This window comes from Chlorogloeopsis sp. ULAP02, assembly GCF_038404745.2.
Taxonomy (GTDB): domain Bacteria; phylum Cyanobacteriota; class Cyanobacteriia; order Cyanobacteriales; family Nostocaceae; genus Chlorogloeopsis.
This window is the reverse complement of record NZ_JAYKTT020000011.1, coordinates 1-57,671: the sequence shown is the minus strand read 5'-3', so window position 1 is coordinate 57,671 and position 57,671 is coordinate 1. Positions and strand designations below refer to the sequence as shown.

Sequence of the window (57,671 nt, the reverse complement as noted above, 5' to 3'; positions counted from 1 at the left end):
CCAATGAGCCATTTTTTCTCTGGTTCAACACCACCCATATGCACTTTCGCACCCACTGCAAACCAGAGAGCAAAGGGCAGGCAGGGCGGTGGCAGTCGGAGTACCACGATACCATGATTGACCATGACAAGATCGTCGGCGCACTGCTGGATCAACTGGACGAACTGGGCATTGCCGAAGATACGATTGTCATGTACAGCACCGACAATGGCCCCCACATAAATACCTGGCCCGATGCAGGCATGACCCCCTTCCGCAATGAGAAAAACTCCAACTGGGAAGGGGCATACCGTGTTCCGGCAATGGTGCGCTGGCCTGGCAAGATTGAGGCAGGTTCTGTCTGCAACGGTATCGTCAGTCACCTTGACTGGTTGCCAACGCTACTGGCGGCAGCTGGAGAAGCCGATATTAAACAAAAGCTCCTGAACGGACATCAAGCGGGCAAAAAGACTTTCAAAATTCACCTCGATGGCTATAATATGCTGGACTACTGGACAGGTAAAACCGATAAGAGTCCGCGCGTGGAGTTCTTCTATTTCTCAGATGATGGCGACCTCACCGGGCTGCGGTACGACAACTGGAAACTCGTCTTTGCAGAACAACGGGTAACGGGTACACTCCAAATTTGGGCAGAACCGTTTGTGCTGCTGCGCTGCCCGAAAATGTTTAATTTGTTAACCGATCCGTATGAGCGTGCTGATATTACTTCCAACACCTACTATGACTGGCTCTTGGATCATGCCTTCTTAGCGGTTCCAGCACAAGCATACGTCGCCCAGTTCTTAGAGACATTTAAGGACTACCCACCCCGCCAAAAGGCAGCGAGTTTCACCATCGATCAGGTGATGGAGAAGTTAGAAGCGGGGCTGACAAGCACCTAAGGGGAGGTTTATCTTGGCGATTCTGCTTTGCAGAGGCTACGCCACCGCTCTCTTTGAATGGGTGGCGATCGCCAATCTCAATTAATCTAGAGGGATCGAGTGAACTTAGATCTTTGCTCAATCTCTGCAACAGTCGCTGACATCACCCATGCAAAACTTTGAGCAAAATGCAAGTTCCTTAGACAGGCTGCTGATAGTGTTCGGCAGTGTGGCGGGAGGAGCTATATCGTTGATAGTGATTAGAAGCGTACCTCTCGTGCAGGCTGCGATTATCTGTAGTTTTGTCACAGCTTGTCTTGTCATTGCCTGTACTCAACTGACTAAACCGGCAATCTGGTGGACTGCGTTAGGAGCGATCGCTGGGATCACGATTGGTACCAGTGCAGTTCTATCAGAATCCTTGGCAGATGCCCAAACAACCCTTGGTTTTCGAGTTCGCTTGATCATAGTGGGGATGCATATTCTAGCAGGCTTAATTGCTGGAATGATCTTGGGTCGAAAAATACATAATCCTCATGTTCCTCCCCTCAGAATTTTTCTCTCCAGACTAAGCGCGCTGACCGTCGGAATTTTTGCGGTTAATGTCACAGGCGAATACATTGTCGCTGGACTTGAAGAAGCACGGTCATTTTCCAGTCGTCTCAGCACCTCATCCACAATTTTGATTACAGCTATTGCGGTGCCAGGAGTGATTGGGTATTTGTTAACTGAGCGCAGAACAGGGATGAATCAACGTTAATCATATTCGATGATTTCTCTAAGAGGTTGTTTTAAAGGTAACATCTGCTATTTGCATAAAATTTGTTCTCTTGATTTTCTGGTTTTGAGCAGAGATTTGGTGAGATTTTCTCAGTCTTGAATTGAGTTCAAGTTTGACAACTCGTCATTTAACACCATTGCTGCAAAGGCAAACAATTTAGCACAGAGATATTTTGCTTCCAAGAAGAAACTTCCTGGACTTACGAAGTGGGCTTGAAATCCTCCTGGTTTAGCGATCGCTTAACTGCTGCAACCGATTATACAATTCAAGTTTCCATAACCCGGTAGGGGAGTATGGCGAGTGGCGCTAGCGAAATTTAAATTCCACTTTTTCAAAAGCGCTAACGTTGGTCAAATGGCCGTCGTTGGTCATGACGAGGTACTCGCGTCCGTGGTAAACCATAAGTTTCCCGTTAACGTATTCAATAATCGCCGAGTCTCCACTCGCATCCTCGATCGCCAGATGCACGGTTGACTTCATCCCATCAAGACTGACCATGATCGGCTGAATCTGTTTCATGGGTGCAAGCGCTTCTTTGACGGTAGCGACGTTATCTAAAAGATACTGTCCCCAGAGTCCTGCTTGGACACCCGCCCTAGTGCGATCGCGCGAACCAAAATCGGTTACTGTCAGGTAAAGCATGTGCATCCCTAAGCCTTTTTCGTTCAAGCCGTCGGCAGTACCCACACCACGCTCCACACCCGGCACAGCCGTGCGGTTCCGTGACGCGGGAGGGGTTACGGTTCTTAGCGGGGCGACGCCGCCCTCTCACTTCACGGAGGCTGGGTACGAAAGAGCAATTGTCCGGGCGTACTGGGTCAGGTCGGAGGATAAGTTGGTGGAGAACCAGCAGATCACCAGGTCTTTGTCGGGCGAGACGTAGATGCCCTGCCCGTACACACCGCCCTTGTACAGGTCGCCGTCGGCAAACACTCCGTCCCATTGTCGGCTGTTCGCCACCGGCGGGCTGGCGGGGAAGTAACTCTTCATCAATCGGTTGCCGATCTCGCCTTTCAGGAAGATGCCCTTTCGTCCTTCGGTCTGGAGTCGCCTGATGTACCCCTCAGGCAGCACTTTCTCGCGAGCTGCCTTGTTCCAGCTCGGCGTGTGCAGCAGTCCATAGCGAGCCAGGTCGCGAAGTCTGGAGTTTAGCAGGCCGTATCCCTGGGCGAAGCCATCTGGACTCAGCCCAATGAACGCGTCTCCTTCGGCGGTCAACTTGCTCCACACTCGTTCGCGGAACAGGTCAGCCCATTGTTTGCCGGAGACCGCCTCGGCTAGGTAGACCAGCATCATGGTGTTCAACGAAGAGTATTCGAATGCCTCGCCCGCCTTCCTTTTCCGCCTCACCGAGCGCACGACATCGGTCTGCGTCTCGATGATCCCGTCGAGGTTCTTTTCGCCGACCGTGGCCAAGTTGAATCGAGCGATGGCCGACCGCTTGTTCATTCGGTTCTCGTGCGTTTCCACGATGTCCATACCGCTGGCCATGTCCAGGATGTCGATTACTTTCGTACCGGCCCATTCGCTCCCCTTGAAGCCGGGAAGGTAGGTTTCCATCGGCTTGGTCACGTCGATCTTGCCGTCGGCTTCCAGTAGGGCGATCACCAGCGAGGCTGCCGTCTTGGCGTTCGACATCCACACGTGCGAGTCGTATTCCCTCATGCCGGGGTATTCCTCGAAGACGATCTTCCCTTGGTGGATGACGATGAAGCCTTGCGCCCGCGACTTCGGATGAACCAGGTACTCGGCGAGAGTCAACTCTCCGTGCTTGCCGTTGATTTTGAACTTGCCCAGCTTCGGGTTCAATGCCTTCTCCAGCAACACGACCTCACCGGATCGGGCGATCGTTGCTGTCCGCTGGACTTGGTTCAAGTTCAGGAATGACCACAATGATACATCCCCACCCTTCAACCCCTCGTCGTAGCTGTACCGGGAGATGAAGTCCTTGACCTGTTCGGGTGTGAACCCGTTCTTCGCGACCGAGACAGGCATAGGGTCGTCGGGCTGCTTCGACTTTTGTGCGTCTGCGCTGGGGGTCACTGCCGTTACGAGCAGTGAGCCGAGCAGGTGAAAGGCCAGAAGTACCGTTACTGCCTGGTGGGTACGAAAACGCATGATGTTGGCTCCTTCGAGTTAAATAGAAGCGGTAATCCCCTTGCCGACCTCTACAAGGCCGCTCGTGGATTGGCTTCAACGAAACGCTGCACTCGCTTACCAGCCTCTGTTCTACGGAAATCTAATTGGTTCCGAGGCAGAAGGACAGCATCAACTGGTTCAAGATCACTGGTGTACTGTCTGTGGCTATTGCAAGTTTACATGTCTCGACCCATCAGAACAAGGGGGTCGCCGCAGCCAGCGACCGTGATGTCGGTGCTGCCGATCTCTGCGCTACCCCGCCACTCTCAGCGACGATTGCTTGTAAGAGTATTGTTTGAAGATATTCACAGCAACAACGTTTGACTGTATTAACTAAATAGATGGGAGTTTTGCCAAAATAGATAAGAGATAGCGTCTATGACTTACAGATCCCTGTTCCACTAACGAACAAATGCTTTCCTAATTACGCATAGAGATTACTAACTTACTATATTTTTGACTCGTTATCATGATACCGAAATTCTATCTTCACCGAACTGGGAAGATTCCCACTGCTGTTCATCCTTTTGTCAAACAAACGGCTCTCCCCCAAGATCAACAGAAACCCGAAATGATTCAAGGTGTGCAAAATATCGTAAGTTCGACATATAGGAAGATTTCCGTTGCGATCGCTTGTCTGATTCGGGAGCACCTATAAACAAACCAAAATCTATCAACTGTTAGCTACATAGTAAAGCTTTCACAACAATGTCAACTCTTTATTTTGTAATTGCTTCTCTTCTGGTTTTGCTAATCGGCATTGCGGCTTATTTCATCACTGCTCGCAAGTATCAATCCTCAGCTACAGTTGCCAATTCCTACGACCAATGGACGCTTGACGGCATCTTAGAGTTTTATTGGGGAGAACACATTCACCTCGGTCACTACGGTTCGCCGCCAAGAAAGAAAGATTTTTTGGCTGCCAAATCTGACTTTGTCCATGAAATGGTTAAATGGGGTGGTTTAGATAAATTACCAGCCGACACTACTGTCTTAGATGTTGGCTGTGGTATTGGCGGCAGCAGCCGGATTTTAGCACGAGATTATGGGTTTGCTGTCACAGGGATTACCATCAGCCCACAGCAGGTGAAACGGGCTCAGGAACTAACACCCCAAGGGCTAAACGTCCAGTTTGCAGTCGATGATGCAATGGCATTGTCGTTTCCAGATGCCAGTTTTGATGTGGTTTGGTCAATCGAAGCTGGCCCCCATATGCCTGATAAAGCCGTTTTTGCAAGAGAACTAATGCGGGTGCTAAAGCCCGGTGGAATATTGGTTGTAGCGGACTGGAATCAGAGGGACGATCGCCAAAAGCCGCTAAATTTTTGGGAAAAACCAGTGATGCGACAACTTTTAGATCAGTGGTCTCATCCAGCTTTTTCTAGCATTGAGGGGTTCTCTGAGCTTTTAGCAGCAACGAAATTAGTTGAGGGAGAAGTAATTACGGCAGACTGGACACAAGAAACACTTCCTTCCTGGTTAGATTCAATCTGGCAAGGGGTGGCTCGTCCGAGCGGATTCCTGCGTTTTGGACTGTCTGGTTTCATCAAGTCTGTGCGCGAGGTGCCGACATTTTTGCTGATGCGTTTGGCGTTTGGTACAGGGCTGTGCCGATTTGGAATGTTCCGTGCTGTACGGACGAACTCAAATACAGAATTGATGGACAGAAACTTTGCTAAGGGAACTTCCTCAGGCTTACTTAAATAGCGATCACATGATGATTTTAAGTTTTAAAGTCTGACAGGTTGTCTTTTGACGTCAACAGAAATTTCGAGAACAATAGCAACTAATGACAAATAACTAGAGCTAGTCAGGTAAATTATACTACCTGACTATTTTTTGGCTGTATATACCTTTATTAAACTTTCACCAACAGTGTCAACTCCCTAATAAAGCAAAGTTTGACAGTTTGTCTTTTGACGATATATACCCTAGACAAGAGAATTAAGGAGAATACTCCGGCGAACATGGCTTTTTTCTAGAGAGAACACCAGATGAGAAAGATTTTTTCTGTATTGCTACTAGGCATAACAATTTTCACTTTTGCTTTCAATCATCCGGCTTTAGCAGCAGATGCTGGAAACGGAGCTAAAGTCTTTTCTGCCAATTGCGCTTCATGTCACGCGGGTGGTAAGAACTTGGTTCAAGCAAATAAAAGCCTGAAAACGGAAGATTTGGAAAAGTATGGAATGAACTCAGCAGAAGCGATTATTGCTCAAGTTACTAATGGCAAAAATGCTATGCCTGCCTTCAAAGCTCGGTTAAAACCAGAGCAAATTGAAGATGTAGCAGCATATGTCCTCGAACAAGCTGAAAAAGGCTGGAAGTAAATCTACAATTAGGTTGATTTATACATAGCTAGGTAGGGTATATGCCTTACCTGCTACTCTGGTTGTGCAAGTCATGCAAGTAGACTTATGAATCGCTTGTTTCAATTGATTCTCAATCTTTTTATTGCCTTGTGCTCGCCTGTTGGTTTCTCTGTTCGTCTGCATATTCTTCGCCTGCCTCCAGTTCTCAAATCATCACAGACGATGTTTTTAAGTTGGGTTTAGAGAAGATGCTGCACGGCAATTACAAAGCAGCTATTGAAGATTTCTCTTTGGCGATTAAGCAAAACAAAAAGGTTGCTGCCGCTTATAGCAATCGATGTCTTGCCTATCTTTAATTAGAAGATTATCAGAATGCGATGCTGATTGCAATCTTGCTCTCAATTTAACACCTAATAATTTAGAGGCAGATCTTAACCGGGGATTAGCACACTACAAACAAGAAGAATATCAAGCTGCAAGTGCAGACTTAGAAAAGGCAGCTTTGTATTTTGGCGATCGGGGAGAAACTACGGCATATAACAAAACTTTAGATGCCCTCAATAATTTACGTCAACAACTCCCATATTTTTCAGAAATTGCTCTTATCTAAACGACTCAATGGCGCAAACGCTGGGTTATTAATGAAGGTTTCATCTGTGAGGCTGTGCAGAAACGCCAGTAGATCTTGGTTTTCAGACTCAGTTCACTAAAATCGTGAGATAAATTGACTCTTAAAAGGATTTGTACTACCAGGGAGAATTAACAGAAATCAATGTGCGTTCAAAGGCAGCGATCGCTTTAGCGAGGTTAGCAATACTAATTAAGTGGCAGTTGACTTTGTAGCAGTTGCCCTGCCATTCACCGACAACAACTGACTCAAGCCGATCGCCACCAGATAACGATATAACACAGATAATTATGTAAGCTAGCGATCGCCGCCACTTCATCTTTTTACTTCTCCTTGAAAAAAGTTTGCCGAATGCCGGGAAACCCCTTCGGCAGTCCGCTCAACGGTGGAACCCCGTTGAGCGGCTGCACTCACCGTCCACTACACTGGCTCCTCCTTTGTAGCAAGTGTCCGTGACACGGAGGAAAGAAGATTTAAGAGGAATTTTGCGTAAGTCCTAATAAATTAATCTGTGCAATCTGTTGCTTCTCATTCATGATAGTGCGTTGCTTGTGATGAAATCTTCTACGAAACTAATCCACTAATACCGGAGTGTAAGAAAAACAAACCAAAAACAAGGGAAACAACAATAGTGATTGGACGGCTATTTTTAGTCAACCAGGCTGAAAGTTCGGTGAGTAAATATTTCGAGCGTTCGGGTATGAGGATACGAGCCAAGATCGGGATCAGCAGCAAGGATTCAGCTAGCAAAATGAAGAGTAAGTATAGGATAGTGCTAGATAGCTGATCCAACTGTGCTGAGGCGATCGTAGCCAGGGCGCTAAGGGTAAAAACCCACAACTTCGCTGCAATCAACGGTAGTCCAAGTCCAATTCCAAAAGCCCTGAGCGGAGTTAAGCTGTCAATCATGGTTAACACTTTAGGCGGTGAATCATCCGGATCGTCCTCTCTACGCCATTTTTTATAGGCGGTGATCAGTAAGAGAATGCCAAGTACTAGGAGCAATGTTGAGATGATCGAATTCTTACCGCTACTTTCCTCAGTCAGTGCCGAAGATCCGGACAGAACTAAACCAAAAATCAATCCTTGTAAAAGACGTGTGATCGTCATTCCAGCGACATAAGCTATCGCCTTGAATAATCCCTGATTGGGGCTTTTCAGCAGCAACAAACCGATGATAATTTGCAAAGGCACGATCGCACTGCCGATGATATAAGGTAGGAGCGAGATGAGCAAAGTTTCCATAGAATGCTCCCAATCAGTGTTAGGACTTACTAGTTTCCAACCTTGGGAAGTCTCACCATGACTATAAGGCTACTGATGAGCACAAGGATGATGCTTATGACCAGCGTTCATAAAGACTGAGCAATATAACTATATTATTATGCAGTGTTCGCTACCGATCAATTCATTGCATCCCAGATGACCTTATACCATTCGCTACTCCTAGCCTAGAGTGATACGAAAGAAAGTTAATCTGAAGTATTTTTATCTGTTGGAATTTTTGGAGATTGAGAAGATTGATGAGTAAAACCATTAGAATTATGTGTTTGTAACTGGGTTTTTAACCAAGCAATCAAACTTTCAGAAAGATGAGACAAGGAATTTTCTAAATGTGGTGAAAGTTCCAAGGGTAAACTACCAGAGCGCAAATGTAGAGAGCGTTGAGGATAGGGAATATGAATATTGTGCTGCCGTAGACTTTCATCAATCTTATAATATAAATCACTCTTGATTTGAAACTGCTTGCGGGGTTTGGAAATCCAAACTAACAACTGAAAATTTAAAAAATCTTCGCCATATCCGTGAAACCAAACTAGGGGCGCTGGTTTTTTTAAGACATCTGAAGTTTCACGGGCAGCGTCTAGTAGGGCAGAGCGTACTACACTTATACTTGCTCCATAAGCCACGCGTACTGGTAACACTAAACGAGATGTGGAGCCACGATGACTCCAATTCACTACTTCTGTATCTAACAACCGAGAATTTGGCACAATCACTACTATGTCATCTAAAGTGCGGATATAAGTACTGCGAGCATTTAATCGCTCCACTGTTCCTATAAATTTGCCAATTTCCACAAAATCTCCAACTTCAATCGCCCGCTCAAAAGTAATTACAAAACCACTAACTAACTCCTTCGCAACTCCCTGTAAGCCAAAACCGATCGCCACACCCAAAACACTGGCTACAATTGCTAGTGAAGTGATGTCTAAACCCCAAATTTGTAGCAGCACTACTGTACCGATAAAAATCAGACTGTAGTTAATCGCAACTGCAATTGATTCTTGAACACCTCGGCTGATATTGGTAATGCGCAGTACGCGCGATCGCACTAAATTCGTCACTGCGCCAGCAATCGCCAGAACTACCACAAACAAGGCAATGAGAATAATAATATTGATGACAGAATAAGAGCTTTCTCCGATGGAAATAATCGGTGATGTCAGGCTCATCCAGAGAATACTGACAGCACGCTGGCTCCACTCTCTTGTCAAAGGAAATAAGTTAGTAATATATATTGCCGTCCCGATCCACAAAAGCGCACGTACAATAACGAGCGTTAATTGCAGAAATAATTCAATTCCTTTAGGTTGTTCTCCTGTGTCGGGGTGATTGGCTTCTTGAGGGAGCAACCGCCGCAACCAATAGCGCCAAACCCATCCCAAAGCTAAATGGAGAGCGATCGCACCCAACACAAACAAAACTGCTAGTAATATTGCCCGCCAAAAATAACTTAATCTTCGTTCTTCTTGTCCTTGCCGAACAGCTTCAGTAATCCGTTGTACCCAAAGTTTTGCTTGTTCTTGTGTAGTTCTGCCAGTGGGGGTGTCTTGTTGCGTCACTGTCAGCAGGTGACGATTGTTCACCAAAATTACGGGTAATTGATTGGTTTGTAAAATCTCCACCTTCACAGGTTTACTAGAGCGGACTGCTTCTCTTAAAATTAAGTTGGCGTCAGCGGCGCGATTTTCAGCACTAAATTGTCCTGCTTCATTAACTTCAAACAATCGGCGACCATCTAGTGTAATGGCAGCTGTTGGTCTAGATTGGGCTTGTACGGGTATTTGAGCGATTGTAAACCAGCACAAAATCACCATTGCAGCAACGGCAGAAATGGCAGCAGCGAGCCGAAGACGACGAAAGCTACTCATAAATTAGAAACTCACAATTCAACAGCATGGCAGTCCTTATTCCATGATGTCAGTGATTCTGATTGAAAAATTTGCCATACCGCTTTTCTACTCCAAACAAACAGTTGCGATCGCTGTTGGAAATTACCTCCAAGGAGAGGGGATTGCTGTTGTTGACAAAACTTCTTTTGCGAGTAGCTTGATTGCAGTTCTACCGCAGTTAGGACAAACTACGTCAGTCTCTTGAACTGGGGGCAATTTAACACATTCTGTTAATAATCCCTGCTGACAGTGATAGCACTCATAAAAAACTCGACTGGTTGGCTTATTGCAGTCAATAATTTTGATATGTTGACAAGCTTGGGGTTCTCCCTCTTGTGGTTTCCACGGTTTAGGCTTTTGAGGTTTACTAAAATCCGCTTCTTGCGGCTGCGGCTTTGGTGAAAACTTGGGTTTTTCCGGTTTCATATGCATAATTGTTCCCTCTAAGTTGAAAGTAGTTCAAATTGTGCTTGTCATCTAAGTTAGCGCAACAACCCTCCAGAGCAACCACAAGGTATGCCCCCATTTGCCCATGCTCAAACATCTGCGATCGCACTTTTGTGTAGCCTGAGTTTACAAATGTAAAACCACACGCTGATTTAGCAGTGTGGCGTGCTTTAGTATAGCGCTTTTGAATTAGGAGATTGAAGAAGAGAGTCCCGATGAAACAAGTTTCACCTGCCAAAGATGAAAGAGGTTGTTTCTCCTAAACTCCTAAACCCTCTTTCAAGACAGAGGACAGATAAATACATCCCAGACAGCACATAATTATTTTTCTCGAATCCAAAGTGCCAACCCACCTCCACGCCCACGAGCTGCAATTAAGTCTTCTGTCACTGCAAAAAAAGCAAAAAAGGGCAGTTTGGCTATAGATTGGTTGTAGAAATTCTCAGTCTGGGCTTTGCCGCGAATTTGTCCGTTGTAAACAACGCGGTTAAATAAACTGACTTGGATGTGAGTAAAGTCAAACGCTAGTAAATTTTTCTTACCTAAATATTGAGCTGGGCCTGTCAGTTTTATCAACACTTGGGCTAATTTAATCTGATTTTTAATTTCCCCTGGAGCTGGAATTTCTTCTGTAGGTTGTGTTACTGCACTAAAAGCAATATAAGCTGGAGTAAATTTGGGCCAATAAAAACCCTTACCCAAAATAATTCCTCCTCGCTTTTTAACTTTACGAGTTCCAGTAGCAAAGCACAATCGCCATTGACCAAGTAAGGATTCAAAAGCATATGTCAGTCGTTGTTGCTTGGCAGCTTTTTCTGCTTGTAGTAATGCATCTACCAGTACACTAGGAGAAGGACGTTCCTTGTGTTCTCCTCTGTACGCATTTGCAGCCTGTGCTAGTACTGCTAAATGATTAGAAGCATCCAGTGATCTTAAATCAGCCGTCATAAAGGCACTTAATTTATATTTACGATAAATTCTAACCTTCATTTTTGGCTATCTATCAAGGAAGAGCGATCGCCCTTTTCCAATCAAAAGCTAAAAAGATTCTTTCCTACTCAAAACCAAGCTAGCCAATTGGTTGGAACTGTTTGTACAAAAGCTGCATTTTGAATAGAAGTTCCATCCATTAACCAAATAGCATTTTCACCAGTATTTAAGTTACGCCAGAATATATCTGTCTTACCATCACCATTGAAATTGCCTATACCGAGCGACCAATCAGTTGGAACGGTTTGCACAAAAGCTGTATTCTTAATAGAAGTTCCATTCATTAACCAAATTGCATTTTCACCAGTATTTAAGTTGCGCCAGAATATATCTGTCTTACCATCATTATTAAAATCACCAATATAAGGGAACCAAGAACTAGGAACAGCTTGGATAGAGGCGGTACTATTAATATTTGTTCCATTCATTAACCAAATTGCATTTTCGCCAGTATTTCTATTGCGCCAGGAAATATCAACCTTCCCATCACCGTTGAAATCAAAAACACCAGCTATCCAAGAAGTAGAAACAGCTTGAATTGAAGTTGCATTATTAATAGCTGTTCCATTCATGATCCAAATCGCATTTTCTCCAGTATTGAAATTTCGCCAAAAGATATCTGTCTTCCCATCACTATTTAAATCACCAATGTAAGGAAACCAATAATTAGGAACAAGCTGGACATTAGTTTTACTAACAATATCAGTACCATTCATGATCCAAATAACATTTTCACCAGTATTAAAATTTCGCCAAAAGATATCTGTCTTACCATCACCATTTAAATCAGCAGCACTAGGAAACCAAGAATCAGGATCAGCAAACCTTGCGTAAAACACTAAACTATCTACAGAAGTTTCATTCATTAACCAAATTGCATATTCTCCTGACTCTCTATTTTGCCAGCCTACATCACTATTACCGTTACCATCAAAATCATGAAAAATCCAAGTTTTCTCAAGCAAGGGGTTGGGATTTTTTGCCAGTGATAGAGATTGAATTAAGAGTATCAAGCCTAAATTGATTATTCCTAATAATCCTAGTTTTTGCATAGTTACGGGATTAATTAATTAGGGAAAAACTACTAGTAGCTAATAGTTAAAAAATAATTAGCTACTAAATGTTGTTCATGTAGTATTTAGGCTTGCTATATCTTAATATTTGAATTTTATGATTTTAGTTTTTAAACTAGCCAAATATCTGACTTTACATATATCTATACTGAAAAAATAATGAATTCGTATGTAGCCACTAAATGAGCGAGTTATCTTAATCAGCTGAGGGATTTATACAACAAAGAAATAAGTATTTAATAAGAATAAAATAAGAACTTAGAGAGATTAGATATTTATAAGTATTAAGTAAATAATCCTTTCCCTTTGTGTTGTGATTTCCACTAACCTAAGCCCGCAGTGCTGTATCTGTTGCTAAACGTCCATCTTCCATATGCAGAATGCGATCGGCAATGTCTAGAATCCGGTTATCGTGAGTAACTAATAAAATTGTGCTTGCTTGCTCTTGTGCCAACTGCTGCATAATTTCTACTACATCACGACCAGATTTACTATCTAGTGCTGCTGTTGGTTCGTCTGCTAGTAATAGTTGGGGTTCACTTACCAAAGCACGAGCGATCGCTGCTTGTTTCTCTGCTGTTTGAGTGCGTAGTTGAGCTTCTATGCGAGCAATGTTTGCCTCTTGTGCTGCTATTTCTGCTGTTTTAGCCTCTCCTGCCTTGAGTTGGGCAAGTTTAGCTTGCTGCACAGCCAGATATTGTTTTGCCTCAGCTAATGCCGCCTGCTTTTTATCCATGCCTTGGAGAATGGCAATTACTTGCCCGGCTTTAACTTTGTCACCTTCATTCACCAGCAATTTGTCTACACGACTATCCTGGGCATTGGCAACCGATAATTTTATTACCTCTCCTTTTGGCTCCAGTCGTCCTAGAGCAGTGACTTTTGTTTGTTCTGCTAGGCTTGGAGTAGGAGTTGGTATTACTTTAGGTGTTTCTTTTTGAGTAATAACATAAACAGTAGCCAAACCAACACAAGCGATCGCCACTACACCAGCAATCCAAATTGTCAGCTTTTTCCTACCCTTTAATTTTGGAACTGCGACTGACTCTAGGGGTGGTGGTTTTTTTGAATGTTTGTCTGGAGTGAGAACCATAATAGATTGCTGCCAGTCTCAATATTTTCTAAAATCACTCGTAAACAGATTTTAAGAATCCTGCTTGTGGTTCAACCAATTGGATGAAAATAAAAGTGAGATAAAGTTCCTTTTTCACTTGTCCCACCTAAAGTTGTAGAAAAACAACATGAGGAACTTGTGAAGAAAGTCACACAAGTAAAACTCAAGTTGTCAGCGCCGTATCTATTGTCAAGATTGGGAATGATTAAGTTATGGATGCGGATGATTTATTGGGACGTTACGCTGCTGGCGATCGCGATTTCAGCAGTACAAATTTGAGTGGAATTAACCTAGCTCAGGAAAAATTAAGTGGAGCGAATTTAATTCGTGCTAACCTCGCCAAGGCAATTCTCACTGGAGCCAATTTAAGTGGTACATTCTTGGTGGCGGCTAATTTAGATCAAGCCAACCTTAAGGGTGCAACTTTAATAGTCGCTAACCTCAATGGAGCAGATTTAAGTAGAGCCAACTTAAGTGAAGCTAACTTGAGTGAAGCGGTTTTGAGTGGTGCAGTATTGCAGAAAGCAAACTTGTCAGGTGCTATTTTGCAAGGCGCTATTCTAGCTGGTGTGAACTTGATGCAGTCTAATCTCCAAGGTGCTAATTTGCAGGGAGCCAATCTTTATGGCGCAGATTTACAGGAAGCCAATCTCAGTACAGCTAATTTAACCCGCGCTAATCTACGGGGCAGCAATCTGCGAGGAGCAATCATGCCTGATGGCAGCATTCATGAATAGGCAGGTAAAAATGAATATAGATGAACTATTACAGCTATATGCCGCAGGAGAACGGAATTTTCCTGGATTTAGCTTCAATGGAGCAAGCTTATATCAAGTTGATTTACAGGGAATTAATCTTAGGGGTAGCAAATTAATTGGTGCTAATCTCAGTGGTGCTAATTTAAGAGGAGCAGATTTAAGTCAGACAAATTTAATTGGAGCGAACTTAAGCGGTGCCAATCTCATGCAAGTTAATCTGAGTGAGGCTGATTTGATTGGAGCTAACTTGGGAGGAGCCAAACTGGGTGAAGCCAATCTTGTGGGCATGACTTTGAGTGGAGCTAATCTCAGTGCTGCCAATTTAAGTGGAGCGAACGCAAGCCAAGCATGTCTTCAGGGAGCAAACTTAGCTAGTGCTGTTTTGAGTGCTACTTTAGTAGAAGTGAATTTAGAGGGAGCAAATCTCAGTCATGCCAGTTTAACTGAAGCTGATTTGCAGCAAGCGAACTTGAGTGGAAGCAACTTACTAGGGGCAAACCTTTGCAGGGCTAAACTATATCAAGCAAATTTGAGCGGAGCAAATTTACATGATGCGAACTTGAGAGAAGCAGATTTGAGGAGCGCTAATCTTCAAGGAGCAAACGTGAATGTTGAGAGTTTGCAAGAAACCTATCTTCAGGGAGCGATACTTCCCGATGGTAAATAGAAGGCAGGGGCAGTCCCGATGAAAAAATTTCACCGCCAGGTATGAAAATTGCCAATAATAACATTCGCGCTAATCCCATGCGACTGCATAGAAGACTGCTAGCCAATGCTGCAAATATGTAGCCAGAAACTTGACTGATAAAAAGTAAAGTGATGGTTGCAGAAGTCAGGTTAAATGTTGCTTGGATTGAGGGGATTAGAACACCCAAACCTCCCTCGGCGATCCCAATTGCGATAAAAGCATAGAAAGATAAAGCGATACCAATCCAGGCTCGATTGTTGAAATGCGATCGCTTTTTCCCTTCTGTCATGTGTCTCCTGCTTCTACTTACTAAGCACAAAAAATAAGGCTTGGTTTTCCTTAAAAAATTTTGCCAAGTCCTTGTAATGCTCTTACTATTCAAAAATATCGTGCTAAACCGCTTGCTTTTCCTGCAAGTGTTTTAATTCACCAGGAGCAAATGTGCCTTTCTCCGTAATGATTCCTGTAATTAATTCTGCCGGAGTGACATCAAAAGCTGGATTATAAAATTCTGCCCCAGATGGTGTCACAATAGTGTCGCCAATTTGGTAGATTTCTGCGGGATCGCGCTCCTCAATAGGGATTTGACCGCCATCAGATAAAGAAAAATCTATTGTCGAAAGGGGTGCAGCTACAAAGAAAGGAATATTATGAGCCTTAGATACTAGTGCTAAACTATACGTACCAATTTTGTTAGCTGTATCTCCGTTAGCAGCAATTCTATCAGCACCCACTACCACTGCATGAATCAAACCCTGCTTCATACAATGGGCAGCCATGCTATCAGTAATTACCGTAACAGGGATACCTTCTTGCACACATTCCCAAGCAGTTAGTTTTGCACCTTGCATTCTGGGACGAGTTTCGTCAGCAAACAGTCGTGCCAACCGTCCCTCTCGCCAAGCAGAACGCACTACACCTAAAGCAGTACCATAACCAGCAGTTGCTAGCGCCCCAGCATTACAGTGGGTAAGCAAAGTTAGCTTATCTGGATGAGAAGGTAATACCTTTAAGCCATGATCACCGATCGCCTGACAAGTTTGTAAATCTTCGGCGTTAATAGTTTGAGCAGTTTGAAAAAGAGCTGTTTTGATTTCGTCTACAGTACCTATAGTTTCATAGGCAACCTTCATCATCCGCGAGATTGCCCAAAACAAATTTACTGCTGTAGGGCGAGTAGAACGTAGCATCTGTGCTACTTTCTCTAAGTAGTTTAAAAACTCATCACGGTTGTCTGTGTGAATTTCCACTGCTCCCAGATAAATTCCATAGGCAGCTGCTACACCAATAGCCGGCGCACCTCGAACAATCATAGTTTTAATTGCCACTGCCATATCTTCACTGCGGCTAATTTCTACAAATGCATATTCACTTGGTATCCGGGTTTGGTCAATGAGTGAAACAGCGTTGTTATGCCAAATAACCGGATAAACTTGGTTGGTAAGGGAATTCATGGAAGAGAATTTAATTAAATTTTTTAGATAGTAACGTTAGCAATTCTACTAGTTCTCGCGTTTTATCTCACGCACCATCCCAGATTTTTGGTGCGTTAGGACTAATGTCCATAACGCACGCTACTGAATGTAACTAAATTGTGAGTTTTAACTTACAACAGATAACTGTTGTTGAAAGAAAGCTTCCAATACCCTCTGAGCTATTTGTGGGCTAGTTAAACCTAATTCTGCTTTAGATTCATTAGGTTCTGCGTGTTCCACAAGAGTGTCTGGTATACCGATCCGCTTGAGTGGAACCATAATGTCCGCATCTAACAGCGCCTCTGCCACCGCAGAACCAAAACCACCCATAACACAGCCTTCTTCTAAGGTGACAACACGCCCGATTTTCTTAGCCAATGGGAAAATTAATTCAGTATCTAGAGGTTTGGCAAAACGGGCATTAATTACAGTGGCTTGAATACCATGTTCGCTGAGAACTTCTGCCGCTTGCAGAGTTGGATTTACCATTGTGCCATAGCTGACCATCAACACATCATCACCGTGGCGGAGAATTTCACCTTTGCCAATTTCCAGAGGTTCCCAGCCTTCTTCCATTAAAGGAACACCGTAGCCATTACCACGGGGGAAGCGCATGGCGATCGGCCCTTTCGTATAATCAATACCCGTGACAATCATGCGTTGTAGCTCGGCTTCGTCTTTTGGTGCCATTAGTATCATGTTGGGAATGCACCGTAAGTAAGCTATATCATACATACCCTGATGGGTGGGGCCATCTGCACCAACAATTCCCGCTCGATCTATACAGAAAAATACAGGTAAGTTTTGGATACAAACATCGTGAATAATTTGGTCGTAGGCGCGTTGCAAGAAGGTAGAGTAGATCGCCACAACAGGACGCATACCTTCTGTTGATAGTCCGGCAGCGAGAGTCACAGCGTGTTGTTCGGCAATCCCCACATCAATATATTGATTTGGTAACTTGGCTTGCAGTTTGTCTAAGCCTGTTCCTGTAGCCATTGCTGCTGTGATCCCGATAATTTTTGGATTTTGTTCAGCGAGTTTGACTAAGGTATGAGCAAAAACTTTCGAGTATGCAGGAGGTTTGGGTTTGTTGGAGGGAACAGCTTTTCCTGTGGTTAAATTAAAGGGAGATTGGGCATGATAGCCTACTTGATCTTTTTCGGCAATTTCGTAGCCTTTACCCTTCACTGTTGCCACGTGTACTAAAACTGGGCCTTGAATTTGGTGTGCCTGTTGGAAGGTAGCAATTAATTCTTCTAAATTATGTCCATCTACAGGCCCCATATAAGTAAAGCCAAGTTCTTCAAAAACTGCCCCCACTTTCGGAACAGCTAAACGCTTCATCCCTTCTTTGATGCGTCCTAATTCGGGAGAAAGCGACTCACCCACAAAAGGAATTTGTTTAAATTGTTCTTCAAAGTTATCCTTAAGAAACTGCACCGGGCCACTTAAACGCATTTTGTTTAAGTAGCGGGGAATGGCTCCAACATTGGGAGATATAGACATCTCGTTGTCGTTGAGGACAACTAACAAGTTAGTTTTTGGTAAATGTCCGGCATGATTAATGGCTTCTAATGCCATACCACCAGTCAATGCCCCATCACCGATAATAGCTACAACTTTAAATTTTTCTCCTTTTTGATCTCGCGCTAAAGCCATGCCCAAGGCAGCGGAAATACTGGTTGAAGCGTGTCCTGCGCCGAAATGGTCAAATTTATTTTCGCAACGCTTAAGGTAACCAGCAATGCCATCCTTTTGCCGCAGCGTATGGAAACGGCTGTAACGTCCTGTAATAAGTTTGTGGGGATATGCCTGATGTCCTACATCCCAAATCACTTTATCGCGGTCTAAATCCAGTGTTTGGTAAAGCCCTAGCGTTAACTCTACAACACCCAATCCCGGCCCCAAGTGTCCTCCGGTGGCTGCTACTGTTTGTAGATGCTTATCCCGAATCTGGCGGGCAATTTGTTGCAACTGCCGGATCGACAATCCATGCAACTGGTTGGGATGAGTGATTTCGCTCAGATGCATACTATAGCGTTTTCCTCTCTAGATTTTATATTCTGATTTTCCCATGCTCCTTTGGCTGAAAAACAATTTTGAAGTAGGTGAAAATAAATAATCGTTATTATTTCATTATGTTAAACCACTCCTATTTTTGAAGATAGGGGACAGGAGATAGGGGACAGGGGATAGGGAAGAGATTTTTACACAGCAATGTAGAGACGCGAAATTTCGCGTCTCTACACCTCACCAAATCTCACTCGAAATCTTTAACTGAACCGTATTGGTTCACTAACCACTACTTTTCCATGAGACTATTGGGTGCAGGAGGTGCTTCCGGTGTTTCGGATTGTGGCTGTTGTCTGTGTAAATATTTACTTAATACATAAGCCATGTCACCACGTGTCATAGGTTTTAAAGGAGAAATATTGCCTTGGGTATCTATATTCAGAAATCCTTCAGTTGCGACGGTAGCGATCGCTTTTCTTGCCCAAGTTGGAATAGATGCGGCATCGGGATATGGAGTAAGTATTTCCTGAACAGTTTCATCAGAAAATTGAAATACCCCGTACGCTTGAGCAAAAATTGCTAAAGCTTCTGCTCTTGTCACCCTTTGATTGGGAAAAAATAAATTTCCTCGATAGCCTTTCATAATATCCGTTTTCAAGACTAGCTGAATATCATTAAATGCCGGGTGAGAAGAAGGCACATCTGTAACTACAATATTTTCTTTGCTGGCTGCTTGTCGTTTATCCAGTCGAAATACTCTCACCATCGTTGAGGCTAATTCTGCTCGGTTGAGAATTTTTTCTGGATGAAAATTGTTATTTGAATAATTAGTCATCCAGTTGACAGCAATTAACTGTTGAATTTGATGCTCTGATGGCTGTTTGGAATCTGTTTGCACTTGGGCATCAGCTTTTACTGGAAAGTATTGAATTAAAGCTACTAAGGACAGAACACTTAAAAATCTACGCATCATAACCACTTCATTGCTGTTACTATATATTTCAAAAACTAAACACTAAAAGTTAACACCCACTCTGGTTTAACCTGATCCGGAAATTCAGCAGACTTGCTTTTGGATCTGATGACGGATTGGTGCTGATTGATGTTGCGTAGCAGCTTAATTTTAAAGAAGGCAGACAAAATAAATAAGAAGTAGGAAACAGGGAACAGATGAGTTCAATTTTTCTGTACCCTGTGACCCGATATTAAAAATAATTAAATTTTTGGGTTAAATCAAAGATTCTAGACGTTGCATTAAATCTGAAGATTGTAATACCCCCTCAATTCGTTCCACTGGTTTCCCCTGCTTGAAAAGTACCAAAGTTGGTAGAGCATAAACTTGATAATCATTAGCTAACTGGGGATATTTCTCAGTGTCAATTTTTACAACCCTTATCCGCCCTTGGAGTTGAGCATTGACTTGCTCTAAAATTGTGGCCATCATTCGACAAGGCCCGCACCATTCAGCGTAAAAATCTACCAGTACGGGTACATCAGAACCAGACAGCATCTCCTCGAAGCTGTTGAATTGCTTTTTAGTAGACATGTAACACACACTATTTTGCTATAGTTTGATTTTAATGGTAGTTCTTGCTAGAGAATAATAGGTTTAAAATCATTTTGTTTTCACCCTTTTTAAGGGTCTTCCTTAAATCTCAGTACTTATAGAAGTAAAATCAATTTAAACAGCTATTAACTGGACTCATAATTCACAATTCTTCACCAAAAAAGAACTCAGAAAGCAGTAGTCAGAATATTCTGGAATCTAAGTTCTTTGCTCGATTGAATTTAATATTTATTAATATTTCTTTTGAGAAGTTTTGTCTAAGAGAAGCGAAGGGAATTAGAAATTTGTTGTGATTGTTTGTTTTATATGTCTTAACTAACAAAAGAAACGCTTTTTCCTCTCCTAAATCCGTGTTTGTTCACAGCAGCCGCACAGGCAGCGCTCTACCCACTATAAATAGAACAAACAAGTCAAACCCTCTTTCCTACCCGCGCTCTTGCGCGTAGCGATTTCTGCCTTCTGCCTTGTCTCAAAGCTGGTTTTCCACGTAACCCCCAAGGTTTTATGATGATTAGCGCTGTGACTTACAATGCTGAGAAGTAATTTTATGGGAATGTTGCCAGAAAATTTACAAACCTTACAAGGTAAAGTGGCAATTGTGACAGGAGCTTCGCGGGGGATTGGGCGAGCGATCGCACAAGAATTGGCTAATTATGGAGCTAATGTAGTTGTCAACTATGCCAGTTCTAGTCAGGCAGCAGAAGAATTAGTATCAGAAATTACAAAATCTGGTGGTAGTGCGATCGCCCTGCAAGCTGATGTTTCCAAAGCCGATCAAGTAGACGCTTTGGTAAATGGCGTGATGGAAAAGTTTAATCGCGTTGATATTTTAGTCAACAATGCAGGTATTACTCGCGACACTCTGCTTTTGAGGATGAAGCCAGAAGACTGGCAGGCGGTCATCGATCTCAATCTGACTGGTGTTTTCTTATGCACTCGCGCTGTGAGTAAAATTATGCTCAAGCAGCGATCGGGGCGAATTATTAATATCAGTTCCGTCGCCGGACAAATGGGTAATCCCGGACAAGCCAACTACAGTGCAGCCAAAGCAGGTGTTATTGGCTTTACCAAAACTGTCGCCAAAGAATTAGCTTCTCGGAATGTTACTGTTAACGCTGTTGCTCCCGGTTTTATCGCCACCGATATGACCAGTAACCTCAATGCTGAAGATATTCTTAAATACATTCCCCTTGCTCGTTACGGTCAGCCAGAAGATGTTGCTGGCATGGTACGCTTTCTTGCTGCCGATCCCGCGGCAAGCTACATCACGGGACAAGTTTTTAACGTTGATGGCGGGATGGTGATGGCATAAATACCAAAGTGGGGAAAGGAAGACGCAAAGACAACCAGACGCGGTGACGCCCAGAGAAATGAGGACAAGGAGACAAGGGGAGAGAACCTAATTCACAATTCCCCGTGTCCTCTTCCTTCCCCATGTCACTTTGTCCTCGTGTCATTTTCAGTTGCTCGCACCTTTTGCCAAACAGTAAAGCCTAAAAGGATAATGATGCTTACAGTGGTAGCAAGCATCACTAATAAACTCATGCCTCTAATTCTCATTGCCATCCAGTTACACACCAAAGTAATTGACCAAAGGGTGAGCGCGGCGTAGCGTTGAGATAAACCCCAAGCTAGCAAGCGATGGTGCAAGTGGTCTTTACCAGGGGTACTCATCGGATTTTTCCCCGCCAGGAGACGCCGTACAAACACTTGCGTAGTGTCCAGCACTGGTAAGAGCAAAAACAAAACTGGAGGTACTAAGGAGAAAACCGTAGTTACTTGCAAATCGCCGATAATAGTTGTTGCTGCTAGGACATAGCCGAAAAAGTATGCTCCAGCATCACCCATAATGATCCGTGATGGGTGAAAGTTGTGTCGCAAAAAACCTAGTGCCGCTCCTCCCAAAGCTGCTAAAACTAACGTCGCAGCAGCCCAATTAGGAAATTGTGCTGACACTGCTAATAAACTCATGGCAGTAATAAAGCTAACTCCTCCTGCCAAGCCATCCATACCGTCCATTAAGTTGATGGCATTAGTGATTCCCACCACCCAAAGCACTGTCAGTAAAATCGAGAGTAAAAAGTCTATGGGAGTGCCGAAAGTAACTTGAATACTGATGCCATTGGCGACCAACAGCAGTGCTGTCAGGATTTGTACCAATAGGCGGACAGTGGCAGGTAAGCCGAACTGATCGTCGATAAAGCCTACAAGCACCAATATGGAACCACCTAAGAGAATTGTCAGCACCTGAGCCAATACATTTTGGAGTTCAATCGGTCTTAAGAGGCTAGCTAGCACCAATGCTGCTATTACTCCCGTATAAATAGCCAAACCACCTGCATTTGGCAAAGGTTCTCGATTTAGTCGTCGTGCATTTGGTTGATCAGCCCAACCAACCCGCAAAGCAAATTTACGTACCGCCGGAATTAAACGCCACGTTACAACCCAAGCCAATAAAAATGTAAATACCACTGCTAACCAGCCGGAACCGCTAGGGTCAGCAATACCAAGAGCCTTAAGGAAGCTGTATATATTCATTTGTCGCTTCCATCATCACTGACTGTATCCAACATCAGCATCAAGTGTATACTAACCATTTTGTTCTCACCATCGGGGAACTGAAACATTCTGCTTGTTAGCACTCTTTGTCTGTGAGTGCTAAATTGTCTAATGGAAGAGCTCGCAAGTTGATAAATATGGCTAAGATTATTGCATTTGACGAAGATTCGCGGCGGGCATTAGAAAGAGGCATTAACGCCCTTGCTGATGCTGTGAAGATTACCTTAGGGCCAAAAGGTCGTAACGTCCTTTTAGAGAAAAAATTTGGTACACCGCAAATTGTTAATGATGGTATCACCGTTGCCAAAGAAATTGAGCTAGAAGATCCCTTAGAAAATACTGGTGCTAAACTTGTCCAAGAAGTTGCTTCTAAAACCAAAGAAGTAGCTGGCGATGGAACAACCACGGCGACAGTGCTAGCACAGGCGATAATTCGGGAAGGTTTGAAGAACGTAGCTGCCGGGGCAAATCCAGTCGCGACACGGCACGGAATCGAAAAAACCGTTGAAAGGCTAGTGCAGGAAATTGCAGCAGTAGCCAAGCCTGTTGAAGGTAGTGCGATCGCTCAAGTAGCGACGGTTTCTGCTGGCAACGATGAAGAAATCGGGGCTATGATTGCCGAAGCAATGGAAAAAGTCACTAAAGACGGTGTGATTACCGTAGAAGAGTCTAAGTCTCTGACAACCGAATTAGAAGTGGTTGAGGGGATGCAAATTGATCGGGGTTACATTTCGCCCTACTTCATCACCGACAACGAGCGGATGACGGTGGAATTTGAAAACGCCCGCATTTTAATTACCGATAAGAAAATCAGCAGCATTCAGGACTTAGTACCAGTCTTGGAAAAAGTAGCCCGTTTGGGTCAAGCGCTGCTAATTATCGCTGAAGATGTAGAAGGCGAAGCTTTAGCAACTTTGGTGGTAAATAAAGCGCGGGGTGTGCTGACAGTTTGTGCAATTAAAGCACCTGGATTTGGCGAACGCCGCAAAGCGATGTTAGAAGACATTGCCATCCTCACCGGTGGACAGCTAATTTCTGAAGAAATTGGTTTAAGCCTGGATACAGTTTCTTTGGAAATGCTGGGAACTGCCCGGAAAATTTCGATTGACAAAGAAACTACTGTCATCGTCTCTGAAGCTGCACAGACACAAGATGTGCAGAAGCGCATTGGCCAAATTCGCAAGCAACTACAAGAAACCGATTCAGAGTACGATAAAGAAAAACTGCAAGAACGGATTGCCAAGTTAGCTGGTGGTGTAGCCGTGATTAAAGTAGGTGCAGCCACAGAAACTGAACTTAAAGACCGCAAACTCCGAATTGAGGATGCCCTCAACGCTACCAAAGCCGCTGTAGAAGAAGGAATCGTGCCTGGTGGCGGTACGATGTTAATTCATCTGTCTACAAAAATCGACGAAATTAAAAATAGCCTCAACGACGAAGAGCAAATTGGTGCTGAGATTATTAAGCGATCGCTAGATGCTCCGTTGCGCCAAATCGCAGATAACGCTGGTGCTGAAGGTTCTGTGATCGTTGAAAAAGTGCGTTCTACAGAATTTAACGTCGGTTACAATGCCGCGACTGGGGAATTCCAAGACTTAATTGCTGCGGGTATTATCGATCCCGCTAAAGTTGTACGTTCAGCCTTACAAAACGCTGCTTCCATTGCCTCTATGGTATTAACCACAGAAGCGATCGTGGCTGAAAAGCCTGAGAAAAAACCCGCAGGTGGCGCTCCCGACATGGGCGGCATGGGTGGCATGGGTGGCATGGGTGGCATGGGCGGCATGGGTATGATGTAGCCCTAGCTTGTAAAAAAGGAACAGGGAATAGGGAAAGAGATTTTCATTCCCTTGTTGTGTGATTTATCACATGACCATCTAGTTTGTGTATAAAAATATTTGCGTGCAGCAGTTTGTCTTAAAATCAGACAAACTGTTTTTTTATAATATTTTGCTATTTACAGTAAAACAGAGTTATTTATAAATATCGAACTTAGTTGACATCCCTCGCTTACAAATTTTAGGTAAGTACTCAGACAGAATTAATTACACCATTGTTTTCCTGTCCCCTGTTCCCTGTTCCCTAAAAATGTATGTTCAACAGAATTCGCCGCTTTTCTGCAAAAGTCACTAAGCCCGATTCGGATACGGAAGACTTCTATCATGAACCTGGTACTTTACCAGGAACCATTATCATTGATGCAGATGCATCGCCATCGGTAATAGAGTTAATTGACTACGATCAAATCAACGCTATCCACAAGCAAGTTGCAACTCCAGAAGAGTGCGCTGCTTATTTAGATACGGAGTCAGTATCTTGGGTAGATGTATCGGGTTTAGGCAGCGAAGATATCTTGCAAAGACTGAGAACAGTTTTTGATTTACATCCTTTGGTGCTAGAAGATATAGTCAATGTGCCAGAACGTCCCAAAGTAGAGGATTATGAAGACCAATTAGTCATTATTGCGCGGATGGTAATGCCTAAGAAAAAAAGTAATGGCTTTTATAGTGAGCAAGTAAGTTTAGTGTTGGGAAAACATTATTTACTTACAGTTCAAGAAGAGCCAGAACGAGATTGCTTTGAGCCAGTGCGATCGCGCATTTTCAAAAATAAGGGTATAATCCGCAAACAAGGAAGCGATTATTTAGCTTATACTCTCTTAGATGCAATTATTGATGGTTTTTTCCCGGTTCTTGAAGATTATGGCGAACATATCGAAGATTTAGAAGAAGAAGTAATAGTTCGACCAACCCGTAGAACTCTCCTAAAAATATATAAAGTTCGGCGAGAATTACTGCAATTGCGTCGCGCTATTTGGCCTCAACGAAATGCAATTCATTCTTTGATTCAAGATGGTAATGAATTAATTAGTGATGAGGTACGAATTTATTTGCGCGATTGTTACGACCATGCAGTTCAAGTAATGGATATGGTCGAAACCTACCGGGAACTTGCATCTGGTTTGATGGATGTATATCTTTCAGCGGTGAGTAACAGAATGAATGAAATTATGAAATTCCTAACAGTAATTTCTTCTATTTTTATTCCTCTAACTTTTATCGCTGGTATTTATGGAATGAATTTTAATACAGAAAAATCACCATATAATATGCCGGAATTAAATTGGTATTGGGGTTATCCACTTTGTTTAGCACTGATGGCAGTAATCGCTGGTGTTTTACTATTCTTTTTCTGGCAAAGAGGATGGCTGGGAAATACTTCAAGTATTGATGATTAAAAATTAAATAAAATAACTATAGGGAGCTTATGTAAATGATGGCAAGGGATGATGGTAGTAATTTGATATTTTTGACGCTGTATATTATTGGCGTCACTTATACTTTTAATAGGATGATTGATTCTATCGACGATAAAATTAAATATATCTTTAATAAAGCAGCCGTCGATGAACAATTAAAAGAAAAAAATCTCCAAGACGATATTGGGATTTCTTTTAAACTCAGTCCTTCATATGACATGGATGAGTTGAAGGAATTGTCTGTAAGCATTGAGAATAAATCCCAAGATTTAGCCATATACGTTGACTGGGACAATTGCTCTTTAGTAGTTGATTATAGTAAGCAATCACGACGAGTTATTCGCAAATCCCCAGACTTAACTCGCGATTTAGCTGTTCCCCAAAGTCCTAGTCTAATTGCCCCAGCCAAAACATTTTCAGTGGCAGTAGCAGCAGAAGATGTCTTCCAACGTGATGCTGCCACAGGAACTTACAAAGTTAACATCCCTTTGATTAATGTTAGCGCGCTAGGAAAAAGCCCTGTCAAAGCACAAAAGGTTTTATTCAAACAATTTATGGACGGTAAAAAAACCTTAGAATTTTCTTTACAACTAGTATTAAGGATATCTGAACTGCGCGTAGGTATATCTCCAGGTGAAGATAAACCTCCTATGTGCATTGTCAACTGTCCCTTCACAATCAAAAAACTACCTTGGTGGTATGCCCTTCCTTGGAATAAAAGGCGGTAATTGCGACTTGAATTGGCAATACCATCCAAGACTAAACTGTATATTAGGAGAGAGTTGGCGCAGGTGGTTGCAGATCAGTTCAATTATGGCTGATTTGAGGAAAGTCCGGGCTCCCGAAAGACCAGACTTGCTGGGTAACGCCCAGTGCGAGCGATCGCGAGGATAGTGCCACAGAAAGATACCGCCAAAATCAGTGAACAGTTATCAGTAAACAGTGAACAGGAAATACCTGATAACTGAGAACTGATACCTGATAACTGAAAAAGGTAAGGGTGCAAAGGTGCGGTAAGAGCGCACCAGCAGCGTCGAGAGGCGCTGGCTCGGTAAACCCCGGTTGGGTGCAAGGCCTTTAGGAACTACGGTTGGTCTTTTACCAGTTCCGCATCAATAGAGCCGCTAGAGGCGTTTGGTAACAAGCGTCCCAGATAGATAACCACCCTCTTGATAAAAGAGAACAGAACCCGGCTTACTACTAACTCTCTCCCTTCATCATGGAGTATTAATTTTTCTAAGTTTATGCTCCATTACTTTTGGTCACACAGTTTTCTTGGTCAAAAAATGCGAATTGAACCATACGATCCGAGTCAACTTGATGCCGTCATTCGTCTATCGCTTCGGGCATGGGCTCCGGTGTTTGATTCGCTTCAGAAAGTGATGGATCTTGATGTATACCAAGAATTTTACCCCGATTGGCGTGTCAGCCAGCAAAAGGCTGTCGAGGAAGTCTGTGCCGCAACGGAAACAAAAGTGTGGGTTGCGATCGACTCTGGTTCAACTGTAGGCTTTGTAGCTGTGAAACTCCACTCTGAGAGCAGCTTAGGAGAAATATACATGATCGCCGTTGATCCAGACTCTCAACGTCGAGGAATTGGCTCCGCTCTGATAGAATTCGCTCTTCATTGGATGAAAGTTGCTGGGATGTCGGTTGCGATGGTCGAGACTGGAGGCGATCCCGGCCATGCCCCGGCACGTTGTACCTATGAAAAGATGGGTTTCGGGCTGTTGCCTGTCGCCAGGTACTTCAAGAAGTTGTAGGTACAGAGGGCTTGAAAGCGCTTAGATTTCAGTCATATCCGTATTGATTCATAGACTTAATTGAGAACTTCTTTAAATTTAAAAGTCGGTTTTTGACTGTGTTAAAGAAAAGAGGTTTGTATTTGCGACATCTCCTCAGAGACAACATGAAGAGATATATATAGGCTATGGCAATTTTGAGTAAACTTAATTAATAGTCTACTTGTACAAAAAATGTAATACACATATTACCTGTAATATAAGCCAATAGCTCAAAATTACTATTAATTTGTACAAAATTTATACGTTGTAAAAAAGAGTAAGCAAAAATGCGTTTAATATTTTGAAGCTGTACGTTACCCGGCTTACTATTTACTTTCCTTAATTTTTGTCCTTTGTGAATGACCAATAACTAATCACTCTTGACTAAGAACTGATGACCCTAGCTTATCCCCGCCGTCAACGACAACTCGAAAGCTTAGTCAAAAAATTTGGTTTGCCAGCCCAAGCACCGATTAAATGGCAACTATTGGACTTAGCGCTGACTCATCCTACTGTCTCTGAGTCAGCAAATTATGAACATCTTGAGTTTGTTGGTGATGCGGTGGTGCGCTTGGTGGCGGCAATCGTGTTATGGGAGAATTACCCCGATTGCCCGGTAGGAGATTATGCGGCTATTCGTTCGGTGTTGGTGAGCGATCGCATTCTTGCCCAATTGGCTCGCTCCTATGGATTGGAATTATATTTACTTGTAGCTGGTAGTGCTACTGCTGATAAGGTTGGTCAACAATCGCGACTAGCAGATGCCTTTGAAGCAGTTCTAGGAGCGCTTTACCTTAGCACTAACAATTTGGATCTGATTCGTCCTTGGTTAGATCCCCACTTTAAAGAACTAGCAGCAGAAATTCGCCTCGATCCAGCCAGACTTAACTACAAAGCTGCTTTGCAAGAATGGACTCAAGCCAACTTTAAAGTTTTACCTGAGTATCGGGTTGTAGAAATCAGTCAACCACAGACAAATCAAGACCGTTTCATTGCTCAAGTGTGGTTGCACGGACAAAAACTTGGTGAAGGTAAGGGACGCTCGATCAAAGCTGCCGAACAAGCAGCAGCAAAAGTTGCGTTTTCAGCTATTGATACTCAGGATAAACACTGAACTCTAAAAGTAATAAATAAGCTGATAATTCAATTATAAGAACTTATTCATTAGCCATTAACAAATGACTAATGACCAATAACTAATAACTAATGACTAATCAAATTCAAATCGCCGTCGTCGGTATTGGACGATGGGGCGTACATTTGCTACGGAATTTTTTAGAGCATCCGCAAGTCAAAGTAGTGGCAGTCGTAGATCCAAATCCGGAACGCCTGGTCACAGTTAAAAGACAGTATAATTTGGATGATACTGTATTATTAACAACTGAATGGCAAGTAATAAAGTACGTTATAGGTTTAGAAGCAGTAGTAATTGCTACTCCTGCTAGCACCCATTATTCGCTAATTATTGATGCCTTAAATTGGGGATATCACGTTTTAGCCGAAAAGCCTTTAACTCTTGATCCCAGAGAATGCTGGCAACTCTGTCAATTAGCAGAAAAACAGCAACGTCAGCTCATGGTAGATCATACCTATTTATTTCATCCAGCAGTTGAACGAGGGCAAGCTGTAGTTCAGGGGGGAGAATTAGGTGATTTACGCTATGGCTACGCCTGTCGTACTCATTTAGGGCCTGTTCGTCAAGATGTGGATGCACTTTGGGACTTAGCTATTCACGATATTGCCATTTTCAACTCTTGGCTAGGACAAATGCCTGTGAGCGTGCAAGCAACGGGTAGAGTGTGGCTGCAACAAGAGGACACAGGGACGCGGGGACATGGGGACGCGCGGAATAGTTTTGATAATTTATCCGCGTCTTCCGAGGTGTCTCCCCCTCTTTCTGACTTAATCTGGGCAACCTTAACTTACTCAAATGGGTTTCAAGCCTCTATTCACCTTTGCTGGCTCAATCCTGATAAACAGCGACGTTTAGCAGTAGTGGGTAGTCGTGGTAGTTTGATTTTTGATGAGATGGCAAGTGCATCACCTTTAACTTTGCTCAATGGTGAGTTTGAGGTGCAAGAAAACCAATTTATTCCTGCAAATCAAAGCCAAAAAGTACTACAAATCGAAACCAGCGAACCATTAAAACGAGTTTGCGATCGCTTTATAAATTGCGTCTGTAATCAAACTCCTTGTGTGGTTTCGTCTGGTTGGGTAGCTACAGAACTTGTGCAAATTCTCGCTGCTTTGACAGAATCTCTCAACCAGGATGGCAAACCTGTTTTTCTGGACAAAAATTGTTATTTATTTGCGAATTTTGAGTAAAGTTATCAAATGTTTCCACTGTTTCGTTCTCGTGTGTGGGTAAATGTCCCTTATTTCCAACACTATCTAACTCCACAGGAGTTTCTACTTTCCCTACTTGCTCTTTGTTGATGCAAGAAACTGACAATGATACATCTATCAATGGTAAGATTATTTTTACCACAGTACCTTGAGTTAGACCTGCACTTTCAAGAGTAATGCTGCCTCCCATCAGTTCTATTAAGTTTCGCGAAATTGCCAATCCCAATCCAGTACCACCAAACCTGCGTGTCGTAACGTCGTCAACCATCACAAAGGGACGAAATAGTTTTTGCTGTTGGGAGGGATCTATACCTATGCCTGTATCTTTAACAGCGACAATCACTTGAGATTTACTATCTATTTCTTGAATTTCTGTTGTAATAGTGATGCTTCCATCTTCAGTAAACTTAGTGGCATTACCGACAATATTAATTAGTACCTGCTTGAGCTTGGCGGGATCGGCATTTACTAGAATAGGTTCGCTTATCTGCTGAGAAATATTTAACTGCAAGCCCTTTTGTTGAATATTTACTGATTGCAAATTAATGACATCTTTTAGTATTTGTTGGAGGTCAATCGGTTCTAAGCTAACTGAAAGTTTACCTGCTTCTATCTTAGAAATGTCGAGTAGATCGTTAATTATGCCTAGCAAGTGAATTGCGGTTTCATCAGCACGCTTGAGAAACTCCATTTCTTCTTCACGGCTGTCACACATATCATCACGAACTAGGCGAACACAATTAATAATAATATTTAATGGATTTCTCAACTCATGAGAAGTTGTAGCTAAAAATTGACTTTTAGTTTGGTTAGCAGTTTTGGCTTCTTGCCAAGAAATTTCGACTTCTTCTGCCCAAGCTTTGAGTCTTTCTACCATTTGCTCTAATGCTTGTCCTAGTTGATTAAACTCCTTTATTTGGAAGTTGTGCGGTACTGGTGTAACAGTGTGGTGACTGTGGAGATTTAAAGCATAGTCTCGTAGTTCTTCGACAGGAAGCGCTAGGCAACGGGCTAAATATAACGAAGCTAATAAACTCGTACTAATTAAGCCAATTGTTAAAGTAAAAAGAATAAATTTGATTTGTCTTAGCCCATACAAAGCATCATTGAGGTTAGCCATCGCTAAAATTACCCATTTTTGTTGCCCTCCTTTGAGAACTGGGCTATCAATAGCGGTATAGCCAGCAAGTAACTCTTTGCCGTCTTTTTTAAAAAATAAATGCAAAAAGTTTTGTTTGCCTGCGATCGCATTTTTGACTATATCTTTTAGTCGTGCATCATCCAGGTGTTGTGTAATACTTGTCCCGATATGATTTGCATTTGGATGTGCTAAGATTCTGCCATCTTCATCAATAACTACTGTCGAGCCTGTTAATAATCCAGGTTGATTGTGAATTTGTTCGTTAAACAATACTGATTTAAAAATTAAGGTGTAACGCCATTGACCATCACTATCGTAAACAGGTGCTGATAATAATAATTTCAGTTTATTTTGCCCATCTGTTTTGTCAGTTACACCTGGGATTTGTGACAGAATTGGCTCTACGGCAAATCCATCAGTAAATAAAGAAGATTTACTTTCACTGATTGGTTCATCACCACAAGTTGTAGCTACAACCTCATTGCTTTGCGGATTTGTTAGTTGCATGCACTCAATTTGCTGGAGTTGCTGTCTAGCTAACTGAGTGAGAAATTTTTGCATTTGTGCAGGCGTTCCTGACTGGATTACCTGTGTTTGACTAATACTGAGCAAATTAACTTTTGAGGCTGCGATCGCGTCAACAATCTTTTCGCCCTTGAGGATGGCGCTTTCTGTTAAGTTTTGACGAGCAGTTTCCAACAAACCGTAGCGTGCCTTTTGATAAGCAACTATCTCCCCAATCAATAAAATTGGAACAGACAGCAGCAAAATTTTAGATACTAAAATCCGGCGAAAGGATGATTGACGGTGCATAGCCATCGGCACTCTCACTTGGCGCAATCCACAACAGCAACGAGATGCGATTAGACTAGCTAATCTAAGTTAAGCGAAAAAAATTACTCTTGGCAATTTTTAAACATAAATTAAACATAAAATAGCTTAATAGTAAAAAGACGTACAGTCTACAAAAATAGAGAGCAAGGGTGCAGTATAGACCTTATACTACAGTAGTTTTGGCCATGAGTGCAGATGGCAAAATAGCAGATTTTAGGCGATCGCCTGCTCGATTCGGGTCAAAAACCGATAAAGCTCATCTGGAAAAACAGGTTGCTGCCTCTGATGCCGTTTTATTTGGTGCTGGAACTCTACGCGCTTATGGTACAACATTAACCGTAGCAAATCCACAGCTTCTGCAACAAAGAATACAAGCAGGTAAAACCTCGCAGCCAATCCACATAGTAATTACACATACTGCACATCTAAATCCGGAACTACGATTTTTTCAACAGCCTGTCAGCCGTTGGTTAATCACTACAAAACCAGGAGCAGTTTTTTGGCAAAAGCGTCCAGAATTTGAGCGTATCTTAGTCTTTGAAACAGCAACAGAAAAAATTGACATTGCAGTTGCTCTACAACATCTATTAACTCTGGGAATAGCAAAATTAGCGGTATTAGGAGGAGGTGAATTAATCGCCTCAATGCTGGAATTAGACTTAATCGATGAATTTTGGCTAACTGTCTGTCCTTTGATTTTAGGTGGGGCTAGTGCGCCTACACCAGTGGAAGGCAAAGGATTTTTATCGCAAGTAGCTCCCCAGTTACAACTAATAGAAGTTTGTACCTCCGAGCAGGAAATTTTTCTCAATTATCGCATTAGGCGATGAAGAAAAGGCAGAAGCCAGAAGCCAGAAGTCAGTCTCTATGAACTTTGTACACCACCAAGTATGAAAGAGGATTCTTTCCCCTACACCCTTGCACCCCCATACCCATTTTCAAGCTAGAAGGGAAATCGCTATATTTCTTCCCTGTCCCCTGTTCCCTGTTCCCTTGCCTAAATAGATAATTTATTTTGCACGACTACTTATATAAAATGAATTGGTTAGCTCACTTGTTCCTGTCTGAATGTAATGATGAAATTCGCTTGGGTAATCTACTGGCTGATTTAGTGAAGGGATCGGCACGTCAGAATTTCAACTTTTATCTTCAGCGTGGTATTAAATGCCATCAAGCAATTGATGTATTTACAGATTCTCATTTGATCGTTCACCGCAGTAAACAGCTAATTAGCTCAGAATATAGACGATTTGCTGGCATACTCGTAGATATTTTTTACGACCATTTTCTAGCAAAAAATTGGTCTGTGTATTCTAATGTACCTTTGGAAGAGTTTACAGCCCAGATATACGAGTCGTTTCAAGCTTATCAAGGAGATCTACCCACAGGTGTGAGGAAACTAATTGCTTGTATGGCAGCCGAAGATTGGTTGGTAGGCTATCGCAGTTTAACTGGTGTAGAAAAAACTTTAGAGAGAATCTCCAAAAGAATATTAATGCGGATGAACAAGTCTTTCGAGTTGCAATACGCGATTAAAGAACTTACAACCCACTACAATAGCTTGGAAGATGACTTTCTAGAGTTCTTTCCAGAATTACGGGAATATGTACAAAACTGGTGTTGTGCTTAGTGTAAATAGGCACTAAGGGCTAGGAAAAAGCAGGGGAGCAGAGGGGCTTCAGGTGCAGGGGGAGAGGTGCAGCAGGGGAGGCAGTGCGCCCTTGCGGGTTAAGAGACTTGTAGCAACTGCCGTGGAGAAAGTGGAGAATCGTTATTCACCTTTACTCCCCCAGCTTCCCCATCTCTCCTTGTCCCCTTGCCCTCTTCCCAATTCCCAATCCCCGATCCCCGCTCCTCAATCTCCAGATTTAGCTGCAATTAGGAGCAGATTAGATTAAGTTAAGTAAAGCTATTCCTAAATTCTTTCGGAAGTCCACGATGGTGGAACAACTAAAGCCTCGCTATTCAGTCGCTTGGATTAACAAAATTGCTGAAGTTCCTCAAGATGCCTGGGATGCTTTAGCACTGCCACTGCAAACTCCATTTTTAGAATGGCAGTGGCTGAACAATTTAGAAACCTCTGGTAGTGCTACAGCCAAAACAGGTTGGTTGCCAAATCATTTGACTCTCTGGCGGGATAGAACACTCATCGCTGCTGCTCCGCTCTACCTGAAAGGACACAGTCAGGGTGAATTTGTATTCGATCATCAGTGGGCTGAATTGGCACAACGTATTGGCGTGCATTACTACCCAAAAATGCTAGGGATGACGCCGTTTACTCCTGTCGAAGGCTATCGATTCTTAATTGCTCCAGGTGAAGACGAAAATGAAATTGTGGCAATGATGGTGCATGAAATCGATGCTTTTTGCTCAAAGCACCGCTTAAGTGGCTGTCATTTTCTCTTTGTCGATCCCCAATGGCGTCCAATTTTAGAACGTCAAGGTTTCACCGCTTGGCTGCATCACAGTTATATTTGGCAAAATCTTGGCTTTAACACTTTTGATGATTATTTGACAGTTTTTAATGCTAATCAGCGCCGCAATATTAAACGCGAACGCAAGGCTGTAGAAAAAGCTGGTTTACAATTACAACCCTTAACTGGGGATGAAATTTCTAAATCGCTATTAGCATTGATGTACGAGTTTTATGCTGATACATGCGATAAATTTGGCTGGTGGGGTAGCAAATACTTAACCAAGCGCTTTTTTGAACAATTACACACCTATTATCGCCATCGTGTATTGTTGTTTGCTGCTTATAGTGAACAAGAATATCGCCAGCCGATTGGGATGTCTTTTTGTTTATTTAAAGGCGATCGCATGTACGGACGCTATTGGGGTAGTTTTCAAGAAATAGATTGTTTGCATTTTGATGCTTGCTATTATGCTCCAATAGAGTGGGCGATCGCTAACGGCATTCAGATTTTTGATCCCGGTGCTGGTGGACGGCATAAAAAACGTCGCGGTTTTCCTGCTATGCCCAATTACAGTTTGCACCGCTTTTACAATCAGCGTTTGCAACAAATTTTGCATCCTTACATTCGTGAGGTGAATGAGTTAGAACAGCAAGAAATTGAGGCAATTAATGCAGGATTACCGTTTAGTCAAAAACAGGATTAAGAAAAATTAGGTAGACTTTGCCGAACCACACACAACAAAAGGGTACTAGGGAAAATTTATTGGGATTGAGAATTGGGCATTGGACATAAGACTATGTAAAGTGCAGAGGAAGATAGGAATTACACTTGAGAAGGGATAAAAAATTATTGAGCAACGTTGGTTTTTACAGTAATTATGGGTGTGAAATTGGAAGATTTAGCAGCAATAGATGAAAAACTTTCTCTGCGTCAATTAGAACTAGATCCAGGTGGATATTTCATCATTTACCTGGATCGAGAATCGGGATTAATTTGTGCCAAGCATTTCACAAATGTAATTGATGAGCGTGGTTTAGCTATCGATCCAGAAACAGGGAAGGTGATTCCCGCACGAGGAAAGATGGAACGAACTCACACAACCCTATTTTCTGGCAGAACGGCAAAAGAACTATGTGTCAATATTTTTGAACAAACTAAGCCCTGTCCAGTAACTCAGCTAGATCATGCTGCTTATTTAGGACGAGAATTTGTCCGCGCTGAGTTAGCCTTAGTGATAGGGCAAGAGTATGTTCAAGATTAATTTTGATTTGTTAGTAATTAGTAGTGGCGGGTTTTGTTGATTAACTTTGAGTTAGAACCGACAATTTATTTTTTAAACCCGTCCGTACAGTAGATAGTAGTTAGTAGTTAGTAATTGGTAAGTACAGACGCGATTGATCGCGTCTGTACATTATTAGTTGGTGATTTAGAAGTTAATTTTTACCTATTAACCACTAACCACTAACCACTAACCACTAACCACTTCCACTATCCATTAGAAGATGGTTGGTTAATCTGGTAGATGTAATAAGTCGCCATCGGGATAATAGTGGCAGCAATTAAAAGTCCTACTACCCAGGCGGTAGCATTACCCGTGTCTGTTTTTTCTCCTTTTTTGAAGGTGCTTTCTACCTGCACAGTGTCAACAACTTGTGGTGCTCCGGGATCGGGCTGTCCGGATAGTACAGCCATTAGGCGATCGCTTGCATCTAAAAATGCTTGATTATATTTGTCACCATCTCGCAAAGGAACCGCGACAGTTTCATTAGCTACACTTTGAGCAATCTCGTCTGACATCACAGACTTTACTCGTTCGCCAGTAATGATCGCAGTACCGTTAGTGATGGTATTAATCATTAGTAAGGTTTGATTAGCTTGTGCTTCTTTGTCGGGAAACCACTTTTCAAATAATGCTTTGGTAAAGCTCTCAGGTGTTTCACCATAGTCAAGACGACGGACAGTAACAATTCTGACTTCATTCCCGGTTTGCTTGGCTAATTCCTCAAAGGCACTGCTAAGTTTACCTTCATTTACACGGCTGATGACATCAGCTTCATCGACAACCCAGGTTTCAGGCGTAAGATCAGGAATTTGATACACACCTGTGGCGAAAGCGGGTGTAATAAATAGTGAAGAGGCTAAAATGAAGTTTATCAATGGCAAAATTAGCCAGTGAATCTGTTTTTTCCAGTTGAATACTTGGTTGAGGAGCTGTTTCATTGGATGAAAGAATAATATAAAGACAGGCTTCCACCAAAAATACTACACAAATATTGGCAAAGTCTTGTCTTTTCTCAAAGTCTTTTTGCGAAGTGAAAAACTAGATTCCCGACTTTTATGAAAAGTCGAGGATCTAAGTACCTTAACTCCTCAGAGCTAATGAGACAAACCATTAGACTCAATAAGTTAAGAAAGTCAAGAAAAAGTCAATAAATTATATGTATTTAATTTTATACACGAAATTCTAAGATTTAATAATTTAAGTTAGATTACTTATAGAAAATTTAGTTAATTACACTGAAAATTTATATTAGACATATATTACTAAAATTTGTATATCATCACAGTATTTTCAACTAGTCTGTAAACTCTATTGGCTTGGGGAATAATAGCATTCCCCTTTCAAAAAGGTTTTTTGAAATTAGTGCAAAAATTCTGGCAATAACTAATCGTAGGCTGCTGATAGTAACGGTAATTTGCGGATTTCTTCGCGAACGCTCATCAGGACTTTACCAAGCTGATTTTGACCACTTTTATCTGCGCCACATCCCCAAAAATAATCAGTTGGGGAATTTTCTACAAGCAAGCGATCACCCGTAGCTAAGAGAATTTTTCTAATATCTGCATGGATAAGAAACTTTTTGAGTACAGCTTGTTGCATGACTTTCGTCTTCACTTCATCCCAATCTGAACGTACTTGGCGAGTATGACAACGTCCCAATGCAGCAGCTTGTTCTGGTGTCTCGACGGCATGAATGATGGGTATAATCACTGCATCAGGGGTACCTACAAATTTCTGAGCTTGATAATAATGTTCCACTGTTGCCCAGTAAGTACCCTCAATTGCAATGCCGTGAGGAGAAAAATTAGAAAAACAGCCATAAGGCTCGTAAGCTTTATAAAAGTAAATAGTCATTTTAAAGTACTCTTTTATAGTTCAACTTCTATCATGCCTGTAGATGTTTACACCCAGACATCTAACCTTCAGTTGAAAAATCAGGCAGAAGGCAGAAGCCAGAGGATAGAAGGATTAAGGTAATGTGATTTTAAATTAGAGGGCAGGAGGTTAATGATGGAGGCAAATAACCAGGCAAGCGATCGCCGCACTCCGCTAATTGCTGCTGGCATTTTTTTAGGTTTGGGTTTAGGAGGATTCTTGGATGGGATTGTGCTGCATCAAATTTTGCAGTGGCATCATATGTTAAGCAGCGTTCGACCATTAACAAACGAATCTAATATTGATTTGAATATGGTTTGGGATGGCTTATTTCATGCTTTCGATTGGTTAATGACTGTAGTTGGAGTAGTGTTACTGTGGCGGGCAGGGGGGAAAGATGATATTCCTTGGTCATCTTATACCTTTTTTGGATCTTTACTCATCGGTGCTGGTTTATTTAACTTGGTAGAAGGACTGATTGATCATCAAATTCTTGGTATCCACCATGTTAAGCCAGGGCCGCATCAGTTAGCTTGGGATTTAGGATTTTTAGCTAGTGGAGTGCTAATGATTTTGGTTGGGTGGATGATGTTAAATCAAAAGTTACGCTCGTCTTCCCAAGAGTAAGGAGTTTTTCTCTAATAGGAATTCAATTAAATTTCAACTCCGGTACTAGGAAGGGAAGCCATAGTATAGCTGGTTGAATTATTTCAATCCTTCATAGGGATTCAATTAAATTTCAACGAAAATAACGTATATTGGATATTGAGTCTTTCATATTAATAGTTTAAATCCCTAATAGGGAGTAAGAGAAATTTCAACTTTATTCAGCATGAAACTACCAAAAATAATCGAAGTTTAAATCCCTAATAGGGAGTAAGAGAAATTTCAACGACTGAATTGGCGCGAAGCAACCTTATATAATCCAGTTTCAATCCCTAATAGGGAGTAAGAGAAATTTCAACCAGGTACTTTAGATAATGCAGACAAGTTAAATCTGTTTCAATCCCTAATAGGGAGTAAGAGAAATTTCAACATCGCTCCGACTGCCTCACAAAATCTTTACCCGTTTCAATCCCTAATAGGGAGTAAGAGAAATTTCAACCACAAACAAAAATCAGGAGTTTACAAAATGAGTACATTTCAATCCCTAATAGGGAGTAAGAGAAATTTCAACTGCTAAGGGCTTCGGGCAACCCCAACCTACCAAGTTTCAATCCCTAATAGGGAGTAAGAGAAATTTCAACTGGAGATTACTTTGCTGTGCTGAATTTTCTGCCTGTTTCAATCTCTAATAGGGAGTAAGAGAAATTTCAACATCAGAAAGATTACTCATATCAGAACACGTTCCGTTTCAATCCTTAATAGGGAATAAGAGAAATTTCAACCTGGGGAAATAGTAAAATCCTCAACCGGGTACAAATCTAGTTTCAATCCCTAATAGGGAGTAAGAGAAATTTCAACGTTGGAGTGTTTACCTGAGGCACCTTTGGTCTATGTTTCAATCCCTAATAGGGAGTAAGAGAAATTTCAACGTTTTGCAACACAGGTAGATTATTCCGCTCACGAGTTTCAATCCCTAATAGGGAGTAAGAGAAATTTCAACTGCATTGAAGTTTTTAAATGTCTCTGGCGTTCTTTGTTTCAATCCCTAATAGGGAGTAAGAGAAATTTCAACAATATTTATTGGGACGGGCAAAATATAACAATTCAGTTTCAATCCCTAATAGGGAGTAAGAGAAATTTCAACTGCGGAAGCCCGAAAGTCAATCAATATTAGGTTTTCAAGGTTCATTTACGCGGATGCGGCAATCATAGCATGAAAAATTTGGATTGAGTAGGGTGTAAATGGCTGAAACCTAGTCTAGACAAGGAGCGCGGATGGTTTGTAAGTAAATATTACTCTAAAACCTTATGTAGTAAGAAATTCAGCTATTTTTTCTAGAATTGATTTTCCAACACCTACCCATCCGCGCATTCGGGAAAGAAAATAGTGCGATCGCAAGTTTGATAATGGTGAGGAGAAATACGAAAAATTTTAAGTTAACATCCGGAATAATTCCTAAATCCTAACTCTATGACAACAGATGCCTTTGAAAAAACCAGTTGGGGCTGGCAAGTTTCACAGTTTCAGCAACAAGTTGGGGAATGGCTGGAATTTCATTTGTCTGGCTTCAATCAAACTTTACCAGAATTGCCTGCGGGATGGTCAATAGATTCTTGGGTGATATCACTGCTGAAGTTTCTATTTTGGCTTTTGGTAGGCTTATTCTTAGCTTGGGTAGTTTGGCGGTTATGGCGAGAATTTAGTCCATATTTATATTCCAAGCTGGCTGCTATGGGCAATTTTACTGGTTCTGCTCCAAAAGACACAAACAATGAGTTGTCAGTAGCAAAATTTTTAAGGCGATCGCAAGAATTACATCGTCAAGGCAACTACCGAGATGCTTGCCGTTATCTTTATTTTGCAATGTTGCAACAGTTGCACGAAAAAGGCGTTCTCTCCCACAAAGCAAGTCGTACTGATGGTGAATATTTGCAATTGTTGCGATTATCTAGTACTCAAATGCAGCCTTATGAAACCTTGATTACTACTCATGAACAATTATGTTTTGGTGATGCTGAGATTCAATCTGAAAATTACGAGCAGTGTCGCCAAGCATATGGGGAAATAGCTAATAGCTAATTTGCTAATAGTTGATTGTCCTCTTACTATGAGCTATTAGCATTAGCCTTTTGATATGAAATCTTCAAACCGCCTCGTCTGGTTGATTGCGATCGCTTTGGTAGTAATCATTTTACTTACTTTGATCGCTGCTCCCAGTGGTAGCAAAATTAATAGTGGTTCTACCTACAGCCGCGCTCCCGATGGCTATGGCGCTTGGTATGCTTTTATGCAAGACCGTGGAAGCACTATCAAACGTTGGCAAAAGCCTTTTCAGGAATTAAAAACACAAAAACGTCCCGTAACTCTCCTACAAATTTACAGTCAGTTAAGCGAGCCAATTTTTTTGTCTGAAGAAAGAGAATGGGTAAAAGCTGGCAATACTTTAATTATCTTAGGTGTACGCGAACGGGTAAGCGCAGCCGAATTTAGCACTATGCAAAAATCACCTTCAGGTGATGTCAAAATTGAAACGCGGCGACGAAAGTCGTCTCTATCCAAGGACAAAATTTCTTTGGGTGATCGCTTTGGCGCTGTAGTTTGGGAAGAAAAGCAAGGTAATGGAAAAGTTATTTTTTCTACTACTCCCTATTTGGCTGCTAATGCCTATCAAGATTATTTAAGTAATTTCCAGTATTTAGCTGATTTAGTTAATCAAAAAGGTAACTTATTATTTGTGGATGAATACATCCACGGTCATAAAGATGCTGATGTTAGAAAGAGTGAAGGCAGAGATGACATATTTAGTTATTTAGCTCAAACTCCATTATTTCCGGCATTGATACAAATAGGCGTCTTGCTAACGGTGTTAGTTTGGGCAAAAAATCGTCGCTTTGATACTTTGGCAACTTTAGATACACCTAAACTTGATAACAGTACAGCTTACATCCAGGCTCTAGCAGCAGTACTACAAAAAGCTGAATCCACAGACTTTGCGATTGAGATGGTAGGTAAAGAGGAACAACTGCAACTTCAAAAAGCCTTGGGATTGGGATCGGAACTGTTGGATCGCCAAACTTTAATTAATGCTTGGCAACAGCAAACAGGCACTACTGGAGCAGAATTAAATGCAGTCTTACAACAGCAATATCGAAAACGCCGCATCAGTGAACGAGAATTGATTGGCTGGTTGCAGAAATGGCAAACCTTGAGGATGAAAGGGAATAGGAAATAGGTGACAGGGGACAGGTGACAGGGATTAGGAAGAAAGAAATTTTAATACCCAATACCCAATCCCCGATCCCTAGTACCCAGTACCTTTTTAGTGTACGCAATTTATAAAGGCTACTATTATTTAACTATAATAAGTATAAATAACAACATGAGCGAAAGCATTTCTGTGTTTAATCGCCTCAGCCAAGCGCTGAACCGAGTTATTGTCGGGCAATCTATCCTCATACAACAGCTACTTATGGCGCTGTTGGCAGGTGGACACGTAATTTTAGAAGGAGTGCCAGGAACTGGTAAAACACTTCTCGTCAAAGTACTTGCGCAATTAATTCAAGCAGAATTTCGTCGCATTCAACTCACGCCTGATGTTTTGCCTGCGGATATTACTGGTACGAATATTTTTGATTTAAATAGCCGTAATTTTACTTTGAAAAAGGGGCCAATATTTACCGAAGTTTTATTAGCAGACGAAATTAACCGCACGCCTCCCAAAACTCAGGCAGCACTACTAGAAGCGATGGAAGAAATGCAGGTAACCCTAGATGGTGAAAGTTTGCCTTTACCAGATTTATTTTGGGTGATTGCAACGCAAAATCCTTTGGAATTCGAGGGTACTTATCCTTTGCCAGAAGCACAACTGGATAGGTTTCTATTTAAGTTGGTAGTAGATTATCCTGATGAAGCATCGGAAAAGCAAATGTTATTAAATCGCCAGGTGGGTTTTGCAGCACGACGCTTGGATATTGCCCGTCTCAAACCAGTGGCAACAGTCACAGAAATTTTGCAAGCGCGACAAGAAGTCAAACAAGTGAAAGTTTCGGAACCAATTATTGATTATTTGCTTGGATTGGTAAGAGTATCACGACAATATCCAGATTTGGCATTAGGTGCATCACCTCGTGCCGCTGGTGCATGGTTTGTGACGGCACAAGCAGCAGCATACTTGTCGGGGCGGGATTTTGTCACTCCAGATGATATCAAAGCAGTTGCACCTCCGTTGTTGCGTCATCGCCTGCTTTTGAAACCTGAAGCACTCTTGGATAATTTACAAATTGATGATGTTATCGCATCGATACTAAATAAAGTACCAGTACCAAGGTGAGATGGGAAAGTCTCTGTTGAAAATGCGTAAGTCTAAAAAAAATAATTGTAATAACAACAGTAAGATTTTTCGGTGTTGCTGATTCAAAGTATGAATTTGTCTCACGCAGAGGAGCCAGTGCGCCCTTGCGGGTTAAGCGCGTTGTAGCAACTGGCGTCCGCAGAGTCGCAGAGAGTAAAAGCTGAGAGTTCTTTATTTTTACATTTCATATCCAAATTCAGCAACGCTGATTTTTCTAAAACTAGGTAAGGAAAATAGCTATGAAGATTGCACTGGGAGCAGATTTTTACGGGTTTGAACTGAAGGAGGCAGTCAAGCAACATCTACTAAAAAAAGGAATAGAAGTAGAAGATTTAGGTATTAGCGATCGCACTGCCACGACGCCTTATTATGAGACTGCAACTGTGGTAGCTCAAAGGGTAAGAAACCAACAAGCAGAACGGGGCATTCTAGTATGTGGCACGGGAATGGGAATGGCTATTATTGCCAACAAGCATCCTGGTGTTTATGCGGCTGTGTGCGAAAATCCTAATGCCGCTGAAAAATCTCGCTCGATCAATAATTCCAATATCCTTACTTTGGGAGGGTTCCTTACTTCACCAGAATCCGCTTTGGCAATTGTTGATACTTGGTTGCAAACCGAGTTTACTCAGGGATGGGAACCAAGTATTCAAGAATGGTTACAAAACTCAATGCATGATATTGCCGACTTGGAGAAACAACAGTTTGGGAAATAATAAATGCGATCGCTAATATTTCTTTTTCCCTGCTGCTGGTTTTCTTTATTTTCCCCATCTTTCAAGAAATGATACCCTCTCAAAGAGTTTATTTATTGTTAATTTTAGGAATTGCGATCGCCTTTATTTTCGCAATTTTTTTCAGTATTCCTACTAGCTTCGTCATTACTTTGCTATTTGATGCTGTAGTTCTGGTATTAATGGTTGTGGATGGTTTACGAGTACGTCGCGATCGCGTTCAGGTAGTGCGTGAATTACAGCCGCGATTGTCGGTGGGGCGAGATAATTTGGTTGTAGTGCGAGTCACATCAGAGAAAACCAAGGCGCTAATTCAAATCCACGATGACTACCCAACTGAGTTTGGTGTATCCGATCCAACACTACGCGCCACATTTCCCAGTCACACCACCAAAGAATTCACTTATACTGTTCACCCAACCCAACGCGGAGAGTTTGCTTGGGGAGATATTCAGGTACGACAACTCGGCACTTGGGGATTAGCTTGGAGCGATTGGAAGATTCCCCAAAGTTTGAAAGTTAGGGTTTATCCAGATTTGGTAGGGTTGCGATCGCTCTCTGTTCGTCTGACATTGCAATCTTCTGGTTCAATTCGCCAATTTCGTCGTTTGGGTATCGGCACGGAGTTTGCCGAACTGCGCAACTATCGAACTGGAGATGATTTGCGCTTCATTGATTGGAAAGCTACAGCACGTCGGGTAGGTGCTTCTAGTAATACACCTCCATTCGTGAGGGTACTGGAACCAGAACAAGAGCAAACTTTTCTGATTTTGCTGGATCGCGGACGATTGATGACAGCAAAAGTACATAATTTGCAACGGTTTGACTGGGGTTTAAATACGACTTTATCTTTAGCTTTGGCTGGGTTACATCGAGGCGATCGCGTTGGGGTAGGTGTATTTGATCGACAAATGCACACATGGATTTCCCCAGAACGTGGACAACAACACTTAAGTACTTTAATTGATCGCCTGACTCCCATTCAGCCAGTATTGCTGGAATCTGATTATATAGGCGCTGTTACTCATGTTGTTCAGCAGCAAAGCCGCAGAGCACTTGTAGTGATTATCACTGACATAGTAGATGTCACTGCCTCTAGTGAACTCCTTGCTGCACTTTCCAGGCTTACTCCCCGTTATCTGCCGTTTGCCGTCACCTTGCGCGATCCGCAAGTGGATGTTCTAGCGCATACTCCTCTTTCTGTGGAGGGGAACTCAGGAGATGTTACTGCTGCTTATAGGCGTGCAGTCGCCCTAGATTTATTAGCACAACGACAAGTGGCATTCGCACAACTGAAGCAAAAAGGTGTATTAGTACTTGATGCACCAGCAAATCAGATCGCAGATCAATTGGTAGAGAAATATTTGCGGCTCAAAGCACGAAATCAATTATAAATTTAGTCATTGGTACAGACGCGATTAATCGCGTCTGTACAATTAGTGATTAGTAGTTTGTCTGATTAGTTCTGAAAGGTTAATGTACTAAAATCCCTGACTTATTTAAGCAGTCGGGGATCTATTAGCTAGCAAAGCCGAGAAGGCTATGATTTGAAATTATGCGATCGTAGCATGGAATAAATATCTTAATTTAGATTACTGCTGCATGGAAGGTACAGGGAAAATTTTGCTAAATATGGGAATGCGTGGATTGGAATTAGTTACGGCTTGTTCAGTATTAGTGGCTAAATCTTTATTGAATGAATCAGATGGATCACCTAATTGAGGTTGCACATTTTGCTCTGTAGAAATATCAATTTGATTGGATATGGATATAGTATCACTATCAGTTTGTCCTGGATGTGACTTTCTCACATTTTGAGCATAAGAGGGCATCGTAATTGAAGCGGAGCTAACTATTAAGACAAGTGTTAACAAATGATGATGAAATTTATGCATATAAATAGTTGTTTTTCAAAATCTTTTTAAATCGATATGAATTGTTTATGGAACCCAAAGACTGTATTCCACAAAATATATATGTGTGTTGTCAATTAAAATTTAAAGTTTGGTGGAGTATAAAAAACTTATCTCATCTAATTTTGAGCCTGGTATTTTATAAAAAATGCTAGGTAGATAGGCATAAATATTTTTAATTTTTATTTATGCCCATATACATTGTTTATTGATACTTTATTTGTCAGCCGATAAAAAATGATTTGATAGATGCACTCAGAAAGGGGACTGGGGGCTAGTGACTGGGGATTGGGAAGAATTTCTTTTTCCCTAGTAGCTAGTACCGACAATTAACTATTCAAAATTTATCTTTTTGGAAAGAGGATATACAAGAGAGAAATCTCGGAAAGATTCAATCTTTTGTGTACTGTTATAAAAACCTTGTGTTATGGCTGATTGAGGCAATTGTGAAAAAAAGCTATAAAGTATTTATAAAGTTTCGTCAAAGAAATATTTTGTGGCTTCATTACATAAATTAAAGTCTGCCATGTTTTTCGTCTAGTAAACTTCTACTTAAAAACTAAAGCTAGTCCGCAAAACACCCATAGTAATTGGATCGCTATCTGGAGTATGTCCGGGTTCCCAGAGATGAATTATCCCTGGTGTAATACTGATATTATCTGTTACCTGGAAGCGATAAAAAGCTTCGATTTGATATGTTGTTCCAGGTTGTCCGCCCGCGCGTCCTAAACCTGTATTGATGAAATCAGGAACATTGTTTCCTACGGGCAGATCGCTATTTGTGATTTTTGGAGGCTGTCCGAAATAAATTCCACCTAAATTACCTTTGCCAAACAAATCAGGAAAATTGAGATATACCATGTAATTTGTTGTCTCTACAGTTCCCGATCTGCCAGGAATATAAGAATTTGTGTAACCAAACCACCCACCTAAAGTAACGCGGTGTGAAATTTGCCAATTCATAGAAGCGCCAACAGCATTTGTTTGTAGCGGTTCTGATTTTCCTGTTGCGGGATTAATTGCGGTTAAACAATCATCACCTGCAAAACTGAGCAAACATCCATCTGATGAATAATTATTAACGTAATATAAACTGAGATCTAAAACGTCAGATGGTGTCAGTAATAATTGCACAGCACTAGTTGTGTTGCCGTCAAATAAACCGTTGCGTTTTCCAGGATTTCCAGGAGTATTACTAGAATAAATTGCCTGCAAGCTAGCCCGTTTAGCAAATTGCCAATCAACAGCTATACCACCTTTACCAAATCCAATGTCCAAAATTGGATTTCTTTGTGCAAACCATGATAATGGCCCTGTAGCAGCACTTTCATACCGATTCGGGCCTCGAAAAGCAGTGGACATACTGACACCTTCTGTTCCCACCATCACTGCTAAATTATCAGTGACAAGCCAGTGATAATTGAGATCGCTTACGATCAACTGACCATCAGTGGGATATTCATAACTAAGATAGACATCATTGCTAAATCTAGGTTCTGTTGAACCGTCGGCAGCCAAAAGACCAGTAAATAAATAACTGCGGGGACTGAGTTGAGTAGTTAAAAACAGCAGGTGTTGATAGATAATATTAGTGTTTGTACCTGGATCATCTGTATCTTTTATCCCATCTCTAGGAGAAATATCGGCACGATTGCGGCTACGCCCTTGAATGCCAATTATTGATAAGCCGCTAAGTTTAGTGGTAGTCGAAAATTGATTGGCTTCAATTTGAACAGTGCGAGCTTCTAAATTATCGACTCGATTGCGCAAAGTTGCCAACTCAGCAGCAAAGTCTTCTTGTAATTTTTGTAGGGTTGTTAAATCTTCATGGCGAATTGGATCGTTGGTAGCTGTGGTGATAAGTTCATTAACCCGATCTAGGCAAGCATTCAATCCGGCTGCAAATTCGTAACGAGTTAAAGCACTCTTGCCGCGATATGTCCTATTTGGATAACCTACAATGCAGCCATAACGTTTTACTAATGACTGCAATGCACCAAAAGCCCAGTCTGTAGGTTGCACGTCCCTGAGTTGAGAAACTGATGTAACTGGTGCCATCGGATCGTCAAAGGCACTAGAGGATATTTCTGTTTGTTCCTCTAACTTTTCTGTCGGAATGGCGATCGCTTTTGTTGGTAGTCCGGTGACTCCCATTACCAGTAATAACGTTATGACCCAGGCTTGACCATTGTTCAACTTTTTACACTCTACTTACATAACCTCCAGGGTAGAGCTTATTAAAGTTTCCTTGAACATGACATTGGTAAATTTACGCAATTTGTAAAAAACAACACTTTTATTTTTTCAGGCAATATTAGAAGATGACGACTATAAAATAAAAGTAACTTTAATTATAGTTAAATATACTGAAAAAATATGGGAGATCGCTCCATCCATCCAGTGCCAAAACCATACAGACAAAATCAACAAAATCAATCTTCTGCCAAAACTACAAAGAAGCACACAGTCAAAAAATTACAAAAAAACTTGAAGGAGAGGCAAGGGAAAAGTCCCACACACAATTCTCAAAAAAGAAGTAGCCCGGTTCTAAATCCAAAGAGTAAAGCAAAGACAACTTCTGCTCGAAGCAGAAACCATCTGGTATTAACGGTGGCGATCGCAGTTTTGCTCGGCAGCGTTGGTTTAATTACAGCTTTTGCCTGGGTGAGCATTGAATTAATCCTAAACCCTGACAAAGTCACTTGGCTAAATCAGCTTATACCTACATGGGTGAAATTTTCCTTCAATAGTACAGAACAACCTCAAAGCTTGGGTGAAATTCAAATCAACCTCACAAAACAGGGGTGGATGGCAGGAGAAATTGTACCCTTAGAAGCTAACCCAACAGAAGCTTTTGTACTACCAGTTCTCAAACAACGTGTCAATTGTCAGTCAAACTGTAAAGATGTAGTTGAACTTAGAGTCTATCAGCGATCGCACAACTTAGAACTACAATCAAAACCAGAAAAATACTACAATTTGATGGCTCAATTGCCTGTAACTGGGCTAGAAGAATCATTTGTACTCAACCCCTTAGTCAATGCTAGTTCTGAGCGCCAAGGTTCGAGTACGCTCCTGCCTATTAGTGAAGTGGGGCGCTTTGAAGGCGAGACACCATCCCCAGGTATTTGGTTTTATTTGCAGGGTAAGCGTACCTTAGGAACTAATGCGATCGCTTACGGTTATATCGTTCACTACAATCCCGAACGCAGCCACCTCCAACTCATGTTGTCTTGGACAAGTCCCTCTGGGCGACTACCCCAATGGCGACAAGTAACTGGTAGTGGTGCCAAAGAATTAGTAGTAGATCAAACAGTAGGTTTTGAACCTCAGCTACGTGTTTATCAAGCCAAGCCAATCGAGTTTGTCCTCAACCCTGTTCAATTGGAAGAAGTTTCTTTGCAATCTTCTGCTCTCAATGATTCCGCTTACCAAAATGCGCTGCTGATCGCCCGCAGTGGATTATGGACACCAGCGTGGGAATGGTTGCAATTTATAACCAAACAACGCCAAGGAAAAATGCCCGCAGCAGCACAAGCACAAATCGATATGATTCGCTTGCACTCTCAATTCACGAAAACCCAAGCTGATACAACTTGGGTAAGTCCTAGTCAACAAGTATTAGCAGATTTAATCGATGGGCGTTGGGAAAAAGCTTTGCAGGTGTTTGAGGCATCACCGCAGAATGCCCAGGAAATTAACAGTTTACTAAAGGCGGATGCAGGGAGGTTGTGGAGTCGCGTTGAGGCAGCACTGCAAGTCAATCCTCATCGATTGGAAGTGCAAGCCTGGGGAGCTTTGCTCTTAGCAGTTCAATACGGACACGAACGTGCCAATTCTTTCTTGAAGGAACAAACCAAACTTTCCCAAGAGTCTTTTGCATACATCCAAAGTCTACTTGCACAACAGTTGCAAATTAACCCCAGCCATCCTAGCCGGATTATTGGTTCGGTACAGGCGATCGCAGCAGTAAATCCCACTGACTGGTGGCAACCAAATTTTGTCAAAACACAAAAAATAGAAAAGCAAGCTTGGTATCAAGTACAGGTTTCTGCTTTTCATAACGGTAAACGTTGGCTGTATTCTCCCTTTGCAAATTTGAACTTGACTAAAGCTTCCTCAATTAAGTCTTTCTGGGAAAGTTTGGGATTCACTTCCGATCCTGAGATTGAAATCGTTGTCTGGCTTACTAATGGAGAACAAAAAATCGTTACAGCAACAGTTAAGGGTGTACGCTCACGCAACACAGAATTACAGCTACTAGTTGCTGCGAATGAAAAAATTCCTCAAGATAGCAGCAATGCTATGCAACCACCTCCGTTAGCGCTGACAACAGAAGCACTGGAGTGGGTGCAGTCATCTCCGATTACTCTTGAACAACTCTACCAACAAAATGGATTGCGGGTAAAGGTTATACTCTCAACGGTATGGCGTTTCTTACAAGCTTCTGGACAATTACCACCCGGTGAAATACCAAGCTTTCCTCAAATGTTACAAAAGTTAGGCTATTGGCCTATACAAGAGATTGATTTAACAGGCAATGGGAAGTCAGAAACAGTGCTAACTATTTCGGCAGAAGCAATAAAATCTTTGCATCAAACCTCAGATGAGGATCAGGAGCAACAACCAGATCAATCCCGCCCTCGCACACTCATCTTATCTGATACTGGTAAAATAATTTATACAGATTTCAGCAATAACTCTGTACAGTTTTTGACGGCGATCGCCAAGCTTTCAGCAGCAGATTCTTTGGCATTACTGGTAGAAAATGCCAATACTTATAAACTCAAGCGCTGGTCAGAAAAAAATCAGCGCTTTGAGTAATAGCGTGACGCCACTAAAATTGTGCGATAGAAATGTAGGCTTGCGCTATGTTCGCAAAATTTGACTACAAAAATCAAATCAAAAAATTTAGCTGCGTCGCACTTGTAATAACCGTTTGAAGCGATGGTCGTATTACCTGTACCATTAATCCAGCTATTCTTCCTTGACGGTGCTTTCGATACGCTGTAATTTCAGATTTTGCAATTGCTGTAAGAGGCAGTCAATTTCTGCTTGCAAGTGTAGCAATTTGACCTGCTGATCCGCCTGATAAAAACATTTATCTAACTTTGTTGCCAAGACAGTTTGGGGCTCGAAATCAGAAACACTAGATTTAGACATTGCTTATTAAATTCAAAAATTAACTCACACCTTAAGTGATATTATAATAAACGATTTTGAAGATTTATTAAAAAATTATATAATTTCTATTTGCCACTGTAATATATTGCGACTTGTATACTAAATGACGATCAAGGAGATGGTTTTTGTTCCCTCAGAAAACAACAAGCTTGTGCATAAACAGTTAATAAAACGTAGTGCAAAGCTTTCCATAGAAGCACCTAAAAAGATAAACTGGCATTCTACATTAATTACTAGGGACTAGTGAAAAAGTCAAAAGTCAAAAATACTTTTTCTTTTTTATTTTCTAGCCCTTAATCTCTAGTAACTAAACAAAACACTTTAATAAGCTTTAAAATCCCGTGACTTTGAGCCTGTCTGCTGTTAAACCTCATCGCCAACCCTGGCCTGGACTTATAGAGCAATATCGTGAATACTTGCCTGTCAACGATAAAACGCCAATTGTGACTCTGTTGGAAGGTAACACTCCTTTAATTCCAATTCCTGCGATCGCAGAACGTATTGGCAGACAAGTACGTGTTTTTGCTAAATACGACGGTCTTAACCCCACTGGTAGCTTCAAAGACCGAGGAATGACAATGGCAATTTCTAAGGCTAAGGAAGCTGGCGCAAAAGCTGTAATTTGTGCAAGTACTGGCAATACCTCGGCGGCGGCAGCGGCTTATGCTAAACGTGGAGGAATGCGTGCTTTTGTATTAATTCCCGATGGGTATGTGGCATTGGGTAAACTGGCACAGGCGTTGCTGTATGGTGCAGAGGTACTGGCAATCAAAGGAAATTTTGACTGTGCGCTGGAAATTGTCCGGGAAATGGCTGAAAGCTATCCAGTGACTTTGGTGAATTCAGTTAATCCTTTTCGCTTAGAAGGACAAAAAACAGGGGCTTTTGAAATAGTTGATACCTTGGGTAATGCTCCCGACTGGCTGTGCATCCCTGTGGGAAATGCGGGAAATATCACAGCATATTGGATGGGATTTTGTCAATATCATCAAATTGGCAAGTGCGATCGCTTACCTCGGATGATGGGTTTCCAAGCTGCTGGTGCGTCTCCTTTAGTAACAGGTAAGCCAGTGGCACATCCAGAAACCATAGCCACTGCCATTAGAATTGGTAACCCTGCTAGCTGGGAAAAAGCCGTTGCAGTCAAATCAGCGAGTATGGGGAATTTTCATTCCGTCACAGATGCAGAAATTCTGGATGCCTATCGACTACTGGCATCAGAGGAAGGCATTTTTTGCGAACCAGCCAGCGCTGCTTCAGTCGCAGGTTTGTTGCAGGTGAAGGAGCAAATTCCTACAGGTGCAACAGTAGTTTGTGTCCTCACAGGCAACGGTTTAAAAGATCCAGATACGGCCATTAAACACAGCCAAAGCCAATTTAAACAAGGTATTGAGGCGGAAATTAAAGCTGTAGCTGAGGCAATGGGATTGTAACGTCCTCCCGCCAGCCCACAAATCCTCGTTACCAGGTTGAACCTGGTAACGAGAGCCTCTGCCTCTTCTTGAGAATTGTGCAAAACAAACAATTATGTAATAAATCACACAACGAGGGCAGGAAAAGAAATATTTTCCTGTTCCCTGTTCCCCATTCTCCCAACCCTATTTTCAAGACAGATACTTAATAAAAAGTAGATAAATATCAAGCTATTGACATCTTGATTTGGTTTGGTCTATTTTTGGACAAATCCTTATAGATTAGACTTATCGCTTAAGAAATTCTTCATATTTTCAGATTTCAGTACAATAGGAGCTGGAAATTTATGCAGGTTCTTGTTAAGCAATAACTCAATATAAATCACCCTAAACAAAGATTGAGCAGCTCTTACTTGCGCAGGTTAAGTCAGGCTTTACTCGGTTTCACGCCAGCTCATATCGGATCGGTGCGTGAGCTTCTACTAGCTTTGATGGAAACAGAAGAGGCAAATGATAATTTTTGATCCCAGTGCTTTGAGTGCTATTAGCTATGCTCTGAATGTAGCTGAAGTAAGCAGCGTTAACACGCAAAATCAATTCAGCTTGAGTTTGAGAAATAGCAGGGAAAAGCTTTTACACCTAACCCCAACTGCTGCCCCCAGTCTCATAGCCCAAGCAGACGATAGTAAATGCGGTTCAGGGAAACCACGTGATAAATATACGTGGCCGTTCGCTTGCGATAGCATTTGGAATATGCCGATTGGCTCGAATGCTAAGTACGTTGATGTCCATATTGGCTCAAAAGGTGTTGGAGTAGACACTACTTGGTTAATTAGAACAAAAAATACAGATCCAGTTGTGCCAACTTATATGCCTGGAGCTTGGGGCGAAGGTCGCTGCACAGGTAAAACTCCCCAACAACAGGCACAGTGGCATCCCGAAGCGGCAGAGCCTTTGAATATTCCTAGAGATCTGATTATTCCGGATGCAAGGCAAAATTTTACTCCAAATAACTCCTCAGCTGTTCTCAAACCTGATGGCAGAACCCTAGTCTCTTTTAACGTGACGGCTCGCTGTCAAGAGGGCGGCCCGTTTTACGGTAGTTGGTTTGGAAAGACTGACATTTATGGGGATGGCATTGATGGTGGTCATGGTGGCTCAGGGATGTCAAGTATTGGCGGGAGTATTCGCAAAGGCGAGTTGTTCAATAATGCACCTATTCGTCATGCACTCAAACTTGTGATTTGGGGTAAGTGGTTGCATTATAATCCTTCATCATCAACCCCCGGCCGCCGTTGGCCAGCTCGTGCAGCTGATGCAGGCGCACCGCAACAATACCAGGGTTCTAACCCAGCTTTAGTCATGGGTTCTTTGCTGGCAATTCCACCGAACGTTAATGTTAAAAGTTTGGGAGTAACTACCAAAGCAGGCAAAAAGATTTTTCAAGCGATGCAGAACTACGGTGCTTACGTCGTTGACGATTCTGGTTTTGACTATAACTATCTTGGTATTGACCATAGTGCCGAGCAGGAGTACCAGGCAGTTACTGGACATTACTTTAATGACGATAAAGCGCTCCAAGCCGATCTCACCAAAATAATTGGTGTTTTGAAGGTTGTGGACAACAATGGGCCGAATAGTATTGGTGGTGGTGGTAAACCTCGTCGTCCATTAGCACCGCCAATTGGAAACTAGAAGCGATCGCCCATTCCTAAGGTTTTATCTTCGCTTTTGACCTTCTGCTTCTGTAGCACGCTCCCGTGTCAAGCTATCAATTGCATCACCCAAGGCGGTAGTAAGGTTTTTGCGGGTTTGGGCGTGGTTTTCTCGCTCTGTTTTCAAAGCTTGTTGCAGGCGATCGCGTTCTTTAATGACGCTAATAACTTTAGCTTTCAATTCTTCTAAAGATTTAATTTGAGCTATTTCTTTTTGGATCGCAGTTTTAGCTGTAGCTTCATTGAATCGTTCTTCTTCAACACCTTGCAAACGCTCAATTTCTGCTTTCAAGGATGCGATCGTTTGTTTAAAGAACTCAGCATCTGTGCGGCGCTGTTCAGCTTCTGTGTTGTAAAGTTTACGCCACTTTTGTGCACTTTCCCATCCAGCATGACGTTCTTGCTGTAACTGTGCTACTTGCTGTTGCAATGTCTGAATTTCTGTTAACCACTGTTGTGTTAATTCCTGAGTCATAGATGTAATGGGGAAGATGGGGGGATAAGGGGACAGGGGACGCGGGGACGCCGGGACAAGGAGATGGAAAGAGAACTACTAACCACTGTACGGGCGGGTTTTGTTGATAATCTTGCCGTTCAAACTGATAATTTATCTTCTAAACCCGCACGGCAGTCGCTACAACCGGGGGAACCCCGGCAACGCGCTGCCTCCCCTACTAACAAATGACCAATGACTGATGTAGTAATTATTGTTACTTATAGCAAAAAATATACTTGAAAATTTTCCAGACGAGAGTAGAATGTTTGCGATTTAGTAAGAAAAATGCGATCGCTCTTATGTCTAAACCACTCTCTCGCTTTTACACAATTGAACCTGAAGTTAGAGTACCCACCTTGAGGCGGTTACGTCACCTAAGTCGGCTACTAGATAAAGCTGTTGTGATTCCTGGAACAAACTTGGGTATTGGTTTAGATCCAATTATAGGATTGATACCTATTGGTGGTGATTTTCTGGGCGTTATGCTTTCTGCCTATATTATTTTGGAAGCAGCACGCTTAGGTACGCCAGCAGCTACTTTGGGCAGAATGGTTGTCAATATCATAATTGATGGCTTGGTAGGTGCTTTCCCAGTATTAGGAGATTTTTTTGACTTTGCTTGGACAGCAAACGAATACAATATTAAACTGCTAGAAGAATACTTAAAGTTTCCAAGCCACAGGAAAAGTGCAGATGGGTGGTTTGTCTTTGTAGTTTTCATTGGATTACTAGTTATCACCATTGTATTAGTTGCATTGCCTATGCTACTAATTAGACTGCTGTGGGGAGTTTTAACTGGAAATTAAAAAAGTGATTGAAAAAAAGAATGAAAGATTGGTGGCAAGTGACTTTTCCGCAAGGGCGGCAAAGTGTAACAATTACTGATGCTCATGGTTATCCTGTACAAATTGCCTATGGTGAAATAGGTACTGGTAAACCCCTAATTTTATTACATGGGATGGGTAGCTGGAGCTATAATTGGCGTCACAGCATTCAGCCATTATCTAAACACTTTCGGGTGATTTGTTTTGATGCCAAAGGTTACGGTTTTTCTGAGAAACCTGTCTCTCGTCGAGAACAAAGTGGTCATCAAGTGATTGAGTTAGAGCGAATAATTCGGGAACTAACTGATGAACCCGTAGCAATTGTGGCAGAATCTTTAGGTGGATTAGTTGCTCTTGCCTTTGCTCAAAAAAACCCGCAGTTAGTAGGGCGGTTAATAGTAGTAAATGTACCTATTTTTGCTGAACGCTTGCCTCATTGGGGAATGTCACTACTTGCTCATACGCCACTGGAAGTAGTGCAAACAATTGATACGTTGCGTTTAGCATATCTGTTGGCACCGTTCGTCAGGGAAGTTATGGCAATAGAACGGCGCGGAGTGTTGTTCGATCCATCTATTTTGACTCAAGAAGATGTTTATTGGATCACTTATCCGTTTATTGAATTTCCCGGTACTCTTACTAAAGTAGCTGAAGAAATACAAATAGCTGCACAAGAAATTGAGAATTTTCAAGCCAATAAACCAAATTTACTCAGCCATATCCAAAATAACCTCGGTGCTATTCAATGTCCCACATTAATTTTATGGGGTGAACAAGATAGTTGGTTTCCTGCTAGTCATGGCGAAAAATTGCATCAATGTCTTTCTAATTCTAAGTTGCAAATTCTATCTAAGTGCTGTCATGATGCCTCAATGGGAGCTTCTAAAGAAGTAAATACAGCTATTTTTAAGTTTTTGCAGGATACAGGATTTTGTTAGTATCAATAATATCGTTATCTATTTAATTAAGATCCCCGACTTTTCTAAAAAGTCGGGGATCTGTGCTTTTAGTCTATTTTTGTTAACTTACTTAATTTGGAATCCCAAATTTTAAGATAGCCATTCTAAAACGGCTTCTTCTTTAGTGTTGGTATTGCGTGATGGAGTTTCACGAGTAAACTTCATGTGAATTGAACGTGTTTGTTCGCCATCAGCAGCAACAGCCATGATTGGATAGTCAATCAAGCCATCTTGGAAGGACATCTGGAAGCGGAAGGTTCCATCTGGATTGAGCTTAATCGGACGACCGCCAATTGTCACAGTCGCATCGGGTTCAGTTGCACCGTAGACAATCAACTCAGCATCGGCAATTAACCAGAACTGGCGCGGACGTACTGGTACAGCAGAGGCAGAGAAGCCAACACCAGACATACCAACACCAGACATGGTTAAACCAGATACGGTGGGAACAGCCCACATTCCGACACCAGATGGGAAGACATAGGAACTGATGGCTTGTTCTGGAACCATTGAGCCAGGAACGTGCTGCATCGAACCAAAAAGTGAACCAGCAACCCGCATTGCTTCCACAGACTCTGCCATGCCAAAGATTTGGTCGTAAATGGCATTGCCATTTGCAGCAGTAGCAGCAAATTTCTTGGCAGGAGGAACTAGTTCGTAGAAAGTCTTACCGCGTAATTCTTCTTCAAAATTGACGGTCAAGAAAACATCTTCAATCCAGTCGGATGGATAAACTGGAGGAACGTGTACGGGAGTAGAACGGGCTAGTACTAACCAACGGCCATCTGCACAACGGTAGCCAATATCAATGACGTAATCGCGATCGCTGACAGGAACTGGTAAATACCATTCCCGTGCTAGCTCATCACAAGGATACTCTTGAATGCTGTGAGGACTTTGATAATCCAAGCTGATGTCAGTTACATCATATATACGCAGTGCCAGTTGTTGTCCTCCCTGACGGCGCAGTTCTTCCTTATGGTCGTTAGGAACATCCCAATAAGTGTAAGCCCACTGCGGATCGCGAGGCATCAACACAATCCGGCTTTCACCATAACCAGAAGGTAAGTCGCCTATTCCTTCATCTACATCAGCAAGTGTACCGCCATTACGATCTTCCTGACCCAATTCAAATTTTGCTGCTTCCACGGTTTCCTGTGCCTCCATTAAGCGAGATTGGCTAATAGAAACTTTGCTGCGCTCTACGTCTTGAATCGCTGCCAGCAATTGAGATTTACGCATTCGGCTGTAGCGAGAGACTCCATATTCACTGGCAACTCTGCGTAGTTGCCGCAATGTCATCTCTTCTAGCGGTGGGCGTTCTTTTGCCATGAATTTGGCCTCCAGTCGTTTGAAAGGTAAGTGATATACCTCTTGTTAAAAGTGGTCAATTGAATCTAAGAATCCACTCCAGCTGTTTTATCTTTGACTCCCTGTTCTACTTAGTTATTTTTTTTTCAGTGTGTTTTGTTTTAAATTGCGGGCTATTCTCTTTCAATTTTTGGTTATGCCAAGGTCAGCACTTTTTGTTTTTTGAGAATAGAGGAGCCTTTTGTTAAAAAATAATAACCATTAACCTCCCCGTGGGATCAAGGGGGTGCGAGACCTGTTTTTAAGGCTGCCACGAATTTTTGAACTCTTTCGGGATCAAATTGTTAAAATTTCATGACAAATTTCGCAAAAACGGCTACTTTAGAAAGTCAAAAATAGGCAGCCATGTCATAGTTTTGTGACATTACGAAAAGCTTAAAATAAAATGAACTGCCAACAAAAAGAATTGAGTTGGCAGTTCAGGCTAACAAGGCTTGTAGAGCAACTCTAAATGTCCTCAGTCAAAATTTCGGAATTTAAGTGCCCATAAGTAATCCACAGGTTTTCTTGGATCGTACCTAAGTTGAGTTGACAGTTGTTGAAGTCATTATTATTGCCTAATACATTACTTAATTTTTGTTAAA

The 57,671-nt window shown here is 42.1% G+C and carries 57 protein-coding genes, 1 other RNA gene, 1 pseudogene and 1 CRISPR repeat array (1 of these 60 running past the window's edge); of the genes and pseudogenes, 34 read left to right on the top strand and 25 right to left on the bottom strand.

Annotation, left to right across the window (positions count from 1 at the left end):
- Together U2718_RS06815 and U2718_RS06810 are read left to right on the top strand one after the other, a co-directional pair.
- Positions 1-881: the 3' portion of an arylsulfatase gene (locus U2718_RS06815; RefSeq protein WP_341996330.1), read on the top strand. Its footprint begins 622 nt before the window's first position; the window shows 881 of its 1,503 coding nt (coding positions 623-1,503); its start codon lies beyond the left edge, outside the window; its stop codon occupies positions 879-881.
- A gap of 148 nt (positions 882-1,029) precedes the next feature.
- On the top strand, positions 1,030-1,620 hold the full coding sequence (locus U2718_RS06810; RefSeq protein ID WP_341996331.1) for a hypothetical protein: 591 nt from the start codon (positions 1,030-1,032) through the stop codon (positions 1,618-1,620).
- 327 nt (positions 1,621-1,947) lie between these two features.
- Here U2718_RS06810 and U2718_RS06805 read toward each other — a convergent pair whose 3' ends face one another.
- Positions 1,948-2,349, bottom strand: a complete 402-nt coding sequence (locus tag U2718_RS06805) for a linear amide C-N hydrolase (RefSeq protein ID WP_341996333.1) — start codon at positions 2,347-2,349, stop codon at positions 1,948-1,950.
- A 60-nt stretch (positions 2,350-2,409) separates the two neighbouring features.
- Positions 2,410-3,759 carry a serine hydrolase domain-containing protein gene (locus U2718_RS06800; RefSeq protein ID WP_341996335.1) on the bottom strand — a complete coding sequence of 450 codons (1,350 nt, stop codon included), beginning with the start codon at positions 3,757-3,759 and terminating at the stop codon, positions 2,410-2,412.
- A gap of 64 nt (positions 3,760-3,823) precedes the next feature.
- On the opposite strand from U2718_RS06800, the gene U2718_RS06795 reads away from it, so the two are divergent.
- From U2718_RS06795 to petJ, 4 genes are all read left to right on the top strand, one after another.
- Positions 3,824-4,009, top strand: a complete 186-nt coding sequence (locus U2718_RS06795) for a hypothetical protein (protein WP_411813240.1) — start codon at positions 3,824-3,826, stop codon at positions 4,007-4,009.
- Between the two features lie 240 nt (positions 4,010-4,249).
- Complete coding sequence (locus U2718_RS06790; protein ID WP_341996336.1) at positions 4,250-4,438, top strand: hypothetical protein; 189 nt, start codon at positions 4,250-4,252, stop codon at positions 4,436-4,438.
- 50 nt (positions 4,439-4,488) lie between these two features.
- A complete protein-coding gene (locus U2718_RS06785; protein ID WP_341996338.1) occupies positions 4,489-5,487 on the top strand; it encodes a methyltransferase domain-containing protein in 999 nt (332 codons plus the stop codon).
- 287 nt (positions 5,488-5,774) lie between these two features.
- Entirely contained in the window at positions 5,775-6,110 is a 336-nt protein-coding gene (gene petJ / locus U2718_RS06780) for a cytochrome c6 PetJ (RefSeq protein WP_341996340.1), read from the top strand.
- Positions 6,111-6,128: 18 nt separating this feature from the next.
- Here petJ and U2718_RS06775 read toward each other — a convergent pair whose 3' ends face one another.
- A complete protein-coding gene (locus U2718_RS06775) occupies positions 6,129-6,275 on the bottom strand; it encodes a hypothetical protein (RefSeq protein ID WP_341996342.1) in 147 nt (48 codons plus the stop codon).
- Positions 6,276-6,429: 154 nt separating this feature from the next.
- On the opposite strand from U2718_RS06775, the gene U2718_RS06770 reads away from it, so the two are divergent.
- Positions 6,430-6,702, top strand: a complete 273-nt coding sequence (locus U2718_RS06770; RefSeq protein ID WP_341996344.1) for a hypothetical protein — start codon at positions 6,430-6,432, stop codon at positions 6,700-6,702.
- Between the two features lie 136 nt (positions 6,703-6,838).
- Here the strand turns inward: U2718_RS06770 and U2718_RS06765 are convergent, their stop codons facing one another.
- The 3 genes from U2718_RS06765 to U2718_RS06755 form a co-directional block, all read right to left on the bottom strand.
- The gene (locus tag U2718_RS06765; RefSeq protein ID WP_341996346.1) at positions 6,839-7,039 is read right to left on the bottom strand and encodes a hypothetical protein; all 201 of its coding nucleotides are present in this window, start codon (positions 7,037-7,039) and stop codon (positions 6,839-6,841) included.
- 245 nt (positions 7,040-7,284) lie between these two features.
- A complete protein-coding gene (locus U2718_RS06760) occupies positions 7,285-7,965 on the bottom strand; it encodes a GAP family protein (RefSeq protein WP_341996347.1) in 681 nt (226 codons plus the stop codon).
- Positions 7,966-8,192: 227 nt separating this feature from the next.
- Positions 8,193-9,875, bottom strand: coding sequence for a mechanosensitive ion channel family protein (locus tag U2718_RS06755; protein WP_341996348.1), 1,683 nt, complete (start codon positions 9,873-9,875; stop codon positions 8,193-8,195).
- 43 nt (positions 9,876-9,918) lie between these two features.
- Between U2718_RS06755 and U2718_RS06750 the strand changes: the two genes are divergently transcribed.
- Positions 9,919-10,101, top strand: coding sequence for a hypothetical protein (locus U2718_RS06750; RefSeq protein WP_341996351.1), 183 nt, complete (start codon positions 9,919-9,921; stop codon positions 10,099-10,101).
- Positions 10,102-10,263: 162 nt separating this feature from the next.
- Here U2718_RS06750 and U2718_RS06745 read toward each other — a convergent pair whose 3' ends face one another.
- The 4 genes from U2718_RS06745 to U2718_RS06730 form a co-directional block, all read right to left on the bottom strand.
- Complete coding sequence (locus U2718_RS06745) at positions 10,264-10,581, bottom strand: hypothetical protein (RefSeq protein ID WP_341996352.1); 318 nt, start codon at positions 10,579-10,581, stop codon at positions 10,264-10,266.
- 83 nt (positions 10,582-10,664) lie between these two features.
- On the bottom strand, positions 10,665-11,291 hold the full coding sequence (locus tag U2718_RS06740; RefSeq protein ID WP_341996418.1) for a hypothetical protein: 627 nt from the start codon (positions 11,289-11,291) through the stop codon (positions 10,665-10,667).
- Positions 11,292-11,401: 110 nt separating this feature from the next.
- The gene (locus tag U2718_RS06735; RefSeq protein ID WP_341996354.1) at positions 11,402-12,385 is read right to left on the bottom strand and encodes a VCBS repeat-containing protein; all 984 of its coding nucleotides are present in this window, start codon (positions 12,383-12,385) and stop codon (positions 11,402-11,404) included.
- A 349-nt stretch (positions 12,386-12,734) separates the two neighbouring features.
- Positions 12,735-13,499, bottom strand: a complete 765-nt coding sequence (locus U2718_RS06730) for a hypothetical protein (RefSeq protein WP_341996355.1) — start codon at positions 13,497-13,499, stop codon at positions 12,735-12,737.
- Positions 13,500-13,732: 233 nt separating this feature from the next.
- Between U2718_RS06730 and U2718_RS06725 the strand changes: the two genes are divergently transcribed.
- Together U2718_RS06725 and U2718_RS06720 are read left to right on the top strand one after the other, a co-directional pair.
- The gene (locus U2718_RS06725) at positions 13,733-14,257 is read left to right on the top strand and encodes a pentapeptide repeat-containing protein (RefSeq protein WP_341996357.1); all 525 of its coding nucleotides are present in this window, start codon (positions 13,733-13,735) and stop codon (positions 14,255-14,257) included.
- A 10-nt stretch (positions 14,258-14,267) separates the two neighbouring features.
- The gene (locus U2718_RS06720; protein WP_341996359.1) at positions 14,268-14,945 is read left to right on the top strand and encodes a pentapeptide repeat-containing protein; all 678 of its coding nucleotides are present in this window, start codon (positions 14,268-14,270) and stop codon (positions 14,943-14,945) included.
- A gap of 49 nt (positions 14,946-14,994) precedes the next feature.
- Here the strand turns inward: U2718_RS06720 and U2718_RS06715 are convergent.
- From U2718_RS06715 to trxA, 5 genes and pseudogenes are all read right to left on the bottom strand, one after another.
- Positions 14,995-15,255 (bottom strand): annotated as a pseudogene (locus U2718_RS06715) (MFS transporter); the annotation flags it as partial.
- 103 nt (positions 15,256-15,358) lie between these two features.
- Positions 15,359-16,420 carry an S-methyl-5-thioribose-1-phosphate isomerase gene (mtnA, locus tag U2718_RS06710; protein WP_341996360.1) on the bottom strand — a complete coding sequence of 354 codons (1,062 nt, stop codon included), beginning with the start codon at positions 16,418-16,420 and terminating at the stop codon, positions 15,359-15,361.
- 147 nt (positions 16,421-16,567) lie between these two features.
- Entirely contained in the window at positions 16,568-18,475 is a 1,908-nt protein-coding gene (gene dxs, locus U2718_RS06705) for a 1-deoxy-D-xylulose-5-phosphate synthase (protein ID WP_341996362.1), read from the bottom strand.
- A 271-nt stretch (positions 18,476-18,746) separates the two neighbouring features.
- Positions 18,747-19,427, bottom strand: a complete 681-nt coding sequence (locus tag U2718_RS06700) for an S-layer homology domain-containing protein (RefSeq protein ID WP_341996420.1) — start codon at positions 19,425-19,427, stop codon at positions 18,747-18,749.
- A 258-nt stretch (positions 19,428-19,685) separates the two neighbouring features.
- Complete coding sequence (gene trxA / locus U2718_RS06695; protein WP_016873109.1) at positions 19,686-20,003, bottom strand: thioredoxin; 318 nt, start codon at positions 20,001-20,003, stop codon at positions 19,686-19,688.
- 568 nt (positions 20,004-20,571) lie between these two features.
- Here trxA and fabG point away from each other — a divergent pair.
- The gene (gene fabG / locus U2718_RS06690; RefSeq protein WP_341996421.1) at positions 20,572-21,336 is read left to right on the top strand and encodes a 3-oxoacyl-[acyl-carrier-protein] reductase; all 765 of its coding nucleotides are present in this window, start codon (positions 20,572-20,574) and stop codon (positions 21,334-21,336) included.
- On the opposite strand, the gene U2718_RS06685 is transcribed toward fabG, so the two are convergent.
- Positions 21,305-21,460, bottom strand: a complete 156-nt coding sequence (locus U2718_RS06685) for a hypothetical protein (protein WP_341996364.1) — start codon at positions 21,458-21,460, stop codon at positions 21,305-21,307. The genes fabG and U2718_RS06685 overlap by 32 nt on opposite strands.
- A 1-nt stretch (position 21,461) precedes the next feature.
- Positions 21,462-22,562, bottom strand: coding sequence for an MraY family glycosyltransferase (locus tag U2718_RS06680; RefSeq protein ID WP_341996366.1), 1,101 nt, complete (start codon positions 22,560-22,562; stop codon positions 21,462-21,464).
- Positions 22,563-22,720: 158 nt separating this feature from the next.
- Between U2718_RS06680 and groL the strand changes: the two genes are divergently transcribed.
- The 7 genes from groL (at position 22,721) to U2718_RS06645 (ending at position 29,951) form a co-directional block, all read left to right on the top strand.
- Positions 22,721-24,382: a chaperonin GroEL gene (gene groL / locus U2718_RS06675; protein WP_341996368.1), complete on the top strand. Its 1,662-nt coding sequence runs from the start codon at positions 22,721-22,723 to the stop codon at positions 24,380-24,382.
- A 293-nt stretch (positions 24,383-24,675) separates the two neighbouring features.
- Positions 24,676-25,821: a magnesium/cobalt transporter CorA gene (gene corA, locus U2718_RS06670; protein ID WP_341996370.1), complete on the top strand. Its 1,146-nt coding sequence runs from the start codon at positions 24,676-24,678 to the stop codon at positions 25,819-25,821.
- Positions 25,822-25,856: 35 nt separating this feature from the next.
- Positions 25,857-26,570: a hypothetical protein gene (locus U2718_RS06665; protein ID WP_341996372.1), complete on the top strand. Its 714-nt coding sequence runs from the start codon at positions 25,857-25,859 to the stop codon at positions 26,568-26,570.
- A 49-nt stretch (positions 26,571-26,619) separates the two neighbouring features.
- Positions 26,620-27,055, top strand: an RNA gene (rnpB, locus tag U2718_RS06660) — RNase P RNA component class A.
- Between the two features lie 73 nt (positions 27,056-27,128).
- Entirely contained in the window at positions 27,129-27,605 is a 477-nt protein-coding gene (locus U2718_RS06655) for a GNAT family N-acetyltransferase (protein WP_341996374.1), read from the top strand.
- 415 nt (positions 27,606-28,020) lie between these two features.
- Complete coding sequence (gene rnc / locus U2718_RS06650; RefSeq protein WP_341996376.1) at positions 28,021-28,740, top strand: ribonuclease III; 720 nt, start codon at positions 28,021-28,023, stop codon at positions 28,738-28,740.
- A 92-nt stretch (positions 28,741-28,832) separates the two neighbouring features.
- Entirely contained in the window at positions 28,833-29,951 is a 1,119-nt protein-coding gene (locus U2718_RS06645) for a Gfo/Idh/MocA family oxidoreductase (RefSeq protein WP_341996377.1), read from the top strand.
- Here U2718_RS06645 and U2718_RS06640 read toward each other — a convergent pair.
- The gene (locus U2718_RS06640; protein WP_341996381.1) at positions 29,887-31,932 is read right to left on the bottom strand and encodes a sensor histidine kinase; all 2,046 of its coding nucleotides are present in this window, start codon (positions 31,930-31,932) and stop codon (positions 29,887-29,889) included. The genes U2718_RS06645 and U2718_RS06640 overlap by 65 nt on opposite strands.
- 164 nt (positions 31,933-32,096) lie before the next feature.
- Between U2718_RS06640 and U2718_RS06635 the strand changes: the two genes are divergently transcribed.
- The 4 genes from U2718_RS06635 to U2718_RS06620 all read left to right on the top strand — a co-directional run bounded on the left by U2718_RS06635 (position 32,097) and on the right by U2718_RS06620 (position 35,625).
- Complete coding sequence (locus U2718_RS06635) at positions 32,097-32,777, top strand: RibD family protein (protein ID WP_341996383.1); 681 nt, start codon at positions 32,097-32,099, stop codon at positions 32,775-32,777.
- A gap of 206 nt (positions 32,778-32,983) precedes the next feature.
- Positions 32,984-33,577: an ACP phosphodiesterase gene (locus U2718_RS06630; protein WP_341996384.1), complete on the top strand. Its 594-nt coding sequence runs from the start codon at positions 32,984-32,986 to the stop codon at positions 33,575-33,577.
- Positions 33,578-33,885: 308 nt separating this feature from the next.
- Positions 33,886-35,067 carry a GNAT family N-acetyltransferase gene (locus tag U2718_RS06625; protein WP_341996386.1) on the top strand — a complete coding sequence of 394 codons (1,182 nt, stop codon included), beginning with the start codon at positions 33,886-33,888 and terminating at the stop codon, positions 35,065-35,067.
- Positions 35,068-35,241: 174 nt separating this feature from the next.
- Entirely contained in the window at positions 35,242-35,625 is a 384-nt protein-coding gene (locus U2718_RS06620) for a DUF4346 domain-containing protein (protein ID WP_341996388.1), read from the top strand.
- A gap of 227 nt (positions 35,626-35,852) precedes the next feature.
- On the opposite strand, the gene psb32 is transcribed toward U2718_RS06620, so the two are convergent.
- Entirely contained in the window at positions 35,853-36,584 is a 732-nt protein-coding gene (gene psb32, locus U2718_RS06615) for a photosystem II repair protein Psb32 (protein WP_341996390.1), read from the bottom strand.
- A gap of 445 nt (positions 36,585-37,029) precedes the next feature.
- Positions 37,030-37,500: an NADAR family protein gene (locus U2718_RS06610; protein ID WP_341996392.1), complete on the bottom strand. Its 471-nt coding sequence runs from the start codon at positions 37,498-37,500 to the stop codon at positions 37,030-37,032.
- A gap of 156 nt (positions 37,501-37,656) precedes the next feature.
- On the opposite strand from U2718_RS06610, the gene U2718_RS06605 reads away from it, so the two are divergent.
- From U2718_RS06605 to U2718_RS06580, 6 genes are all read left to right on the top strand, one after another.
- Entirely contained in the window at positions 37,657-38,148 is a 492-nt protein-coding gene (locus U2718_RS06605) for a DUF2243 domain-containing protein (protein WP_341996423.1), read from the top strand.
- A gap of 158 nt (positions 38,149-38,306) precedes the next feature.
- Positions 38,307-39,271: a CRISPR direct-repeat array (repeat unit 37 nt; unit sequence GTTTCAATCCCTAATAGGGAGTAAGAGAAATTTCAAC).
- Between the two features lie 327 nt (positions 39,272-39,598).
- Positions 39,599-40,207, top strand: a complete 609-nt coding sequence (locus U2718_RS06600) for a DUF4129 domain-containing protein (protein WP_341996393.1) — start codon at positions 39,599-39,601, stop codon at positions 40,205-40,207.
- A gap of 55 nt (positions 40,208-40,262) precedes the next feature.
- Entirely contained in the window at positions 40,263-41,360 is a 1,098-nt protein-coding gene (locus tag U2718_RS06595) for a DUF4350 domain-containing protein (RefSeq protein WP_341996395.1), read from the top strand.
- Between the two features lie 147 nt (positions 41,361-41,507).
- The gene (locus tag U2718_RS06590; protein WP_341996397.1) at positions 41,508-42,458 is read left to right on the top strand and encodes a MoxR family ATPase; all 951 of its coding nucleotides are present in this window, start codon (positions 41,508-41,510) and stop codon (positions 42,456-42,458) included.
- Positions 42,459-42,718: 260 nt separating this feature from the next.
- Positions 42,719-43,195, top strand: a complete 477-nt coding sequence (locus tag U2718_RS06585) for an RpiB/LacA/LacB family sugar-phosphate isomerase (RefSeq protein ID WP_341996398.1) — start codon at positions 42,719-42,721, stop codon at positions 43,193-43,195.
- A 68-nt stretch (positions 43,196-43,263) separates the two neighbouring features.
- Entirely contained in the window at positions 43,264-44,607 is a 1,344-nt protein-coding gene (locus U2718_RS06580) for a DUF58 domain-containing protein (RefSeq protein WP_341996400.1), read from the top strand.
- Between the two features lie 198 nt (positions 44,608-44,805).
- Here U2718_RS06580 and U2718_RS06575 read toward each other — a convergent pair whose 3' ends face one another.
- Both U2718_RS06575 and U2718_RS06570 read right to left on the bottom strand, forming a co-directional pair.
- A complete protein-coding gene (locus U2718_RS06575; protein WP_341996402.1) occupies positions 44,806-45,108 on the bottom strand; it encodes a hypothetical protein in 303 nt (100 codons plus the stop codon).
- A 570-nt stretch (positions 45,109-45,678) separates the two neighbouring features.
- Complete coding sequence (locus tag U2718_RS06570) at positions 45,679-47,280, bottom strand: iron uptake porin (RefSeq protein WP_341996425.1); 1,602 nt, start codon at positions 47,278-47,280, stop codon at positions 45,679-45,681.
- 222 nt (positions 47,281-47,502) lie between these two features.
- Here U2718_RS06570 and U2718_RS06565 point away from each other — a divergent pair, with 222 nt between their 5' ends.
- Entirely contained in the window at positions 47,503-49,950 is a 2,448-nt protein-coding gene (locus tag U2718_RS06565) for a hypothetical protein (protein ID WP_341996404.1), read from the top strand.
- A gap of 153 nt (positions 49,951-50,103) precedes the next feature.
- On the opposite strand, the gene U2718_RS06560 is transcribed toward U2718_RS06565, so the two are convergent.
- Entirely contained in the window at positions 50,104-50,289 is a 186-nt protein-coding gene (locus U2718_RS06560) for a hypothetical protein (RefSeq protein WP_341996406.1), read from the bottom strand.
- Positions 50,290-50,651: 362 nt separating this feature from the next.
- On the opposite strand from U2718_RS06560, the gene thrC reads away from it, so the two are divergent.
- Together thrC and U2718_RS06550 are read left to right on the top strand one after the other, a co-directional pair.
- A complete protein-coding gene (thrC, locus tag U2718_RS06555) occupies positions 50,652-51,743 on the top strand; it encodes a threonine synthase (protein ID WP_341996407.1) in 1,092 nt (363 codons plus the stop codon).
- Between the two features lie 489 nt (positions 51,744-52,232).
- Positions 52,233-53,417: a hypothetical protein gene (locus U2718_RS06550; RefSeq protein ID WP_341996409.1), complete on the top strand. Its 1,185-nt coding sequence runs from the start codon at positions 52,233-52,235 to the stop codon at positions 53,415-53,417.
- A 24-nt stretch (positions 53,418-53,441) separates the two neighbouring features.
- Here U2718_RS06550 and U2718_RS06545 read toward each other — a convergent pair whose 3' ends face one another.
- The gene (locus U2718_RS06545) at positions 53,442-53,912 is read right to left on the bottom strand and encodes a hypothetical protein (protein ID WP_341996410.1); all 471 of its coding nucleotides are present in this window, start codon (positions 53,910-53,912) and stop codon (positions 53,442-53,444) included.
- Positions 53,913-53,975: 63 nt separating this feature from the next.
- On the opposite strand from U2718_RS06545, the gene U2718_RS06540 reads away from it, so the two are divergent.
- From U2718_RS06540 to U2718_RS06530, 3 genes are all read left to right on the top strand, one after another.
- Entirely contained in the window at positions 53,976-54,122 is a 147-nt protein-coding gene (locus U2718_RS06540; RefSeq protein WP_341996412.1) for a hypothetical protein, read from the top strand.
- Positions 54,123-54,232: 110 nt separating this feature from the next.
- Complete coding sequence (locus U2718_RS06535; RefSeq protein WP_341996414.1) at positions 54,233-54,739, top strand: DUF4112 domain-containing protein; 507 nt, start codon at positions 54,233-54,235, stop codon at positions 54,737-54,739.
- A gap of 20 nt (positions 54,740-54,759) precedes the next feature.
- Positions 54,760-55,695 (top strand): alpha/beta hydrolase, encoded by a 936-nt coding sequence (locus tag U2718_RS06530; RefSeq protein WP_341996415.1) that lies wholly within the window; start codon positions 54,760-54,762, stop codon positions 55,693-55,695.
- 111 nt (positions 55,696-55,806) lie between these two features.
- Here U2718_RS06530 and U2718_RS06525 read toward each other — a convergent pair whose 3' ends face one another.
- A complete protein-coding gene (locus tag U2718_RS06525; protein ID WP_341996417.1) occupies positions 55,807-57,048 on the bottom strand; it encodes a DUF4912 domain-containing protein in 1,242 nt (413 codons plus the stop codon).
- Between the last annotated feature and the right edge of the window lie 623 nt (positions 57,049-57,671).

Excerpts from the sequence above, each read along its gene's own strand:
- U2718_RS06810 (WP_341996331.1), top strand. The coding sequence starts at position 1,030 with ATGCAAAACTTTGAGCAAAATGCAAGTTCCTTAGACAGGCTGCTGATA.
- U2718_RS06800 (WP_341996335.1), bottom strand. The coding sequence starts at position 3,759 with ATGCGTTTTCGTACCCACCAGGCAGTAACGGTACTTCTGGCCTTTCAC.
- U2718_RS06790 (WP_341996336.1), top strand. The coding sequence starts at position 4,250 with ATGATACCGAAATTCTATCTTCACCGAACTGGGAAGATTCCCACTGCT.
- U2718_RS06785 (WP_341996338.1), top strand. The coding sequence starts at position 4,489 with ATGTCAACTCTTTATTTTGTAATTGCTTCTCTTCTGGTTTTGCTAATC.
- petJ (WP_341996340.1), top strand. The coding sequence starts at position 5,775 with ATGAGAAAGATTTTTTCTGTATTGCTACTAGGCATAACAATTTTCACT.
- U2718_RS06775 (WP_341996342.1), bottom strand. The coding sequence starts at position 6,275 with ATGCAGACGAACAGAGAAACCAACAGGCGAGCACAAGGCAATAAAAAG.
- U2718_RS06770 (WP_341996344.1), top strand. The coding sequence starts at position 6,430 with ATGTCTTGCCTATCTTTAATTAGAAGATTATCAGAATGCGATGCTGAT.
- U2718_RS06765 (WP_341996346.1), bottom strand. The coding sequence starts at position 7,039 with ATGAAGTGGCGGCGATCGCTAGCTTACATAATTATCTGTGTTATATCG.
- U2718_RS06760 (WP_341996347.1), bottom strand. The coding sequence starts at position 7,965 with ATGGAAACTTTGCTCATCTCGCTCCTACCTTATATCATCGGCAGTGCG.
- U2718_RS06755 (WP_341996348.1), bottom strand. The coding sequence starts at position 9,875 with ATGAGTAGCTTTCGTCGTCTTCGGCTCGCTGCTGCCATTTCTGCCGTT.
- U2718_RS06750 (WP_341996351.1), top strand. The coding sequence starts at position 9,919 with ATGATGTCAGTGATTCTGATTGAAAAATTTGCCATACCGCTTTTCTAC.
- U2718_RS06740 (WP_341996418.1), bottom strand. The coding sequence starts at position 11,291 with ATGACGGCTGATTTAAGATCACTGGATGCTTCTAATCATTTAGCAGTA.
- U2718_RS06735 (WP_341996354.1), bottom strand. The coding sequence starts at position 12,385 with ATGCAAAAACTAGGATTATTAGGAATAATCAATTTAGGCTTGATACTC.
- U2718_RS06730 (WP_341996355.1), bottom strand. The coding sequence starts at position 13,499 with ATGGTTCTCACTCCAGACAAACATTCAAAAAAACCACCACCCCTAGAG.
- U2718_RS06725 (WP_341996357.1), top strand. The coding sequence starts at position 13,733 with ATGGATGCGGATGATTTATTGGGACGTTACGCTGCTGGCGATCGCGAT.
- U2718_RS06720 (WP_341996359.1), top strand. The coding sequence starts at position 14,268 with ATGAATATAGATGAACTATTACAGCTATATGCCGCAGGAGAACGGAAT.
- mtnA (WP_341996360.1), bottom strand. The coding sequence starts at position 16,420 with ATGAATTCCCTTACCAACCAAGTTTATCCGGTTATTTGGCATAACAAC.
- dxs (WP_341996362.1), bottom strand. The coding sequence starts at position 18,475 with ATGCATCTGAGCGAAATCACTCATCCCAACCAGTTGCATGGATTGTCG.
- U2718_RS06700 (WP_341996420.1), bottom strand. The coding sequence starts at position 19,427 with ATGCGTAGATTTTTAAGTGTTCTGTCCTTAGTAGCTTTAATTCAATAC.
- trxA (WP_016873109.1), bottom strand. The coding sequence starts at position 20,003 with ATGTCTACTAAAAAGCAATTCAACAGCTTCGAGGAGATGCTGTCTGGT.
- fabG (WP_341996421.1), top strand. The coding sequence starts at position 20,572 with ATGGGAATGTTGCCAGAAAATTTACAAACCTTACAAGGTAAAGTGGCA.
- U2718_RS06685 (WP_341996364.1), bottom strand. The coding sequence starts at position 21,460 with ATGGGGAAGGAAGAGGACACGGGGAATTGTGAATTAGGTTCTCTCCCC.
- U2718_RS06680 (WP_341996366.1), bottom strand. The coding sequence starts at position 22,562 with ATGAATATATACAGCTTCCTTAAGGCTCTTGGTATTGCTGACCCTAGC.
- groL (WP_341996368.1), top strand. The coding sequence starts at position 22,721 with ATGGCTAAGATTATTGCATTTGACGAAGATTCGCGGCGGGCATTAGAA.
- corA (WP_341996370.1), top strand. The coding sequence starts at position 24,676 with ATGTTCAACAGAATTCGCCGCTTTTCTGCAAAAGTCACTAAGCCCGAT.
- U2718_RS06665 (WP_341996372.1), top strand. The coding sequence starts at position 25,857 with ATGATGGCAAGGGATGATGGTAGTAATTTGATATTTTTGACGCTGTAT.
- U2718_RS06655 (WP_341996374.1), top strand. The coding sequence starts at position 27,129 with ATGCGAATTGAACCATACGATCCGAGTCAACTTGATGCCGTCATTCGT.
- rnc (WP_341996376.1), top strand. The coding sequence starts at position 28,021 with ATGACCCTAGCTTATCCCCGCCGTCAACGACAACTCGAAAGCTTAGTC.
- U2718_RS06645 (WP_341996377.1), top strand. The coding sequence starts at position 28,833 with ATGACTAATCAAATTCAAATCGCCGTCGTCGGTATTGGACGATGGGGC.
- U2718_RS06640 (WP_341996381.1), bottom strand. The coding sequence starts at position 31,932 with ATGGCTATGCACCGTCAATCATCCTTTCGCCGGATTTTAGTATCTAAA.
- U2718_RS06630 (WP_341996384.1), top strand. The coding sequence starts at position 32,984 with ATGAATTGGTTAGCTCACTTGTTCCTGTCTGAATGTAATGATGAAATT.
- U2718_RS06625 (WP_341996386.1), top strand. The coding sequence starts at position 33,886 with ATGGTGGAACAACTAAAGCCTCGCTATTCAGTCGCTTGGATTAACAAA.
- U2718_RS06620 (WP_341996388.1), top strand. The coding sequence starts at position 35,242 with ATGGGTGTGAAATTGGAAGATTTAGCAGCAATAGATGAAAAACTTTCT.
- psb32 (WP_341996390.1), bottom strand. The coding sequence starts at position 36,584 with ATGAAACAGCTCCTCAACCAAGTATTCAACTGGAAAAAACAGATTCAC.
- U2718_RS06610 (WP_341996392.1), bottom strand. The coding sequence starts at position 37,500 with ATGACTATTTACTTTTATAAAGCTTACGAGCCTTATGGCTGTTTTTCT.
- U2718_RS06605 (WP_341996423.1), top strand. The coding sequence starts at position 37,657 with ATGGAGGCAAATAACCAGGCAAGCGATCGCCGCACTCCGCTAATTGCT.
- U2718_RS06600 (WP_341996393.1), top strand. The coding sequence starts at position 39,599 with ATGACAACAGATGCCTTTGAAAAAACCAGTTGGGGCTGGCAAGTTTCA.
- U2718_RS06595 (WP_341996395.1), top strand. The coding sequence starts at position 40,263 with ATGAAATCTTCAAACCGCCTCGTCTGGTTGATTGCGATCGCTTTGGTA.
- U2718_RS06590 (WP_341996397.1), top strand. The coding sequence starts at position 41,508 with ATGAGCGAAAGCATTTCTGTGTTTAATCGCCTCAGCCAAGCGCTGAAC.
- U2718_RS06585 (WP_341996398.1), top strand. The coding sequence starts at position 42,719 with ATGAAGATTGCACTGGGAGCAGATTTTTACGGGTTTGAACTGAAGGAG.
- U2718_RS06580 (WP_341996400.1), top strand. The coding sequence starts at position 43,264 with ATGATACCCTCTCAAAGAGTTTATTTATTGTTAATTTTAGGAATTGCG.
- U2718_RS06575 (WP_341996402.1), bottom strand. The coding sequence starts at position 45,108 with ATGCATAAATTTCATCATCATTTGTTAACACTTGTCTTAATAGTTAGC.
- U2718_RS06570 (WP_341996425.1), bottom strand. The coding sequence starts at position 47,280 with ATGGGAGTCACCGGACTACCAACAAAAGCGATCGCCATTCCGACAGAA.
- U2718_RS06565 (WP_341996404.1), top strand. The coding sequence starts at position 47,503 with ATGGGAGATCGCTCCATCCATCCAGTGCCAAAACCATACAGACAAAAT.
- U2718_RS06560 (WP_341996406.1), bottom strand. The coding sequence starts at position 50,289 with ATGTCTAAATCTAGTGTTTCTGATTTCGAGCCCCAAACTGTCTTGGCA.
- U2718_RS06550 (WP_341996409.1), top strand. The coding sequence starts at position 52,233 with ATGATAATTTTTGATCCCAGTGCTTTGAGTGCTATTAGCTATGCTCTG.
- U2718_RS06545 (WP_341996410.1), bottom strand. The coding sequence starts at position 53,912 with ATGACTCAGGAATTAACACAACAGTGGTTAACAGAAATTCAGACATTG.
- U2718_RS06540 (WP_341996412.1), top strand. The coding sequence starts at position 53,976 with ATGGAAAGAGAACTACTAACCACTGTACGGGCGGGTTTTGTTGATAAT.
- U2718_RS06535 (WP_341996414.1), top strand. The coding sequence starts at position 54,233 with ATGTCTAAACCACTCTCTCGCTTTTACACAATTGAACCTGAAGTTAGA.
- U2718_RS06530 (WP_341996415.1), top strand. The coding sequence starts at position 54,760 with ATGAAAGATTGGTGGCAAGTGACTTTTCCGCAAGGGCGGCAAAGTGTA.
- U2718_RS06525 (WP_341996417.1), bottom strand. The coding sequence starts at position 57,048 with ATGGCAAAAGAACGCCCACCGCTAGAAGAGATGACATTGCGGCAACTA.